The 55445-nt window shown below is 70.9% G+C and carries 54 protein-coding genes, 1 tRNA gene, 1 pseudogene and 1 riboswitch; of the genes and pseudogenes, 31 read left to right on the plus strand and 25 right to left on the minus strand.

Features of this window, described 5'->3' with window-relative positions:
• Positions 1–55 precede the first annotated feature (55 nt).
• Complete coding sequence (locus AQJ91_RS03325) at positions 56–976, plus strand: N-acetylmuramoyl-L-alanine amidase (protein WP_067016148.1); 921 nt, start codon at positions 56–58, stop codon at positions 974–976.
• A gap of 41 nt (positions 977–1017) precedes the next feature.
• On the opposite strand, the gene AQJ91_RS03330 is transcribed toward AQJ91_RS03325, so the two are convergent.
• Together AQJ91_RS03330 and AQJ91_RS03335 are read right to left on the minus strand one after the other, a co-directional pair.
• Positions 1018–2271 carry a hypothetical protein gene (locus AQJ91_RS03330; protein ID WP_067016150.1) on the minus strand — a complete coding sequence of 418 codons (1254 nt, stop codon included), beginning with the start codon at positions 2269–2271 and terminating at the stop codon, positions 1018–1020.
• Entirely contained in the window at positions 2268–2813 is a 546-nt protein-coding gene (locus AQJ91_RS03335; RefSeq protein ID WP_067016153.1) for a SigE family RNA polymerase sigma factor, read from the minus strand. The genes AQJ91_RS03330 and AQJ91_RS03335 overlap by 4 nt, the downstream gene beginning before the upstream one ends.
• A gap of 268 nt (positions 2814–3081) precedes the next feature.
• Here AQJ91_RS03335 and AQJ91_RS03340 point away from each other — a divergent pair, with 268 nt between their 5' ends.
• From AQJ91_RS03340 to AQJ91_RS03350, 3 genes are all read left to right on the plus strand, one after another.
• Positions 3082–3885 carry a DUF5336 domain-containing protein gene (locus AQJ91_RS03340; RefSeq protein ID WP_079084643.1) on the plus strand — a complete coding sequence of 268 codons (804 nt, stop codon included), beginning with the start codon at positions 3082–3084 and terminating at the stop codon, positions 3883–3885.
• 108 nt (positions 3886–3993) lie between these two features.
• Positions 3994–5004, plus strand: a complete 1011-nt coding sequence (locus tag AQJ91_RS03345; RefSeq protein ID WP_067016159.1) for an LLM class F420-dependent oxidoreductase — start codon at positions 3994–3996, stop codon at positions 5002–5004.
• A 46-nt stretch (positions 5005–5050) separates the two neighbouring features.
• Positions 5051–5341 carry a hypothetical protein gene (locus AQJ91_RS03350; RefSeq protein WP_067016161.1) on the plus strand — a complete coding sequence of 97 codons (291 nt, stop codon included), beginning with the start codon at positions 5051–5053 and terminating at the stop codon, positions 5339–5341.
• A gap of 81 nt (positions 5342–5422) precedes the next feature.
• On the opposite strand, the gene AQJ91_RS03355 is transcribed toward AQJ91_RS03350, so the two are convergent.
• From AQJ91_RS03355 to AQJ91_RS03365, 3 genes are read right to left on the minus strand one after another with little or no spacing between them, the layout of a single operon-like run.
• Positions 5423–6493, minus strand: a complete 1071-nt coding sequence (locus AQJ91_RS03355) for a prenyltransferase/squalene oxidase repeat-containing protein (RefSeq protein ID WP_067016163.1) — start codon at positions 6491–6493, stop codon at positions 5423–5425.
• The gene (locus tag AQJ91_RS03360) at positions 6490–7224 is read right to left on the minus strand and encodes a class I SAM-dependent methyltransferase (protein ID WP_067016165.1); all 735 of its coding nucleotides are present in this window, start codon (positions 7222–7224) and stop codon (positions 6490–6492) included. Before AQJ91_RS03360 ends, AQJ91_RS03355 begins: the two co-directional genes overlap by 4 nt.
• Positions 7218–8642 carry a glycosyltransferase family 4 protein gene (locus AQJ91_RS03365; RefSeq protein WP_067016167.1) on the minus strand — a complete coding sequence of 475 codons (1425 nt, stop codon included), beginning with the start codon at positions 8640–8642 and terminating at the stop codon, positions 7218–7220. Before AQJ91_RS03365 ends, AQJ91_RS03360 begins: the two co-directional genes overlap by 7 nt.
• Before the next feature lie 208 nt (positions 8643–8850).
• Between AQJ91_RS03365 and AQJ91_RS03370 the strand changes: the two genes are divergently transcribed.
• On the plus strand, positions 8851–9501 hold the full coding sequence (locus AQJ91_RS03370; RefSeq protein ID WP_067016169.1) for a TetR family transcriptional regulator: 651 nt from the start codon (positions 8851–8853) through the stop codon (positions 9499–9501).
• A gap of 316 nt (positions 9502–9817) precedes the next feature.
• On the opposite strand, the gene AQJ91_RS03375 is transcribed toward AQJ91_RS03370, so the two are convergent.
• From AQJ91_RS03375 to AQJ91_RS03385, 3 genes are all read right to left on the minus strand, one after another.
• On the minus strand, positions 9818–10681 hold the full coding sequence (locus tag AQJ91_RS03375) for a tetratricopeptide repeat protein (RefSeq protein ID WP_067016171.1): 864 nt from the start codon (positions 10679–10681) through the stop codon (positions 9818–9820).
• A 67-nt stretch (positions 10682–10748) separates the two neighbouring features.
• Positions 10749–10982 (minus strand): ferredoxin, encoded by a 234-nt coding sequence (locus AQJ91_RS03380; RefSeq protein ID WP_067016173.1) that lies wholly within the window; start codon positions 10980–10982, stop codon positions 10749–10751.
• Positions 10983–10987: 5 nt separating this feature from the next.
• Positions 10988–12445: an aldehyde dehydrogenase gene (locus AQJ91_RS03385; RefSeq protein ID WP_067016175.1), complete on the minus strand. Its 1458-nt coding sequence runs from the start codon at positions 12443–12445 to the stop codon at positions 10988–10990.
• Positions 12446–12588: 143 nt separating this feature from the next.
• Here AQJ91_RS03385 and AQJ91_RS03390 point away from each other — a divergent pair, with 143 nt between their 5' ends.
• Complete coding sequence (locus AQJ91_RS03390) at positions 12589–12795, plus strand: hypothetical protein (protein ID WP_067016177.1); 207 nt, start codon at positions 12589–12591, stop codon at positions 12793–12795.
• A gap of 88 nt (positions 12796–12883) precedes the next feature.
• Complete coding sequence (locus tag AQJ91_RS03395) at positions 12884–13915, plus strand: MBL fold metallo-hydrolase (protein ID WP_067016178.1); 1032 nt, start codon at positions 12884–12886, stop codon at positions 13913–13915.
• Positions 13916–14003: 88 nt separating this feature from the next.
• Here AQJ91_RS03395 and AQJ91_RS55125 read toward each other — a convergent pair.
• Positions 14004–14216 (minus strand): annotated as a pseudogene (locus AQJ91_RS55125) (phosphotransferase); the annotation flags it as partial.
• A gap of 117 nt (positions 14217–14333) precedes the next feature.
• Positions 14334–14421, plus strand: a riboswitch (cobalamin riboswitch).
• 122 nt (positions 14422–14543) lie between these two features.
• Here AQJ91_RS55125 and AQJ91_RS03400 point away from each other — a divergent pair.
• The 7 genes from AQJ91_RS03400 to AQJ91_RS48645 all read left to right on the plus strand — a co-directional run bounded on the left by AQJ91_RS03400 (position 14544) and on the right by AQJ91_RS48645 (position 21271).
• Positions 14544–15794: a prenyltransferase/squalene oxidase repeat-containing protein gene (locus AQJ91_RS03400; RefSeq protein WP_067016180.1), complete on the plus strand. Its 1251-nt coding sequence runs from the start codon at positions 14544–14546 to the stop codon at positions 15792–15794.
• A gap of 11 nt (positions 15795–15805) precedes the next feature.
• Positions 15806–16465, plus strand: coding sequence for an SCO2322 family protein (locus tag AQJ91_RS03405; protein WP_234381790.1), 660 nt, complete (start codon positions 15806–15808; stop codon positions 16463–16465).
• Positions 16465–17637: an energy-coupling factor transporter transmembrane component T gene (locus tag AQJ91_RS03410; RefSeq protein ID WP_079084644.1), complete on the plus strand. Its 1173-nt coding sequence runs from the start codon at positions 16465–16467 to the stop codon at positions 17635–17637. The genes AQJ91_RS03405 and AQJ91_RS03410 overlap by 1 nt, the downstream gene beginning before the upstream one ends.
• On the plus strand, positions 17634–19322 hold the full coding sequence (locus AQJ91_RS03415; protein ID WP_067016184.1) for an ABC transporter ATP-binding protein: 1689 nt from the start codon (positions 17634–17636) through the stop codon (positions 19320–19322). Before AQJ91_RS03410 ends, AQJ91_RS03415 begins: the two co-directional genes overlap by 4 nt.
• Positions 19319–20140, plus strand: a complete 822-nt coding sequence (locus tag AQJ91_RS03420; RefSeq protein ID WP_067016186.1) for an ECF transporter S component — start codon at positions 19319–19321, stop codon at positions 20138–20140. Before AQJ91_RS03415 ends, AQJ91_RS03420 begins: the two co-directional genes overlap by 4 nt.
• A gap of 309 nt (positions 20141–20449) precedes the next feature.
• A complete protein-coding gene (locus AQJ91_RS03425; RefSeq protein WP_067016188.1) occupies positions 20450–20863 on the plus strand; it encodes an aggregation-promoting factor C-terminal-like domain-containing protein in 414 nt (137 codons plus the stop codon).
• A gap of 195 nt (positions 20864–21058) precedes the next feature.
• A complete protein-coding gene (locus tag AQJ91_RS48645; protein ID WP_079084706.1) occupies positions 21059–21271 on the plus strand; it encodes a DUF397 domain-containing protein in 213 nt (70 codons plus the stop codon).
• On the opposite strand, the gene AQJ91_RS03430 is transcribed toward AQJ91_RS48645, so the two are convergent.
• Positions 21255–22424 (minus strand): steroid 3-ketoacyl-CoA thiolase, encoded by a 1170-nt coding sequence (locus AQJ91_RS03430; RefSeq protein ID WP_067016190.1) that lies wholly within the window; start codon positions 22422–22424, stop codon positions 21255–21257. The genes AQJ91_RS48645 and AQJ91_RS03430 overlap by 17 nt on opposite strands.
• Positions 22425–22725: 301 nt before the next feature.
• Here AQJ91_RS03430 and AQJ91_RS03435 point away from each other — a divergent pair, with 301 nt between their 5' ends.
• A complete protein-coding gene (locus tag AQJ91_RS03435; protein WP_067016192.1) occupies positions 22726–23961 on the plus strand; it encodes a cytochrome P450 in 1236 nt (411 codons plus the stop codon).
• 139 nt (positions 23962–24100) lie between these two features.
• Here the strand turns inward: AQJ91_RS03435 and AQJ91_RS03440 are convergent, their stop codons facing one another.
• Together AQJ91_RS03440 and AQJ91_RS03445 are read right to left on the minus strand one after the other, a co-directional pair.
• The gene (locus tag AQJ91_RS03440; protein WP_067017181.1) at positions 24101–25465 is read right to left on the minus strand and encodes a glycosyltransferase family 39 protein; all 1365 of its coding nucleotides are present in this window, start codon (positions 25463–25465) and stop codon (positions 24101–24103) included.
• Between the two features lie 167 nt (positions 25466–25632).
• Entirely contained in the window at positions 25633–27657 is a 2025-nt protein-coding gene (locus AQJ91_RS03445) for a bifunctional glycosyltransferase 87/phosphatase PAP2 family protein (protein ID WP_067016194.1), read from the minus strand.
• Positions 27658–27990: 333 nt separating this feature from the next.
• Here AQJ91_RS03445 and AQJ91_RS03450 point away from each other — a divergent pair, with 333 nt between their 5' ends.
• Complete coding sequence (locus tag AQJ91_RS03450) at positions 27991–28662, plus strand: O-methyltransferase (RefSeq protein ID WP_067016196.1); 672 nt, start codon at positions 27991–27993, stop codon at positions 28660–28662.
• Between the two features lie 68 nt (positions 28663–28730).
• On the opposite strand, the gene AQJ91_RS03455 is transcribed toward AQJ91_RS03450, so the two are convergent.
• Positions 28731–29123, minus strand: a complete 393-nt coding sequence (locus AQJ91_RS03455; RefSeq protein WP_067016198.1) for an FHA domain-containing protein — start codon at positions 29121–29123, stop codon at positions 28731–28733.
• A gap of 107 nt (positions 29124–29230) precedes the next feature.
• Positions 29231–30511, minus strand: a complete 1281-nt coding sequence (locus AQJ91_RS03460; RefSeq protein WP_067016200.1) for an RNA-guided endonuclease InsQ/TnpB family protein — start codon at positions 30509–30511, stop codon at positions 29231–29233.
• A gap of 60 nt (positions 30512–30571) precedes the next feature.
• Between AQJ91_RS03460 and AQJ91_RS53335 the strand changes: the two genes are divergently transcribed.
• Both AQJ91_RS53335 and AQJ91_RS03470 read left to right on the plus strand, forming a co-directional pair.
• A complete protein-coding gene (locus AQJ91_RS53335; RefSeq protein ID WP_067016202.1) occupies positions 30572–30754 on the plus strand; it encodes a type II toxin-antitoxin system Phd/YefM family antitoxin in 183 nt (60 codons plus the stop codon).
• Between the two features lie 63 nt (positions 30755–30817).
• Positions 30818–31339, plus strand: coding sequence for a GNAT family N-acetyltransferase (locus tag AQJ91_RS03470; RefSeq protein WP_067016204.1), 522 nt, complete (start codon positions 30818–30820; stop codon positions 31337–31339).
• Here the strand turns inward: AQJ91_RS03470 and AQJ91_RS03475 are convergent.
• Positions 31311–33401, minus strand: a complete 2091-nt coding sequence (locus tag AQJ91_RS03475) for an MDR family MFS transporter (protein WP_067016206.1) — start codon at positions 33399–33401, stop codon at positions 31311–31313. The two genes, AQJ91_RS03470 and AQJ91_RS03475, sit on opposite strands and share 29 nt — an antisense overlap.
• Before the next feature lie 364 nt (positions 33402–33765).
• On the opposite strand from AQJ91_RS03475, the gene AQJ91_RS03480 reads away from it, so the two are divergent.
• Entirely contained in the window at positions 33766–34740 is a 975-nt protein-coding gene (locus AQJ91_RS03480) for a peptidoglycan-binding domain-containing protein (RefSeq protein ID WP_324617974.1), read from the plus strand.
• Between the two features lie 35 nt (positions 34741–34775).
• Here the strand turns inward: AQJ91_RS03480 and AQJ91_RS03485 are convergent, their stop codons facing one another.
• Together AQJ91_RS03485 and AQJ91_RS03490 are read right to left on the minus strand one after the other, a co-directional pair.
• Entirely contained in the window at positions 34776–35441 is a 666-nt protein-coding gene (locus tag AQJ91_RS03485) for an HAD family hydrolase (protein ID WP_067016209.1), read from the minus strand.
• Positions 35442–35613: 172 nt separating this feature from the next.
• A complete protein-coding gene (locus AQJ91_RS03490; protein WP_067016211.1) occupies positions 35614–36201 on the minus strand; it encodes a TMEM165/GDT1 family protein in 588 nt (195 codons plus the stop codon).
• Between the two features lie 374 nt (positions 36202–36575).
• On the opposite strand from AQJ91_RS03490, the gene AQJ91_RS03495 reads away from it, so the two are divergent.
• From AQJ91_RS03495 to AQJ91_RS03515, 5 genes are all read left to right on the plus strand, one after another.
• Positions 36576–37220, plus strand: a complete 645-nt coding sequence (locus tag AQJ91_RS03495) for an HNH endonuclease family protein (protein ID WP_067016213.1) — start codon at positions 36576–36578, stop codon at positions 37218–37220.
• Between the two features lie 86 nt (positions 37221–37306).
• On the plus strand, positions 37307–38938 hold the full coding sequence (locus tag AQJ91_RS03500) for an alkaline phosphatase D family protein (protein WP_067016215.1): 1632 nt from the start codon (positions 37307–37309) through the stop codon (positions 38936–38938).
• 125 nt (positions 38939–39063) lie between these two features.
• Complete coding sequence (locus AQJ91_RS03505) at positions 39064–40956, plus strand: FAD/NAD(P)-binding protein (protein ID WP_067016217.1); 1893 nt, start codon at positions 39064–39066, stop codon at positions 40954–40956.
• A 91-nt stretch (positions 40957–41047) separates the two neighbouring features.
• Complete coding sequence (locus AQJ91_RS03510; protein ID WP_067016219.1) at positions 41048–41500, plus strand: DoxX family protein; 453 nt, start codon at positions 41048–41050, stop codon at positions 41498–41500.
• Between the two features lie 237 nt (positions 41501–41737).
• Entirely contained in the window at positions 41738–42355 is a 618-nt protein-coding gene (locus AQJ91_RS03515) for a DedA family protein (RefSeq protein ID WP_067016221.1), read from the plus strand.
• Positions 42356–42414: 59 nt separating this feature from the next.
• On the opposite strand, the gene AQJ91_RS03520 is transcribed toward AQJ91_RS03515, so the two are convergent.
• On the minus strand, positions 42415–42648 hold the full coding sequence (locus AQJ91_RS03520) for a DUF2277 domain-containing protein (RefSeq protein ID WP_067016224.1): 234 nt from the start codon (positions 42646–42648) through the stop codon (positions 42415–42417).
• A 307-nt stretch (positions 42649–42955) separates the two neighbouring features.
• Between AQJ91_RS03520 and AQJ91_RS03525 the strand changes: the two genes are divergently transcribed.
• Together AQJ91_RS03525 and AQJ91_RS03530 are read left to right on the plus strand one after the other, a co-directional pair.
• Positions 42956–43906, plus strand: a complete 951-nt coding sequence (locus AQJ91_RS03525; protein WP_067016226.1) for a ketopantoate reductase family protein — start codon at positions 42956–42958, stop codon at positions 43904–43906.
• 34 nt (positions 43907–43940) lie between these two features.
• Positions 43941–44324, plus strand: coding sequence for a mycothiol transferase (locus AQJ91_RS03530; protein ID WP_234381792.1), 384 nt, complete (start codon positions 43941–43943; stop codon positions 44322–44324).
• Positions 44325–44391: 67 nt separating this feature from the next.
• Here the strand turns inward: AQJ91_RS03530 and AQJ91_RS03535 are convergent, their stop codons facing one another.
• On the minus strand, positions 44392–44775 hold the full coding sequence (locus AQJ91_RS03535) for a hypothetical protein (protein WP_067016228.1): 384 nt from the start codon (positions 44773–44775) through the stop codon (positions 44392–44394).
• Positions 44776–44983: 208 nt separating this feature from the next.
• Between AQJ91_RS03535 and AQJ91_RS03540 the strand changes: the two genes are divergently transcribed.
• Positions 44984–45325, plus strand: coding sequence for a hypothetical protein (locus AQJ91_RS03540; protein ID WP_067016229.1), 342 nt, complete (start codon positions 44984–44986; stop codon positions 45323–45325).
• Between the two features lie 47 nt (positions 45326–45372).
• On the opposite strand, the gene AQJ91_RS03545 is transcribed toward AQJ91_RS03540, so the two are convergent.
• A tRNA-Val gene (locus AQJ91_RS03545) sits at positions 45373–45444 on the minus strand.
• A gap of 359 nt (positions 45445–45803) precedes the next feature.
• On the opposite strand from AQJ91_RS03545, the gene AQJ91_RS03550 reads away from it, so the two are divergent.
• Entirely contained in the window at positions 45804–46574 is a 771-nt protein-coding gene (locus AQJ91_RS03550) for a DUF4097 family beta strand repeat-containing protein (protein WP_067016231.1), read from the plus strand.
• 73 nt (positions 46575–46647) lie between these two features.
• A complete protein-coding gene (locus tag AQJ91_RS03555; RefSeq protein ID WP_067016233.1) occupies positions 46648–48048 on the plus strand; it encodes a hypothetical protein in 1401 nt (466 codons plus the stop codon).
• A 21-nt stretch (positions 48049–48069) separates the two neighbouring features.
• Here AQJ91_RS03555 and AQJ91_RS03560 read toward each other — a convergent pair whose 3' ends face one another.
• A complete protein-coding gene (locus AQJ91_RS03560; protein ID WP_324617968.1) occupies positions 48070–48525 on the minus strand; it encodes an amidase domain-containing protein in 456 nt (151 codons plus the stop codon).
• Positions 48526–48904: 379 nt separating this feature from the next.
• On the opposite strand from AQJ91_RS03560, the gene AQJ91_RS48660 reads away from it, so the two are divergent.
• Positions 48905–49117 carry an FmdB family zinc ribbon protein gene (locus AQJ91_RS48660; RefSeq protein WP_079084647.1) on the plus strand — a complete coding sequence of 71 codons (213 nt, stop codon included), beginning with the start codon at positions 48905–48907 and terminating at the stop codon, positions 49115–49117.
• A 15-nt stretch (positions 49118–49132) separates the two neighbouring features.
• Here the strand turns inward: AQJ91_RS48660 and AQJ91_RS03565 are convergent, their stop codons facing one another.
• Genes AQJ91_RS03565 through AQJ91_RS03575 form a run of 3 tightly spaced genes read right to left on the minus strand, consistent with a single transcriptional unit; the run spans position 49133 to position 53699 of the window.
• Positions 49133–49957, minus strand: a complete 825-nt coding sequence (locus AQJ91_RS03565) for an HAD family hydrolase (RefSeq protein WP_067016235.1) — start codon at positions 49955–49957, stop codon at positions 49133–49135.
• Positions 49957–52494, minus strand: a complete 2538-nt coding sequence (locus AQJ91_RS03570) for a phosphoribosyltransferase (RefSeq protein WP_067016237.1) — start codon at positions 52492–52494, stop codon at positions 49957–49959. Before AQJ91_RS03570 ends, AQJ91_RS03565 begins: the two co-directional genes overlap by 1 nt.
• A 38-nt stretch (positions 52495–52532) precedes the next feature.
• Complete coding sequence (locus AQJ91_RS03575; protein ID WP_067016239.1) at positions 52533–53699, minus strand: HpcH/HpaI aldolase/citrate lyase family protein; 1167 nt, start codon at positions 53697–53699, stop codon at positions 52533–52535.
• Positions 53700–53896: 197 nt separating this feature from the next.
• Here AQJ91_RS03575 and AQJ91_RS03580 point away from each other — a divergent pair, with 197 nt between their 5' ends.
• Positions 53897–54637, plus strand: a complete 741-nt coding sequence (locus tag AQJ91_RS03580; RefSeq protein ID WP_067016240.1) for a TerD family protein — start codon at positions 53897–53899, stop codon at positions 54635–54637.
• Positions 54638–54690: 53 nt separating this feature from the next.
• On the opposite strand, the gene AQJ91_RS03585 is transcribed toward AQJ91_RS03580, so the two are convergent.
• On the minus strand, positions 54691–55431 hold the full coding sequence (locus tag AQJ91_RS03585; RefSeq protein ID WP_067016242.1) for a TerD family protein: 741 nt from the start codon (positions 55429–55431) through the stop codon (positions 54691–54693).
• Positions 55432–55445 lie beyond the last annotated feature (14 nt).

Here is a 55445-nt window from a genome sequence, read left to right on the forward strand (position 1 = left end):
GACGGAGGATTCTGGGAGCCTGCGGAGCACGTGAACGGCCCTTAAGGTGGCAGACGTGTCGTACGTAGGCTCCCAGAATCCTCCCCAGCCCCGCCGTCCCCGCCGCCGCCCGCTGACCGTCGCGGTCGCGGCGCTCGTGCCGGGGGCGTTGCTCGGATGGGTGGTGTACGACGCCGTGGGCGAGGGCGGGACGGACCAGGCGTCCGCGCAGACCCCCGCAGCCTCGACGAGCGCACCTCCCACCGCACCCCCCACGGCGTCCTCAACCAGCGACGACGAGAAGCCGAGCCCCGCCCCCTCCGGCCCGCTCAAGGGCAAGGTCGTCGTCATCGACCCCGGCCACAACCCCGCCAACTTCCAGCACACGGCCGAGATCAACCGCAAGGTGAACATCGGCACGAACTGGAAGGGGTGCGACACGACGGGGACGTCCACCAACTCCGGTTACACGGAGGCCAAGTTCACGCTGGACGTCGCCCACCGCCTGCGCACCCTCCTCCAGCAGCAGGGCGCCACGGTGAAACTGACCCAGGACGGCGACCGGCCCTACGGCCCCTGCATCGACGAGCGGGCGAAGATCGGCAACAAGGCGGAGGCCGATGCCGTCGTCTCCATCCACGCGGACGGCTCCGGCGCCGGCAACCGCGGCTTCCACGTCATCCTCCCGGCCAAGGTCAAGGCGGGCACCGCCGACACCGGCCCCATCATCGCCCCCTCCCGCGACCTCGGCGAACGCATCGCCGGCAACTTCGCCCGCGCCACCGGCACCGCCCCCTCCAACTACGTCGGCGACGGCACCGGCCTCGTCACCCGCAAGGACCTCGGCGGCCTCAATCTGTCCACGGTTCCCAAGGTCTTCATCGAGTGCGGCAACATGCGCGACAGCGAGGACGTGGCGCTGCTGACCAGCGGTGCGTGGCGGCAGAAGGCGGCGCGGGGGATCTCTGAGGGGCTCGTGAGTTTCCTGGAGGCGTAGAGAGTTCGACAGCACGCGGCGGCGGCCGTTGACGACGGTGGCTACGAAGCCGAGCCGGGGAAGGCCGTGATCGACCCGCCCGTGTCGACGAGTTCGCAGCTTTCCCGCTTCACGTGGCAGCGGACCAAGTAGGTCGGCCCGTACGGCAAGGCGACGAGGGACACCTTCTTGCCGTTGCCGTAGCCCTCAGGCCACTCCTGCTCGGCCAGACCGAGCAGGAGCTGGTCGTCGGACTCCCAGACCATGCCCTGGACATGGACCCGCGAGGCTGCCCGCAGCTCCGCTGTCACCTCGCCGCTCGACGCGTCGTGTACGACGAGTGAGCCGTCGCCGCGCGCGTCGGCGATCCGCCGCCCGTCCGGCGAGAAGCGCATCTCACCGGTCTCGTCGCAGAGCTCCCAGCGCTGCTTCTCCGACTGCGAGAGCGCATAGCTGCGCAGGCAGTCGTTCGGCACACGCAGCAGTACGGAGTCGCCGACGATCGACAGACCTGCCTGATGCTTGTTCAGGTCCGCCGAGGGCCAGGCCGTCTTGTCCTGGTCGAGGCTGCCGACGTTCTGGATAAGCCCGTTCCATTCCACGAGTACGTCGTGCCCCGCGAAGCCGTAGACCGAGTCGACGCCCTCGTAGGTACGGGAGTCGACCTTGCCGGTGGTCAGGTCGGCGCGCTTCACAACCACCGACCGGCCCTCGGTGGGATGCACGGTCCAGGCCGCGAAACGGCCGTCCGCGGAGACGTTCAGCTGAGTGGTGTGCTGCCCGTCCGCCGTGCGCTCGAGTTCCTTCGTGGAACCGTCCGCATCGACATAAGCCACGACCGTGACGGATGAGGACTCCTGCGCGAGATAGACGAATCCCCGGTCCCCGGCCCGCCAGATCCGGAACCCGTCGTACTTGTCCGGGACCGAGAAGACCTTGCCACCGAGCATGACCTGCCTGGAGGTTTCCCCGTCGCCGCCGCCCGTCCCGTACGGCACCTGGGTGTCCGGGCCCATCGGCAGCTTCCGTAGCTCCTTCGGCACCGAGTCCCGTACCGCCCACTCCGGCCTCGACGAGGCCGGCGGCTGCGCGTCGGACGTCGGCAGCCCGCTCAACGGGACCGCCACCGCGACCGCTGCGACCGCGGCCACCGCGGCGGCTGCCGCGGCGAACCGCCGCCGCCCCACCACGCGCCTGCCGTCGCCCAGCACCCGGTCCGCCCAGCCGTCGGGGACGGACACCTTGTCCGCCCGTGCGACGAGCATGTCCCGCACCGGGCCGCTCGTCTGCTCCCTCTGCTCGCCCTGCTCCGTCACAGCGCCTCCTCCACAGCCTTCGGCAATCCCCCGGTGACCATCTCGCGCAGCTTCTTCAGGGCCCGGTGGGCCTGGGTCTTCACCGTGCCGACCGAACAGCTCAGCAACTCGGCAGTCTGCGGCTCGGTGAGGTCCTCGTAGTAGCGCAGTACGATCACCGCCCGCTGCCTGGGCGGCAGCGAGCACACCCACGCCCAGATCCGCTCCCGCTCGTCGACCTCGGACGTTCCGTCCTGGGTCACGGTGTCCGGCACCGTCGGCACGCTCTCCGCCAGGCCGTCCGTCAGCCGCTCTCCGCGCACGCGTCTGCTGCGCCACCACGAGGTGGCGGTGTTGGCCAGCGTCCGCCGGACGTAGGACTCCAGCGCCCGCGGATCGCGCAGCCTGGGCAGTGCGACATAAGCCTTGACCAGCGCCGACTGCAGCAAGTCCTCGGCCAGTGCGTGGTCGCCGCCGGAGAGCAGGTACGCGGTCCGCAGCAGCGCCCGGGAACGGGCATGCACAAACTCGGAGAACGCCTCTTCGTCGCGTCTGCCTGCCATGGCCGCCTCCCCACGATCTGTCACTGACATGTATGGGACGTGCTAGGAGGCAGAACCGTTGACCAAAGGAATCGTGAGTTTCCTGCGCAGGTAGCGGGCGGGTCGCGCTCAAGCGATGATCCCTGGGGACACCGTGACCGGACGGACGATAGTGTCGTCCATATGATGAGGGGTCACCCCCTACGCTTCACACCGGGGCCTGACGGCGACATGGTGACAGCGACGCCTCCACCCATGACGAGACGACTGAACTGAAGGACCGACTGAAGTGAATATCCGCTCCCTCACTCGAGGCGACGGCGTGGTGATCGGAGCAGCGGTGTTGCTGTTCATCGCGTCGCTCCTCGACATTGCCAGCTGCGACGGCCCGGACAGCGTCTGCGACACCGTTCCTAACGCCTGGGGCATGACGCTCGGCCTCGGCCTCGGCACGTACATGACCGGCGTGATCGGTGGCGCGCTCATCGTGGTCGCCCGTCTCCTCCCCCAGCCGCGCAAGGTCGCGGGCCTGGACATGGGGACGGTCGGTGTGGTCCTGACGGTCGCCACCGCCTGGTCGCTGCTGTGGTGGTGGATCGACGCGGATGGCGCCGGCTTGGGCCTCATCCTCGGCCTGATCGCCGCCCTGGCCCTCGCCGCCGGCGCGATCGCCGCCCCGCTGGTCCCGGCCCTGAACGCCGCGCTCCTCCCGGCCCCCCGCCCCGCCGCCCCCCAGCCCTACGGCGCCCAGCCCCCCGCCGGTTACGGCTACCCCGGCGCCCAGCAGCCCCAGCCCGGCCAGCCGTACGGCGGCCAGCCGCAGCCCGGCCAGCCCTTCGGTGGGCAGCCCCAGCAGCCCCAGCCTCAGCAGGCGCAGCCGCAGGCGCCCGCCGCGGACTTCTCGCCGTTCTGGTTCGCCGTGCCGGTGCCGCGTCCGCTGTTCGCGGAGGACGGTTCGCCGGCGCCGATCGCGGAACTCGCGCCCGGTACCTGGTACCTGGCCGTCGAGCAGCGCGGCCCGGCTCTGGTCGCCCAGACGCAGGACGGCCGCCGCGGCGTACTCCAGGACACGTCGGGGATCCAGCGCGGCTGAGCCCTCGAAGCCGTACGACAAGCCGTACGACGGCCCCTCGCCCTTCCGGGTGAGGGGCCGTTGTCATACAGTCACCCTCCTTGGCTGACGCACCGTCAGGAGGCAGGCATGCGGCTCGGGCTCGCACTCGGCTACTGGGGCCGCGGCCCCTCCCCCGACCACGTCCCGCTCGCGCAGGAGGCGGAGCGGCTCGGTTACGACTCCGTGTGGACCGCCGAGTCCTGGGGGTCCGACGCTTTCACTCCCCTCACCTGGATCGCCGCGCAGACCTCGACCATCAAGCTGGGTACGGCGGTTGCCCAGATGGCCGCCCGGTCGCCGACCACCACCGCCATGCACGCCCTCACCCTCGACCACCTCTCCGGCGGACGCATGATGCTCGGGCTCGGCCTGTCGGGACCGCAGGTCGTGGAAGGCTGGTACGGACGGCCATTCCCCACATCCCCTCTCACCGCGACCCGCGAGTACGTCGATGTCGTACGGCAAGTGCTGTGGCGCGAGGCGCCCGTGGCACTCGACGGGCGGTTCCACTCCCATCCCTATCGGGGCGCGGACGGGACCGGCCTCGGCAAGGCGCTCAAGCCGATCACGCATCCCCTCCGGGCCGAACTGCCCGTCCTGCTCGGCGCCGAGGGGCCCAAGAACGTCGCCCAGACCATCCGGATCGCCGACGGCTGGCTACCGCTGTACTGGTCACCGTCCCGGCCCGAGGTGTACGGCCCGTCCGTCAGCGATCTGCCTGACGGCTTCCTCGTCGCTCCCATGGCCCGCGTCCAGGTCTGTGCCGACGTCGCCGAAGGGCTGCTGCCGGTCAAGGTCATGCTCGGTTTCTACATCGGCGGCATGGGGCACGCCGCCCGGAACTTCCACGCCGATCTGATGGCCCGCATGGGGTACGAGGAGGAGGCCCGGCATATCCAGCGGCTCTTCCTGGAGGGGCGCCGGGAGGAGGCCGTGCTCGCCGTGCCCGATGCCTTCGCCGACGAGATCTCCCTCGTCGGGCCGCGTGAACGCATCGCCGAGCGGCTGGAGTTGTGGCGGAAGGGGCCGGTGACGGACCTGCTGGTGCTGTCGTCCGATCCGCACACCTTGCGGGTGCTGGCCGAGCTCAACACGTAAGGGAGGGCGCAGGTTTCGTCCACGCTTCAAGGGACACCCGGAGGGCATGTCTCCTCGGTATCGCGGTGCCAATCAGGCCGGGTCGATCATTGCGGTCGTCGCCGACGTCATGGCCCTGATCCTGGGCCTGTGGATCCTGATGTACCTGCTGGACGCGAATCGCGCGAACGACTTCGTGCAGTTCATCCAGGACGCGGCCCGCTGGCTGGCGGGCTGGTCCTACGACCTGTTCACCTTCGACGAGGCCTGGGCACGCGTAGTTGCCGGATACGGCCTGGCGGCGGTCGTCTACCTGTTCATAGGCCATGCGATAGCCAATCGCCTACATCGACACTGACGCCTCAAGGGGCGCGGGGAACTGCGCGACAAGCCACAACGAACCCCGCACCCGCCAGAGCAACACAAACCACCCGAGCTCTCAGGCGCAACGATCCGGGTCAAGCCCCGCAGGAAGCCGCTCGCCCCCGAACACCGCACAAGTCGCCTCATGCCCCCCAAGCGCCGCAACCGCCAACAACAGCGACCCCGCCGTCCAAGTGGTCAACTCGCGCGGCCAGATCGCGTCGTCGTCGAAGACGTATCCCGTCCAGTACAGGCCCGACTCCGGGTCACGCAGGTGCTGGATCGACTGAAGTATGTCCAGCGCACGGTCGGACTCACCTATCACCCAGAGGGCCAGGGCGAGTTCGGCCGACTCGCCGCCTGTCACCCACGGGTTGGGGAACACGCATCGCACCCCGAGTCCGGGCACGACGAAACGGTCCCAGCCCTCCTCGATACGGGCCTTGGCCTCCGCACCGGTCAGCGCGCCGCCCAGTACCGGGTAGTACCAGTCCATCGAGTAACGGTCCTTGTCCAGGAACCGCTCGGGATGCCGCCGGATCGCGTGCCGCAACGCCCCCGCAGCCAACTCCCAGTCCGGCTGCGCCTCTTCCCGCTGCTCGGCGATGGCCAGCGCACACCGCAGCGCGTGGTGGATCGAGGAGGAACCGGTCAGCAGCGCGTCCGCGGTCTCCGTGCCGTCGTCGTCGCGCCGCCAGCCGATCTGGCCGCCGGGCTGCTGCAGTCGCAGCACGAACTCGGTCGCCGCGTACACCGTCGGCCACATGCCGTCCAGGAACGTGTCGTCGCCGGTGGAGAGGTAGTGGTGCCAGACGCCTACGGCTATGTAGGCGACGAAGTTGGTCTCGCGCCCGCGGTCGGTGACGTCGTCGTGGGCCCCGTCCGCGTACGCCGCGTACCAGGAGCCGTCCGCGTTCTGGTGCCGTGCCAGCCAGGTGTACGCCCGCTCGGCGGCGGCGTGTTCGCCCGCCGCGTCCAGTGCCATCGCCGCCTCGACGTGGTCCCACGGGTCGAGGTGGTGGCCGCGGAACCACGGGAGTGCGCCGTCCTCCCGCTGTACGGCGAGGATCCCGGCGACGGTCGCGGCGGCCTGCTCGGCGGTGAGGACCCCGGGCAGGACGAGGTGTTCTGTCCGGGGGGTGGTCACTTGGCGTCCACCCGGGGGAGGTGGGGCTTGGTCGCGTACGCCACGAAGCTCTTGCCGATCAGCGGGTTCAGGGCCTGTTCGGCGACCCGGGTGGCCAGCGGTTTCTTCATGATGTCCCAGACCAGCAGCTTGTGGTACGCCCGTACCGGCAGCGCCTTGTCGTTGTCGACGCCGAACGCGCACTTCAGCCACCAGTACGGGGAGTGGAGCGCGTGCGCGTGGTGGGTGCCGTACGGCTTCAGCCCGGCTTCCCTGATCTTCGCGAGCAGTTCGTCCGCCTTGTAGATGCGGATGTGGCCGCCCTCGACCTCGTGGTAGGCGTCGGACAGGCTCCAGCAGACCTTCTCGGGGCCGTAGCGCGGGACGGTGACGGCGATCCGGCCGCCGGGCTTCAGCACCCGGACCATCTCGGCGAGTACGCCCTTGTCGTCCGGGATGTGCTCCATGACCTCGGAGATGATCACGACGTCGAAGGACTCGTCCGGGAAGGGAAGCGCCAGCGCGTCGCCCTCCATCGCCGTCGCGGTGGCGCCCTCGGGGGCCTCGCCGGCCTCCTTCATCGCCGCGAACCACTTCGCGACCTCGCGGATCTCCTCGCCGTTCTGGTCCAGCGCGACGACCTGGGCGCCCCGCCGGTAGCACTCGAACGCGTGCCGGCCGGCACCGCAGCCGAGGTCCAGGACGCGGTCACCCGGGGCGAGCGGGAACCGGGAGAAGTCGACGGTCAGCACGTGGCCCTGCTTTCGGCGTGATCTTCTGGGGTGGGAGTGGGAGTGGCAACTGCTGGGGTTGGCGGTGCCGTTGTGGCTGGTTGTACGGACGCGCTTCCCGGTACCGATGGTTGACCGGCCGAGCGCGCGATCGCCTCCCGGTACCGGGCCACCGTGCCCTCCGCTGCCCGCGCCCAGGTGAACCGCTCCAGCACGCGCTCCCGGCCCGCCGCGCCGAGCCGGGTCCGCAGACCGGCGTCGCCCAGCAGTCGGCTCAGTCCGGCGGCCAGCGCTCCCGCGTCGCCCGGCGGTACCGCGAGGCAGGTCTCGCCGTCCCGGCCGGCCACTTCCGGGATCGCACCGCCCGTCGTGGCGACCAGCGGCGTGCCCGTCGCCATGGCCTCCGCGGCCGGCAGGGAGAAGCCCTCGTAGAGCGACGGCACGCACGCGATCTCGGCCGAGCGGACCAGGTCGACCAGTTCGGCGTCCGAGATGCCCTTGACGAAGTCGACGGCGCCTTCGAGGCCGTAGCGCTCGATCGCCACGGCGACCGGCCCTTCCGCCGGTCTTTTGCCGACGACGACGAGGTGGGCGTCGGGGTGTTCGGTGCGGACCTTCGCCAGGGCCTCGACGAGGAAGACCAGGCCCTTGAGCGGGACGTCGGCACTGGACGTGGTGACGATGCGGCCGGGGATCCGGCGTACCGACTCGTCCGGGGAGAACAGGTCCGTGTCCGCGCCGATGTGGACGACGTGGATGCGGTCCTGCCGTACGCCGAGGTGGTCGACGATCTCGTCGCGGGAGGTGCCGGAGACGGTGAGCACGGTGGGCAGGCGGCGTGCCACGCGCTTCTGCATGCGGGTGAAGGCGTACCAGCGGCGTATGGACATCCGGCGCCGCGGGCCTTCCGCCGCGTCCAGTTCGAGGCGGCGGTCCACGGTGATGGGGTGGTGGATGGTGGTGACGAGGGGGGCGCCGACGTCGCCCAGCAGGCCGTATCCGAGCGTCTGGTTGTCGTGTACGACGTCGAACTCGCCGCGTCGGGCGCGGAGATGGCGGCGGGCGCGGAGCGAGAACGTCAAGGGCTCGGGGAAGCCGCCGGTCCACATCGTCGCCACTTCCAGCGCGTCGATCCAGTCGCGGTACTCGTCGCGCTTCGGGGTGCGGAACGGGTCGGGCTGGCGGTACAGGTCGAGGCTGGGCAGCTCGGTGAGGGTGAGGTCGGCGTAGCCCTCGTCGAGGACGGGATAGGGCTGGGAGCCGATGACCTCGACGCGGTGGCCGAGGCGGGCGAGCTCGCGGGAGAGGTGGCGTACGTAGACGCCCTGTCCGCCGCAGAACGGGTTCCCTTTGTAGGTGAGGAGCGCGATGTCGAGCGGTCGCTCGCCGTCGGCGGCCAGGTCCTCGGAGGACCCCGCCTGACTGGCCTCAGCGGTCACTCTGGGCCCCCTTCTCCCTGCACTGTCCCGCGAGATTACGCCGGGACGCTAATCTAGAACAAGTTTCAGACTTGATCGTTCAGGAGGCTCTGAATCTACCGGCAGGTAGCGCCACTGTGAGCGGTGGATCGGGTGATTCACGCCACGGCCGACGCCCTGGCATGCTGTCTGATCACTCGCCCTCACCGACTGTCACGGAACGGGACCCATGCCTGCGGAAACCAAGGTGGACAAGGTGGCCAAGGTGGAAGCCAGTACGGCACGGCCGGCCTCGGCGCCGCTCACCGAGCGGCAGGAGGCGCGGCGTCGCCGCATCCTGCACGCGAGCGCGCAACTGGCCAGCCGGGGCGGGTTCGACGCGGTGCAGATGCGGGAGGTCGCGGAGTCCTCGCAGGTGGCTCTGGGCACCCTGTACCGCTACTTCCCGTCCAAGATCCATCTGCTGGTCGCCACGATGCAGGACCAGTTGGAGCACATGCACAGCACGCTGCGGAAGAAGCCGCCGCAGGGCGACACGGCGGCCGAGCGGGTGGCGGAGACGCTGATGCGGGCCTTCCGGGCGCTGCAGCGCGAGCCGCATCTGGCCGACGCGATGGTCCGGGCGCTGACCTTCGCGGACCGCAGTGTGAGCCCCGAGGTCGACCAGGTGTCCCGGCAGACGACGGTGATCATCCTGGATGCGATGGGGCTGGAGAACCCGACGCCGGAGCAGTTGTCGGCGGTCCGCGTCATCGAGCACACCTGGCACTCGGCGCTGATCACCTGGCTGTCGGGGCGCGCCTCGATCGCCCAGGTGAAGATCGACATCGAGACGGTGTGCCGGCTCATCGCCCTGACGGCCCCGGAGGACAGGGGCTAGGGCTGGGCCAGAGCGGCCCTGGGCGCGCGAAAAACCTACGAGACGGGTTCCCTGCGCCGGCATTACCCGGATCAGGTAGTGGAGGTCGCCTTCCGGCCTGACTGCTGCCTTCCAGCCTCTCAGCCCGACCGTCGCTGTCGGCCCCAGCGGATCCCGAAGGGTCTCGCAGAAGTCGGCTACTCCGGTTGGACTCCCTCACTCGCCCCGTAGGCACTTACCAGTGTAGAACTCCCATTCGGAGTACAACACCCCAAATAGTAATTTCTGTCCTGATTTTTTTTTCGGCGCTCGAGATGACCCCGAGATGACTGGGGGCTCAGCCCACCAGCGCCAGCCCGCTCCAGCTCCGCCCGAGCGCCGTCTCCGCCGCCCAGCGCTCCAGCAGCCGCCGCGCGTCCTCCTCCGGGGCCGCCAGCGACACCTGCTGTGCTCCCGCGTGTACGGTCCGCTCCTGCTCGTGGGTGCCCTCGCTGCAGCAGGCGCACAGCATGCGTACGGCGCTGGCGGGCTCGGCGCCGTAGCCGTGCTCGCCGAACAGTTCGAGCAGGGCTCTGAGGTCGGCGTCCTCCCCCGCGCTCACCGTGACCTCCAGGGTGGGCAGGTCGGAGGACTCGAAGAGGAGGAGCTCGTCGAAGACCGGATAGGTCGTGCCCTCGAAGATCCGCTCGCCGTTCGGCGCACCGTCGTGGACCACGATCTCGCCGTACCGCCTACCGCCGGTGATCGGCACGTTGATCACCCGGCCGCGCGTCGGACACCGGCGCTCGATCCACACGACCTCGCGCTCGCCGCCGGTGTCCAGCCGCACACAGGCGTGCCCGAGGCGGGCCTCGATCTCGCCCTCCCCGTCGGGGAGTTCGATGCCGAACCCGGCCCAGGCGTCCCGTGCCGTCGCCCAGTCGCGCTGGATGGTGGCGGCGATGCCGAGGTTCCAGTACGCGGGGTCGCCCTCGCCGCGCGGGGAGCGGGCAGCGGCCTCACGGCCGAGGTCGTACGCCTTCGCCCAGCTGCGCAGGAACTTGTGGGCGAGCGCGGCGTCGTACCACCACTCCGCGCTCGACTTCTCGTCCGGGTAGTGCGCGAGCACCTGCTCGTAGAGCTCGGCGGAGCGCAGCCACTCCTCGGCGTCCCACGCCGCGCGCGCCTGTCTGAGCAGCTCCCTGGCCTCGGACTTCCGCACTTCTTCCCCACCCCGGTCGATCAGTTCGGACGAAACCGGGAGAGCGTACTCCGCCGCACCGACACCCCTACTCCTCGGGCGGGAACACCGGCTCCCCGCTGCCGAGCATCGTGATCATGATGGCCTCGACGGGGCAGCTCTCCGCCGCCTGGAGGATCTTCTCGTTGGCGTCGGTATCCGGGTCGGCCGGGTGGGACTGGCGGCCGGTGTCGAGGCGGAAGCCGTCGGGGGCGTGGTGGACGCACTGGGCCGAGCCGATGCACACCGACCGGTCGACCTCGACGTGCCAGCGGTCGCCCATCTCCCCTACGCCTCCCAGCCCGCCGGGAGGTGGATCATCTTGTGTTCGAGGTACTCGCCGTAGCCCTCGGGCCCGAACTCCCGCCCAAGACCGGAGTTCTTGTAGCCGCCGAACGGGCCGAGCATGTCGAGGCTGAAAGTGTTGACCGAGTAGGTGCCGGTACGGACCTGGCGGGCGACGTCGATGCCGTGGCCGACGTCGGCGGTCCACACGCTGCCGGAGAGGCCGTAGTCGGAGTCGTTGGCGATCTTCAGGGCCTCGGACTCGTCGCCGTAGGGCAGGAGGCAGATCACCGGGCCGAAGATCTCCTCGCGGGCGATCCGCATGGAGTTGTCGACGTCGCCGAAGAGGGTCGGTTCGACGTACCAGCCCTTGTCCAGGCCCGGTGGACGCCCGCCGCCGGTGAGGATCTTGGCGCCCTCCTCCTGGCCGATGCGGATGTAGTCGAGGTTGCGCTGCTGCTGGCGTTGGGCGACCAGCGGGCCCACCTGGGTCGCCGGGTCCAGCGGGTCGCCGACCACCAGGGCGCCCGCCGCCGCGGCGAAGGCCTCGGCGAACTCGTCGTAGCGGGAGCGCGGGAGCAGGATCCGGGTCTGGGCCACGCAGGCCTGGCCGTTGTTCATCCAGGCGGCCGGGACGATGCCCGCGACGGCCGTCTCGAGGTCCGCGTCCGGGAGGACGACGGCCGCCGACTTGCCGCCCAGCTCCAGTGTCACGCGGGTGAGATTGCGGGACGCGACCTCCATCACGCGCCTGCCGGCCGCGACCGAGCCGGTGAAGGCGACCTTGTCGACGCCGGGGTGTCCGACGAGGCACTCGCTGACCTCGCGGTCCGCCGGGAGGATGGAGAGCACACCCTCCGGCAGCCCGGCGTCCCGCGCGATCTCCGCGAGGAGGTAGGCGTCCAGCGGTGACTCGGGCGACGGCTTGAGCACCACCGTGCAGCCGGTGAGCAGGGCGGGCGCGAGCTTGGCGGCGGCGACGAACTGCGGGACGTTCCACGGGACCACGGCGGCGACGACGCCGACCGGCTCCCGTCGGACCAGGATCCTCCCGAGGACGCCGTCGCGGGTCTCCTCGTATGTGAAGCCGCGGGCGACCGTGATCGCCGCGTCCCACACCATCATCGCGCCGAGCGCCTGGGCAAGGACGCTCCAGGAGTACGGCGAGCCGTTCTCGGAGGAGATCACGCGGGCGATCTCCTCGTGCCGCACGGCGATACCGTCCTTGATGCGGGTGACGACCTCGATCCGCTCGTCGAGGGTCATCCGCGGCCAGGGCCCCTCGTCGAACGCCTTCCGCGCGACCGCGACCGCCCGGTCCACGTCGGCCGGCGAGGCGTGCGGGACGCGTCCGAAGACCTCCTCGGAGTGCGGCGAGATCACCTCGATGACGTCCTTGCCGAGGGGGTCGGTCAACTCCCCGCCGATGAACAGCTGTCCGTGTTCCACGAGCTCGGTCATGGCCGACTGCCTCCCGGAGCGCGACTCCGACTCTGACGATCCATCAGATATCTCTGAAACTGATACCAGTTCCACTACGAGGAGTCCACGGATCGCACATCATTCGCGCCTACGCTGATCAAGCGGGAGGGGAGACAAGGGAGATGACGAACGCGCGTGAGCGCCGGCGTGCCTGGACGGTGTTCGCACTGGCCGCGACGACGGCGGTCTGCGGTGCCGTGTGGATGGCCGTGAACTGGGAGGACGCGCGGGGCGGCAACGGCGTGTCCGTCCACCGGGAGACCCAGAGCCCGGAGGAGATCAGGAAGTACTGGACACCGGAACGCATGCGGGAGGCGAAGCCCGGATGACTCGGGGTCCGGGTGAATCGGGCTCCCATCGGAACGCGTTCTAGTTATAGTGGCCGGAGCGTGGCCGAACGCGGCGATTGGGGAGCCCATGGCGCAGGCGCAGGTGTACGACCACGGCGGCGGTGTCCGGTCCCTCCAGGTCCCCATCCCGGACAACCCTCTCGGGCACACCCTCGTCCACGTCGTCGACACCGACCGCGGCCCGGTCCTGGTCGACACCGGCTGGGACGACCCCGCCTCCTGGGACACCCTCGCCGAGGGGCTGGCGGCCTGCGGGACCGCGCCCGGTGAGATCCACGGCGTGCTGATCACCCACCACCATCCCGACCACCACGGCCTGTCGGGCCAGGTCCGCGAGGCGTCCGGCGCCTGGGTCGCGATGCACGCGGCGGACGCGGCGATCGTGCGGCGCACCCGGGAGACGCGTCCCGGGCGCTGGTTCTCCTACATGGCGGCCAAACTCACCGCCGCCGGTGCCCCCGAGGAGCATGTGGCGCCCCTGCGCACGGCTCGCGCACGGGAGTTGCCCGGCTTCTCCCCCGCCCTGCCCGACCGCGAGATCGTCCCCGGCGAACTCCTCGACCTGGCGGGCCGCCGGCTGCGCGCGATCTGGACGCCGGGCCACACACCCGGCCATGTCTGCCTGCACCTGGAGGAGGAGCACCCGGCTCAACTCCCCGGCCACGGACGCCTGTTCTCCGGCGATCACCTGCTGCCGGAGATCACCCCGCACATCGGCCTCTACGAGGATCCCGACGACGCCACCGTCACCGACCCTCTCGGCGACTACCTCGACTCCCTCGAACGCGTCGGCCGCCTCGCCCCCGCCGAGATCCTCCCGGCCCACCAGCACGCCTTCACCGACGCGCCCGCCCGGGTCAGGGAGCTGCTCACCCACCACGAGGCCCGCCTCACCGGCCTGCTGACCCTCCTCGCCACCCCGCTGACCCCCTGGCAGCTCGCCGAGCGCATGGAGTGGAACCGGCCCTGGGACCAAATCCCGTACGGATCAAGGAACATCGCGGTGTCGGAGGCGGAGGCGCATCTGCGGCGGCTGGTGAAGCTGGGGCGGGCGGAGGCGGTGGCGGGGAGTGAGCCGGTGGCGTACGTGGCGGCGTAAGACGTTTTGCCTCCCCGGACACGGCGACGGCGGCCTCGGGGCAGGGGCCGCTGGACCCGGCCTGGTGGCCGTGGTGTGCTCGTAGCCCTCAGCCCAGTCCCGCATCCGCCTCTCGAGGTCCGCTGCTCAGGTACGACCGGATCAACTCTCCGGCGGCCCCGAGGAGTTCGGTCTCCCGTCGGCTCATCGTCGGGTTGGCGGCCCGTCGCCGCAGCGCCTCCGTCAGTCCGTCCCGGGTGAGGTGGGAGGGATCGGCGAGCAGGGCGTCCAGGATCGCGCGGGCGGGGCCGGCGACCGGCTCCTCCGGCCCGAGCCGATCAGTCTCCCCATGCCCCGAACCTAACGCCCCTCACAGGCGGCCCCCACCCGTTGTTTACGGGCGAGTAGAGTGGCCGGGTCGCCATCACGCCCGTACGGGGGGAAGCCGGTGCAATTCCGGCACTGACCCGCAACCGTGAGCCGCCCGCCTCTGGTGGACGGTGAGCCGGACTGCCCCGCCCGGGACCGTGACCGGCTCACGTGCACCGGCAACTCGCCGGTGTGCGGCACCGTCGAGGTCTGCGGAGCCGAGCCGCCGGGGTGGGTCCCGTGCTGCCCGGCTCCCTTCAGGGAGAGGCACCCGCCGATCATGAACGTCCGCCGCAGTGCCGCGGTCCTGGCCGCCACCACCGTGATCGGCATGGCCACGCCCGCCGCGGCCGCCGACTCGTCCCCGTCCGCGTCGCCGTCCGTGGAACTCCCGTCCGGGCTGTACGGCACCACCGACCCCACCTACGACGGCGTCTGGCGCCAGTCCCTCGCCCTGCTCGCGCAGGACAGCGTGGGGGTGCGGCCGGCGGCGAAGGCGGTGTTCTGGCTCACCGGCCAGCAGTGCGCGAACGGCGCGTTCGCCGCGTACCGCGCCGACACCGCGAAGGCCTGCGACGCCAAGCTCATGGTCGACACGAACAGCACGGCCGCCGCCGTTCAGGCGCTGGCCGCGCTCCGCAGGCACAACGCCGCAACCGACAAGGCCCTGGCCGCGCTCGCCGGGTACGACGCCGTGACCGACAAGGCCGTGGCCTGGCTGAAGTCCGTCCAGAACAGGGACGGCGGCTGGGGCTACGCCCCCGGCGGCGCGAGCGACACCAACTCCACGTCGGTCGTCATCGGCGCCCTGGCCGCCGTAGGAGAGAAGCCCGCGGAGGCCGTGCGGGACGGCAAGTCCCCGTACGACGCCCTGCTGAAGCTGGCCCTCCCCTGCGACGACGGTGGCGGTGCCTTCGCCTACCAGCCGGACGAGAAGGGCAAGCTCGCGGCCAACGCGGACGCGACGGCGGCGGGCGTGCTGGGTGCGCTCGGCACGGGCCTGGTGGTGAAGGCGGGGAAGTCCGAGGGTGCTGTCTGCGCCGACCCTGGCACCCCTGAGCAGGCGGCGGCGAACGGCGCCGCGTACCTGACGAAGGCGGTTGCGAAGGACGGCCACCTGACGTCCGCCCTCGCCGGTGCCGACGACCGGCCCGACTACGGCAACACCGCGGACACGGTCATAGCGCTCGCCGCCCAGGGCGGTACCGCGGCCGCCCAGAAGCCCCTGAAGTGGCTGGAGCAGAACGCCGTGACCTGGGCCGAGCAGAGCGGTCCCGCCGCCTACGCCCAGTTGATCCTCGCCGCCCACGCCGCCGGCACCGACCCGCGCGACTTCGGCGGCACGGACCTGGTGAAGCAGCTCAACGCCCAGGGGCCGGCCCCGCTGACGGCGACGGCCGTCCCAGAGAAGGACGAGGAGGAGGACGAGGAGGAGGACAAGGACGGCGGCGTCAGCATCTGGTGGTTCATCGGCCTCAACGTGGTCGGCGCCATCGGCATCGGCTTCCTGGTCCGCTTCGGCCGCAACTAGGGACGCGACCAGTGCCCCTCCGCCGCACCGCCCTGCTCCCGGCCGTACTCCTGTCCGCACTCCTGGCCTCGCTCGTCCTCGCGACCAGCGCGGGCCAGGCGCATGCCGTCGGCTACCGCTACTGGTCCTTCTGGGAGCGCGACGGCAACCACTGGGCCTACGCCACCCAGGGCCCGTCCATCGCCGTCCCCGCCGACGGCGATGTCCAGGGCTTGCGCTTCTCGGTCAGCGCCGACTCCAGCGACGCGGCCCAGCCCCGAGGCACGACGGCCTTCCCGACGATCTGCGCGAGGACACCACCGCAGGCCGGGAGGAAGCGAGTAGCCCTGGTCATCGACTTCGGCACGACAGCGGACGCCCCATCAGGCGAAGCCCCGCCGAAGCCCAGAACGGCCTGTGCCCGCGTCCCCTCGACCGCGACGACGGCAGAGGCGCTGGCATCGGTCGCCAAGCCCCTCCGCTACAACACCAACGCCCTGCTGTGCGCGATCGGCGGATATCCGGAGACGGGGTGCGGGGAGCAGGTGGCGAAGGAGAACAAGCCGACGGCAACGGAGCCGGCCGACGAGGGGGAGGACGGCGGCCCGTCGGTGGGTCTGTTCGCGGGGGTCGGGGTGGTGGCGGTGCTGGGGGCGGCGGCGGTCTGGCAGGCACGGCGGCGGCGAGCCTGATGTCAACCGGACCCACGCGGCCTGCGGGCAGCCGTGCCACTGGCGTGCCACCCGTCCCAGCGACGAGCGGCACCCTGCCGGTGCCGACAAGCACCCCAACCCCCCACCGACGCCCCACACCTCTGCACCCCGGCGCCTGGTGGCTCTGGTCCCTCTGCCTCGGCACCGCGGCCACCCGCACCACCAACCCCCTCCTCCTCACCCTCCTCATCGCAACCTCCGCCTACGTAGTGGCAACCTGCCGCCCAAGCACACCCTGGTCCCGCTCCTACGGCGCCTTCGTCAAGCTCGCCCTCGCCGTCCTCCTCATCCGTCTCCTCTTCGCGGCAGCGCTCGGCTCCCCCATCCCCGGCACCCACGTGATCGTCGCCCTCCCCGAACTCCCCCTCCCCGACTGGGCACAGGGCATCCGGCTCGGCGGCCAGGTCACCGTCGAATCCCTCCTCTTCGCCCTCTACGACGGCCTGAAACTGGCCACCCTCCTCATCTGCGTAGGCGCGGCGAACGCCCTCGCCAACCCCACCCGCCTCCTCAAGTCCCTGCCCGGCGCCCTGTACGAGATGGGCGTGGCAGTCGTCGTGGCCCTCACCTTCGCCCCGAACCTCATCGCCGACGCCCAGCGGCTGCGCGCCGCCCGCCGCCTGCGCGGCCGCCCCGACAAGGGCATCCGGGGCCTCCTCCACGTAGGACTCCCGGTCCTGGAGGGCGCGTTGGAACGCTCGGTGGCCCTGGCCGCCGCGATGGACGCGCGAGGCTACGGCCGTACCGCCGACGTCCCTGCCCGTATCCGCCACACCACCACCGCCCTCACCCTCGGCGGCCTGCTCGGCGTCTGCGCGGGAACGTACGGCGTCCTCACCGCCGAGGGCGCCGCCTACGGCCTCCCCGTCCTCCTCGCCGGAGTCACCGCCGCCCTGGCCGGCCTGCATCTGGGCGGCCGCCGTTCCCTGCGCACCCGTTACCGCCCCGACCCCTGGGGCACCCGGGCCTGGCTGATCACGGCGTCCGGCGTCACGGTCGCCGCGCTCCTCACCCTCGCGGCGTCCGCGGATCCCCAGGCCCTGCACCCGGGCGTGGTCCCGCTGACCGCCCCCGCCCTGCCCCTCTGGCCCGCGGCAGCCGTACTCCTCGGCCTGCTGCCGGCTTTCGTCGCCCCCAAGGAGCCGTCGTGATCCGCTTCGAGGACGTCTCCGTCACGTACGACGGCGCCCCCGAACCCACCGTTCGGAGCGTGGACTTCGAGGTCCCGGAAGGCGAACTCGTCCTCCTCGTCGGCCCGTCGGGCGTAGGCAAGTCCACCATCCTCGGCGCGGTCAGCGGCCTGGTACCCCACTTCACGGGCGGCACCCTCCGCGGCCGGGTCACAGTCGCCGGCAGGGACACCCGCACCCACAAACCCCGCGAACTCGCGGACGTCGTGGGCACGGTGGGCCAGGACCCGCTCTCCCACTTCGTCACGGACACGGTCGAGGACGAACTCGCCTACGGCATGGAGTCGTTGGGCCTCGCCCCCGACGTCATGCGCCGCCGCGTGGAGGAGACCCTGGACCTCCTCGGCCTCGCCGACCTCCGCGACCGCCCGATCGCCACCCTCTCCGGCGGCCAGCAGCAGCGCGTGGCGATCGGCTCGGTCCTCACCCCCCACCCCAGGGCCCTGGTCCTCGACGAACCGACCTCCGCCCTCGATCCCGCGGCCGCCGAGGAGGTCCTCGCCGTCCTCCAACGCCTGGTCCACGACCTCGGCACCACCGTCCTCATGACCGAACACCGCCTGGAACGCGTCATCCAGTACGCCGACCAGGTCGCCCTCCTCCCGAGCCCGGGCGCGACGCCGGTCCTCGGCCCTCCGGCGGAGGGGATGGCCGTATCCCCGGTGTATCCCCCGGTGGTCGACCTGGGCCGCCTGGCGGGCTGGACTCCGCTCCCCCTGACGGTCCGGGACGCCCGCCGCCGCGCCGCGGACCTCAGAACCCGCCTCACGGACAAGGAACCGGAGCAGCACAACTCACCCCCCGCTGCGCCGACTCCCACAGTCCCCGCCGCGCGCCGCAGCTCCCGCTTCCACCTCCCCTTCCGGAAAAGGCCGGCGCCGGCCGTGCGCTCAACTCCCGCCCCGCCGGCGGAAGTCCACTCCCTCTCCGTCCGCCGCGCCCACATCCAGGCCCTCCGCGAGATCACCCTCACCATCGCCCCCGGCGAGACGATCGCGTTGATGGGCCGCAACGGCGCCGGAAAGTCCACCCTGCTCAACGCGCTGGTCGGCCTGGTGGAACCGTCCTCCGGATCGGTGCGCGCAGCCGGTGCGGTACCGCACCGTACGCCGCCCCGGGACCTCGTCCGCCGCGTGGGCCTGGTCCCCCAGGAACCCCGTGACCTCCTCTATGCCGACACGGTCGCCGCCGAGTGCACGGCAGCCGACGAGGACGCGGCCCCCGGCACCTGCCGGGCCCTGGTCTCCGACCTGCTCCCCGGCATCACGGACGACACCCACCCCCGGGACCTGTCGGAGGGGCAGCGCCTGGCACTCGCCCTGGCGGTGGTCCTGACGGCCCGCCCTCCGCTCCTCCTCCTCGACGAACCGACCCGCGGCCTGGACTACGCGGCGAAGGCCCGCCTGGTCGCGCTCCTGCAGGGTCTTGCCGCCGAGGGCCACGCGATCGTCCTGGCGACACACGACGTGGAACTGGCGGCCGAACTGGCCCACCGGGTGATCCTCCTCGCGGAGGGCGAGGTGATCGCCGACGGCCCGGCGGCCGACGTGGTGGTGGCGTCGCCGTCCTTCGCACCGCAGGTGACGAAGATCCTGGCCCCGCAGAAGTGGCTCACGGTGGCCCAGGTGAGGGCGGCCCTGGCATGAGCACAGCCGTCCCCCAGGCACGGGCGGTCCGGCTGGGCCCGCGCTCGGTCGTCGCGCTGGCGCTGGTCAGCGCGATAGGGATCACAGCGCTCCTCTGGCCGTTCCTGACCCCGCCCACATCCCGGCTCGGCGCGCACGCGCAGGACGCGCCCTGGCTCTTCGCGGCGCTGCTGATCCTCCTGGTGGCGGTGGTGGCGGCGACGATCTCGGAGTCCGGCCTGGGCCCGAAGGCGGTGGCGATGCTGGGCGTCCTGGCCGCGACCGGTGCCGCCCTGCGCCCGATCGGCGCGGGTACGGCGGGCATCGAGCCGATGTTCTTCCTGATGGTGCTGAGCGGCCGGGTCCTGGGCCCGGGCTTCGGGTTCGTGCTGGGCGCGGTGACGATGTTCGCGTCGGCGCTGCTGACGGGCGGGGTGGGGCCGTGGATGCCGTTCCAGATGCTGGCGATGGGCTGGTTCACGATGGGCGCGGGGCTGTTGCCGGGCCCGGACCGCCTGCGTGGCCGTGCGGAAGTCGGGATGCTCGCGCTGTACGGCTTCCTGGCGGCCTTCGCCTACGGCACGGCGATGAACCTGGCCGGCTGGCCCTTCATGAACGCTCTGTCCTCGAACATCGCCTTCGACCCGGAGGCGGCGGTCCCGGCCAACCTGGCCCGCTTCGTCGCGTACTGCCTGGCGACGTCCCTCGGCTGGGACCTGGGCAGGGCGGTGATCACGGTCGCATTGACCCTCACGCTCGGCCCGGCCGTACTCAAGGCACTACGCAGGGCCACTCGCCGGGCGGCTTTCGAGACGGCGGTCACTTTCGAGGACCGTTGATGGGTGAAGCACCCCACATGACCCAGGTCACCTACGAGGCGAAGTAGTAGCCGTGATCTGCTGACATGCCCACACCATAAGGGCCCGTGACCTGCGCATTGAGACCCAGCTCACACGAGGGACGCAAAGCTCAAATGCGACCACAACTAGTAAAGGGGGTGTTTGCGGACAGCTCCCAAGCCTGCTTCTGTGGATGACGTCGCACGGCGCCGACGTGCCCTCAGGGCCTCGGCGCCGACGCATGCTCCCGGCGCACACCGTGTGGTTCCGGCATGCCGCGACCGCCCCGCACCCGACGAAAGGCCACTTGTGTCCGCCGCTTTCCTCCTCCGCCGCATCGCCAGCCCGAAGAAGGCCCTCGCCGGCGCCGCCGTGGCCGTCGCCACCGCCGGCACCCTGCTCGCCGCCTCGCCCGCGCAGGCCGCGACGGGGGCCTCCCAGGCCCAGGCGATCGCGAAGAAGATGATCGCGGACTCGGCCCAGTACAACTGCTTCGCGAACATCGTCGACCACGAGAGCGACTGGAACGTCAACGCCACCAACGCCTCCTCCGGCGCCTACGGCCTCGTCCAGGCCCTCCCCGGCAACAAGATGGCCTCGGCCGGCTCCGACTGGAAGACCAGCGCCGCCACCCAGATCAAGTGGGGCCTGGACTACATGAACGACCGCTACGGCAGCGCCTGCGGCGCGTGGAACTTCTGGCAGTCCAACGGCTGGTACTGAGCCAACTACACGCCCTGAACCGAAGGCGGCGGCCCCCTGATCCCCGGGGCCGCCGTCTTCGCCGTGTCCCGGGGCCCGATCCGTCGCGTCCGGCGACGCGCCACGCAGGGACCGTGCTCGCGGTCCGGGTGAGGTGAGGGTCGACGCCAGGGGCCGCGTAAGTCCAGTTACAGCAGCGATCAGGGCGGCGAGTGCATCGAATGCGCACCGCTCGGTCCCCTGACCTGGCGCAAGTCGTCGTACAGCGGTGACCAGGGCGGCGATTGCGTCGAGATCGCCGAAGCCCCCGCCACCATAGCCATCCGCGACTCCAAGACCCCGGCGGAACCGATCCTCACCCTCGGCCCCGCCGCGTTCACCACCTTCGTCAACTGGACGTCGCGGACGTCGACTACAGCCGCTGGATGATCGTGCCGGTGGCCAGCCCGCCTCCCGCACACATCGTCACCAGCGCGAACTCCTTGTCCACCCGCTCCAGTTCATGCAGTGCCGTCGTGATGAGCCGGGCCCCGGTGGCCCCCACCGGGTGCCCGAGTGCAATGCCGCCGCCGTTGACGTTGACCTTCTCCAGGTCCTGTTCGAAGACCTGCGCCCAGCTCAGCACCACCGACGCGAACGCCTCGTTGATCTCCACCAGGTCGATGTCCTTCAGCGACATACCGGCCTTCCCGAGCACCGCCTTCGTCGCGTCGATCGGCCCGTCCAGATGGAAGTGCGGGTCGGCACCCACCAGCGCCTGCGCCACGATCCGCGCCCTCGGCCTCAGTTTCAGCGCCCGCGCCATCCGTTTCGACGCCCACATGATCGCAGCGGCGCCGTCGGATATCTGCGACGAGTTGCCCGCCGTGTGAACCGCCGTCGGCATGATCGGCTTCAGGCCCGCCAGCGCCTCCATGGACGTGTCGCGGAGGCCTTCGTCCCGGTCGACGAGTCGCCACATGCCCTGCCCGGCCCGCTGTTCCTCCTCCGTCGTCGGCACCTGGACCGCGAACGTCTCCCGTTTGAAGCGCTCCTCGGACCAGGCGACGGCCGCCCGTTCCTGCGAGATCAGGCCCAGTGAGTCGACGTTCTCGCGTGTCAGCCCCCGGTGGCGCGCGATCCGCTCCGCCGCCTCGAACTGATTGGGCAGGTCCACGTTCCACTCGTCTGGGAACGGCTTTCCGGGCCCGTGCTTCGACCCCGACCCCAGCGGCACCCGCGACATCGCCTCGACCCCGCACGAGATGCCGACGTCGATGACACCCGCCGTCACCAGGTTCGCCACCATGTGCGACGCCTGCTGCGACGACCCGCACTGGCAGTCGACCGTCGTCGCCGCCGTCTCGTAGGGCAGGCCCATCGTCAGCCAGGCCGTGCGCGCGGGGTTCATGGACTGTTCGCCGGCGTGGGTCACCGTGCCGCCGACGATCTGCTCGACGCAGTCGGCGGGGATGCCGGTGCGGCCGAGGAGTTCGCGGTACGTCTCGCCCAGGAGATAGGCGGGGTGGAGGTTGGCGAGCGCGCCACCGCGCTTGCCGATGGGGGTGCGGACGGCTTCTACGATCACGGGTTCCGCGGCCATGGGGGAGGTCCTCTCCTCGGGTACCCGCGCGGCGCGGGGGCGTCCCGGCCGACCCCGCCACGCAGAACTAGTACGCGTTCTAGTTCTCCTTGCAGTCTGCTGACGCGCCACCCTCCGCCGCAAGGGTCGTGCAGCCTCGGATGTCGTGATCTGCACGAATCCCGCACGCAATTGGGGCTGCCGCGCCTCTTGCCACTTGTAGAACCCGTTACTACCTTCTCGGCAATTCCCCGTTCCTGATGGACCGTCAGAACAAGACACGGCCGGATCACGACTGTCAGAAGACCAGCTGGAGTTGCCCATGCCCTGTCCAGCGCTGCCCGACGGGTTCGACTTCACCGACCCGGATCTGCTGCACCACCGCGTGCCCCTGCCGGAGTTCGCCGAGCTGCGCCGGGCCGAACCGGTGCGCTGGATCCCCCAGTCCGGCAATGTCGCCGGCTTCGAGGACGAGGGCTACTGGGCCGTCACCCGGCACGCGGACGTCAAGTTCGTCTCGACGCACCCGGAGCTGTTCTCCTCGTACCTCAACACGGCGATCATCCGCTTCAACGAGCACATCGAGCGCGACGCCATCGACGCCCAGCGGCTGATCCTGCTGAACATGGACCCGCCGGAGCACACGCGGGTCCGGCAGATCGTGCAGCGCGTCTTCACCCCGCGCGCCATCCGCGCGCTGGAGGACAACCTCCGCACCCGAGCCCTCAACATCGCCGCGGAGGCCCGCGCCCACGCCGGCCCCTTCGACTTCGTCACCCAGGTCGCCTGCGAACTGCCCCTCCAGGCCATCGCCGAGCTCATCGGCATCCCGCAGGAGGACCGGACGAAGATCTTCGAGTGGTCGAACCGGATGATCGCCTACGACGACCCCGAGTACGCCATCACGGAAGAGGTCGGGCAGGAGTCCGCCACCGAACTCATCGCCTACGCCATGAACATGGCCGCCGACCGGAAGCAGTGCCCCGCCAAGGACATCGTCACGACGCTGGTGTCCGCCGAGGACGAGGGCAACCTGGCCTCCGACGAGTTCGGCTTCTTCGTGCTGATGCTCGCCGTCGCCGGCAACGAGACGACCCGCAACGCCATCACCCACGGCATGCACGCCTTCCTCACCCACCCCGACCAGTGGGAGCTGTACACGAGGGAGCGGCCCGCCACCGCCGCCGAGGAGATCGTCCGCTGGGCGACCCCGGTGAACGCCTTCCAGCGCACCGCCACCCAGGACACCGAACTCGGCGGCAAGCAGATCAGGAAGGGCGACCGCGTCGGCATCTTCTACGCCTCCGCCAACCACGACCCGGACGTCTTCGAGAACCCGGACGCCTTCGACATCACCCGCGACCCGAACCCCCACCTGGGCTTCGGCGGCGGAGGCCCGCACTACTGCCTCGGCAAATCCCTCGCCGTCCTCGAGATCGACCTCATCTTCAACGCGGTCGCCGACGCCATGCCCGGCCTCAAGCTGGCCGGCGACCCCCGCCGGCTCCGCTCCGCCTGGATCAACGGCGTCAAGGAACTCCAGGTCAGCGCCGGCTGACGGCCGTACTCGGGCCGACGGCCTCCCGGCGCCGTCGGCCCGTCCCGAGGGAGGCAGGTGCACCCCCCATCCCTACGCCCCTGCCCCTGCCTCCCCCGAGACCGAGACCGAGACCGGGCCCGGCACGGCGGCCGCTCGCTCAGGAACCGCAGTGCCCCGGGCGGGCGTACAGGACGACCTGTGCGCCCTTGACCTGCGCGCGGGCGCACTCCGTGAAGGCGCGGCTCAGGGTCGTCCGCTTGACCGCCTCCTGCGGATACGGGTCCAGGGGCTGCCCCTCGGGATCCATCAGCGCCACGATGCGCGTGCCGGCCAGCATGCGCTGCCGGATGACGGCGGCCGGCTCCTCGGTTCCCTGCAGGGTCTCCGACCGTACGGGCGACTCGCGCAGGGCGATGTCCCTCAGGCCGCGGTAGTCGTCCTCGTAGGACATCGCCCATTCCCTGCGGCGCGCGGGCATGTAGAGGACGGCGTCTCCGCCGGCGGACATTCTCCGTACGGTCTCGGCGATCGCCGTGACATCGTCCTTGCGGCTCTCCGGGGTGCGCATCTGCAGGGTCACCGGGAGCAGGGCGGCGACGATCAGCGCGCAGATCGCCCCGGCCGCGAAGCCCTCGGGGACGGTCCGGCCGCGGATGCCCGTGTGGGACAGCTTCCGGGCCAGGGCGTCGATGCCGGCGGCCACGAGCAGGGCCAGGCCGATGTTCGAGTAGAGGACGTAACGGTCCAGGTAGACCGGATCGTGGAGCGAGACCAGCAGGAGGGCCGCGGTCGGGAGGAGGAGCAGGGGGAGGGCAAGGCGGGGCAGGGTGACCGAGCCCCGCGCCTGACCGGAGGCAGCGGCCCTGGCTCCCGTCAGTCCGATCACGGTGACCGCGCCGATGACGAGCCAGTCCCGGCCGCTGGGCATGCCGATCCACGAGACCTGCCCCGACTGGCCGAGGCTGATGGCGACGAGCGGCAGAGCGGCCACGGCGACGACCGCGGCGGCGGCCGCCCACGCCCGCCTGACGCGCGCCGGGACCGGTGCGGCCAGGACGGTGACGCCATGGGCGAGGAGGCACAGCACCGCGAACTCGTGCAGGTACACCGCGCAGAGCAGCGCCGCCGCATAGCCCGCCCAGACACCCCGGCCGGGCCGCTCCACCGCGCGGACGAGGAGATACGTGGACAGCGCCACGAAGGCGGCCACCAGGGCGTACGAGCGGCCTTCCTGCGCGTACATCTGCACCACGGGGATCAGCGTGCAGGACAGTCCCGCGAGGACCCCGACCCGCCGCCCGACGAGCCGCATGCCGGTGATCGCCACGAGGCCGGCGCAGACGCTCATGGCCACCGCGGACGGGAGCCGCATGGTCCACAGGCCGCCGTCCCATACGGCAAAGAGGGCGTGCATCAGGAAGTAATAGGCGCCGTGCACCGCGTCGAAATGGTGCAGCAGTCCCCAGATCTCCGGAACACTCCGATGGGCGACCTGGTAGGTCACGGACTCGTCGCGCCACATCGAGTCGCCCCGCGAAAGGCCCCAGAGATTGAACGCCAGCGCGAGTGCCGAAACGGGAAGGAAGAGCGAACCGGACGAGAGACTCCGGGGGAGGAATCGCCGCCGCGGCGCACCGCCTACCGGGTCGGCCGCACGGACTTCCACGTTTCCAGCTGTCATGAAGCGTGTCATGGAGCCGACACCCGCTGCGCATCCGCGTGCTCCTCGGCCACCGCGTCGTGGTGCGCCGGGACACGCGGCCCGAACAGCAGGTGGGCGGCGGCGAACCCGATGCCGACGACCGCTGCCCCGCCGGCGGCGTCCAGCACCCAGTGGTTGGCCGTGGCGACGATCGCGGAGACCGTGAACAGCGGGTGGGCCAGTCCCGCCAGTTTCATCCAGCGTTTCGGGGCGACCCGCAGGATCACCAGGCCGCACCACAGGGACCAGCCGAAGTGCAGGGACGGCATCGCCGCGTACTGGTTGGCGACCTCGGTCATCACGCCGTAGTCCGGCTTGGAGAAGTCCTGGACGCCGTGCACCGTGTCGATGAAACCCAGCCCCGGCATCAGCCGCGGCGGCGCCAGCGGGTAGAGCCAGAAGCCGACCAGGCCGGTCAGCGTGGTCAGGCCCAGCGTGGTGCGCGCCCAGCGGTAGTCCACGGGGCGGCGGACGTAGAGCACGGCGAGGACGGTCAGCGGGACGGCGAAGTGGAACGACGAGTAGTAGAAGTCGAGGAAGGCGCGCAGCCAGTCCGTCTTCACCACGGCGTGATTGGCCCAGTGCTCGATGTCGAGGTAGAGCACCTCCTCGATCGAGAGGATCTGCTCGCCGTGGTGCTCGGCGGTCGCGCGGTCGCCGCGGGCGGCGATCCGGACCTGTTGGTAGGCGGCGTACGTGACCCGGATCAGCAGCAGCTCGAGCAGGAGGTTCGGGCGGGTGAGGACCCGGCGCAGCGCCGGGAGGAACGGGACGCGTCTGAAGCGGGGCGCGGGCGGCGCGTACTCCGTCGGCACGGGCTCCTGGTAGTACGCCGACGTCCGGGACAGGAACGGCACCGCGGTGGCGGCGGCGAGGGCGGTGAGCAGCACCACGTTGTCGCGCAGCGAGTACAGGGCCGGCGTGTTCGGCAGCAGCATCTTCGCCGGCAGGGTCATCACCAGGACGACGGCGACCGGCCACACATACCGGTCGGAGGCCCGTCTGCCGACCCGGCCGACGACCGCGAGCAGCACCCACAGCAGCTGGTGCTGCCAGGCGGTGGGCGCGGCGGCGATCGCGGCGCAGCCGGTGATCGCGACGGCGAGCAGGAGCTGGCCGTCGTGGGCGTAGCGCACGGCGCGACGTACGGCGAGGACGGCGACGCCGGCGCCCAGCAGCAGGAAGAGGGCGATCTCCACGGGGCCGGCGAGGCCCAGCCGCAGCAGGGCGCCGTGCAGGGACTGGTTGGCGAGGCCGTCGGCGCGGCCGCCGAGGCCGACGCCGGCCATGTGGTGGACCCAGTAGGTGTACGAGTCGTGCGGCATCGCCGCCCAGGCGAGCACCGTGGACGCGGCGAACGTCGCCCCGGTGGCGAGGGCGGCCCGGCGGCGGCCGGTGAACCACAGCAGCGGCGTGAACAGCAGCAGCGTCGGCTGGAGGGCGGCGGCGAGGCCTATGAGCACCCCGGCGGCCCGCCGGCCGCGTACGGCGAAGCAGCCCAGCAGGACGAGCAGCACCGGGATGATGCTGGTCTGGCCGAGCCAGAGGGTGTTGCGCACCGGCAGGGACAGCATCAGCAGGCTGATCGCGACCGGCGCGGCGAGCAGGGACGTCCGGCGGCTCACGGGCTGTGGCAGGGCGCGGGCGGCGACCAGGCCGAGCGCGGCGACCAGCAGGAGCGTGCCGAAGGTCCAGCCCCAGCCGAGGGCCTCTTCGGCGGACCTGGTCAGCGGTTTGAGGACGAGTCCGCCGAAGGGTGTGCCGGTGAAGCGCGTCGAGTCGTACAGGGAGCCGTTCACATGCAGGACGCCGTTCGGGCCGACCCAGGTCTCCAGGTCCGTCAGACGTTCCCCGCGCGGGCTGCCGAGGACGACGGCCACCTGGCGTACGGCCAGGACGGCCGCGACCAGCCACAGGCCGAGCCGGGCCGCGTGCAGGCGTGCGTGAACCGTACCGACGGCTGTCGCTCCGAAGGCTTCCGCCGGTCGCCCGCTCTGCTCCGCATTCGCCACGCCTCGTCGGCCTCCCGCCCCGTTCGTCCCACGCGTCCCGTGCGTGAGGCTCCCTGCGAACCCTAAGAGGCTCGCACCACCCCCGGACAGGGACGCAGGCAACCCCCTCTTCACCTGACGCCCGCTCTCCTTTTGTCCAGATGACGATAGTGCGGGTAGGGCGGGTTTGCCTCCGCTGGGGGCGAGATGGATCACGATGCCGCGGCCGGGATGTCTGGGCCGATCGGCTGAAACCGCCCGGTGGGCATACGGTGGCGGGGAACCGGCGCGCGCCCGCGTTCGTTAGAAAAGCTAGTTAGCACTTCTAACTAGGCATCTGAAAGGCACAGGCGCATGAGCGAGTCGCAGCTCTGGGACGACGTCGACTTCTTCTTCTCCGCCCACCTCTCGCCCGACGACGAGGTCCTCCAGGCGGCCCTGCGCGACAGCGAGGCGGCCGAGATGCCGCATGTCAACGTCACCGCGCCCCAAGGCAAGTTCCTCCACCTCCTCGCCCAGCTCCAGGGCGCCCGCACCATCCTGGAGATCGGCACGCTCGGCGGCTACAGCACCATCTGGCTGGGCCGCGCCCTGCCGGCCGACGGCCGGCTGATCTCCCTGGAGTACAGCGCCAGGCACGCCGAGGTCGCCACCCGCAACATCGCCCGCGCGGGCCTCGACAAGGTCGTCGAGGTACGGGTGGGCCCGGCGCTGGAATCGCTGCCCAAACTCGCCGACGAGAACCCGGCCCCCTTCGACCTGGTCTTCATCGACGCGGACAAGGCCAACAACGCCAACTACGTGGAGTGGGCCCTGCGCCTCACCAGCGCGGGCAGCCTCATCGTCATCGACAACGTCGTCCGGGGCGGCCGGGTCGCCGACGAGGACAGCATCGCCCCGGACGTCCTGGGCACCCGCGCCGCCATCGAACTCATCGGCAGCCACCCGAGGCTGAGCGGCACGGCGATCCAGACGGTGGGGAGCAAGGGGTACGACGGGTTCGCGCTGGCGCGGGTGCTGGCGTAGTGGCCCTGGCTCACCGGCGTTGGCGAGGCGCCGCCGCTCTCCTCCGGCCTGATCCGCGCCGGACAGGCCTAAGCCTCGTGATAGAAGCCGACGTTGACGCTGCGTGGTGCCGTGCGGTCGTGGATGACGATCTCGCCGCTGCCGCCCCTGGGCAGCGGCAGGGTGCCACCGTAGGAGATGGACTGCGCGTACTCGCCGACCTTCACCCGCACCTCGGAGGACGGGTCCGGCTGTGAGCCGCGCAGCCAGGTCACCTGCCAGGCGCCGTCCGGGCCGCACAGGAACTCCAGGTGTACACGGGAGACGAACAGCCAGTCGTCGGGCGTCGAGAGCCGGCACACGGCCTTGTCCCGGCCCACCCGGAGCACGGCGCCCGGCTCGCTGGGCGCGTCGGCCATGAGCATGCCGGCCGTGGCGCCCTCGTCCGCCGCGGAGACGAATGCCATGGTGAGTTCGAGCACGTGCGGTCCTCCCCAACGATCTTGCACGGCGGCCGAATTGGCTCACCGCCGCCGCATGTTAAAACGCCCCGGCATACGCCGTACGACGAACTTTGACATCCTCCCCCTCAGAAGAGGGGGATTCCAACCCAGGCAGGTTGAGGTTCACGGACACTCGACCGCTGATGCGGTGTTGTCCCTCCGGCACGGGCCAGAGGCCCGGGTCTGATGACCTGTCCTGCCGCGACGTTGATGGCTGCGTTCTCGTCCGCGTTGCAGGTGAAGCCGCAGGAGGAGCATACGAACTCGGCTTGGCTCTTGCGCGAGTCCTTGTCGATCCATCCGCAGGCGCTGCAGCGCAGGGAGGTGTAGGGGGCTGGGACGTCCTCGACTCGGTCCGGGGCCTTGCCCTCGGTGCGCTGTCGTAACAGGCCCCAGCCCTGGGCGAGGATCACCCGGTTCAGCCCGGCCTTCTGCCGTACCTTCGTGCCAGGCTTGTCGACGGTCCCCTTGGCGGAGGCCGTCATACTCTTGATGTTCAGCTTCTCGAACCGGATCGTGTCGTAGGTCCGGGCGAGCATGGTCGAGGTCTTCTCACGCCAGTCCTTGCGCCGATTCGCCTCACGCGCCCTGAGCTTCGCGGCTTTCGCGTACTCGGCGGTCTTGCGGTGACTGCCCCTCGGAGCCCGGGCCGCGCGCCGCTGATGCTTGCGCATCTGGACGCGTTCCTTGGCGGTGAGCTGCGGGCAGTTCAGCTTCCGGCCGTCCGACAGAGCGGCGGTGATCGTCACACCCCGGTCGATGCCTATGATCTCACCCGAGCCGGGCGCGTCGATGGGCTCGGGGATGACAGCGAAGGCGATGTGCCACTGGCCGTTCCTGAGTGTGACCCTGAACGTCTTGGCCTTGGGAAGTTCGGGGCGGCTGAGCCGGAAGCGAACCCAACCACAGCCAGGGACCTTGACTTGGGCCCACCTGCGGTTGAGCTTCTGCAGCACCACAGAACGGCCCATGACCTGCTTCCCGGTATTCGGGTTGGTCTTCGCCGTGCCGTCCTCATTGAACTCCGGGACCCGGTCGGTCCCGATGACACGGAACCCCTCGTGCTTGTGCTTCTTCCGCCAAGTCGGCTCGCCGAAGCCAGCGGTGAATCGAGCGGCTTTGGCCTTGGCGAAGTCCTGCAACGCCTGCTGCTGCACATCAACGTTCCCGGCCCGCAGCCACTCACTCTCCCGACGCGCCTCGGTGAGCTGGCGGCACTGCTCGGCGACCCCGGGCGCAGACTTCCGGCCCAGTTTCCAGTGCGCGTGCTGCTCGACCGCCAGGTTCCACACATACCGCGCATGCGCGCAGTGCCGGAGCATCTGCGGCTCCTGCTGCGGCGTCGGGTACATACGGAAGCGCGACATGAACGAAGAGTACCATTAGTACTGTCAGTACTGATGATACTTAGGCATACGATCAGAGCCATGAGTACCGAACGTATCGCGACCAACGACCTGCGAGCGCAGCTCGGACGTCGTATCGACAACGCCCACTTCCGCGGCGCACACCTGGTCATCGAGAAGAACGGCGAACCCCGCGCCGTCCTTGTCCCCTACAGCTGGTGGCATGGTCAGCAGGCTCTCGCAGCAACAGACGCCGTGGAGTGAGACAGGCACACAGCACCGTAATTTGTTTGCCGACAGCGTGATGCCACCTCCCACAATGGCGGCATGACCCGCACCCGTGCGTCCACAACCTGGACCGTCGCCACAGAGCCCTTCGACTCCCCCGTCGCCGCCGCGCTCTGGCGGGCGTACTACACGGAGGTCAGCGACCGCTGGTACCTCCTGCACGAGGGCCGCCGCACCGACCCGGGCGAGCTGGAAGGGGAGATCGCCGCGGCGACGGGTACCGAACTCGCGCCGCCGAAGGGGCAGTTGCTCGTAGCGCGGTACGGAGGTGAGCCGGCGGGTTCGGCGGGCGTGCGGCTGCTGGACACGGAGACCGCCGAGCTCAAGCGGGTGTTCGTGGCCGAGCCGATGCGCGGCAGGGGCGGCGGCCCGGTGCTCGTGCGGGCCGTCGAGGACGTCGCCCGCACGCTCGGTGCCGTACGCATCGTGCTCGACACCCGGCACGATCTGGTCGAGGCGCGGGCCCTGTACGCGCGGCTCGGCTACTCGGAGACCGCGCCGCACAACGACGAGCCGTACGCCGAGCACTGGTTCACCAAGGAGCTGCGGGGCCTCGACTGACCCGGGCCACCGACCCGTTGTGCGGCTGCTCCCGGTCCGAGCCGCACAGCTCGTCGTTCAGCTCCTTCACCAGCTGGGCCAGGTCGGTCGGCCGGTCCGGGCCCCACCAGTCGCCCAGCAGCTCGGCCAGCGACTCCTCGCGGACCCGGGCCAGCCGTTCGGCGACCTCGCGCCCGGCGGGGGTCAGGACGAGGTCGAGGCCCTCGCGCACAGCGAGGCGCCGCCCCTCGACCTGGCGGGCGGCGGCGAGGATGACGGGCAGCGGCACGAAGCTGCGCTCGGCGAGTACGCCGGGTTCGACCCAGCCGTACCTCTTGATGCGGAGGAGGAGCCAACTGGCCGCCGGGAACAGGTCGTAGCCCGCCCGCTCGGTGATCTTCCGGTAGACCTCGCGGCGGCCCTCCCTGGTGCCGAGCACCGACAGGGCCCGGCACACCTCGTCGTACGACGACCGCTCGACCGGGTTGCTGGCGAGGGTCTCGGTGACGTCGGGCGCGGTGACCGAGCCGCGCAGCTCGTCCTCGCGCAGGAACCAGGCCAGCACGAAGCCGAGGACGGCGACGGGGGCGGCGTACAGGAAGACGTCGGTGATGGACGTGGCGTACGCCTCCAGCGCCGGCGGGCGCAGCGCGGGCGGCAGGTCGGCGATGCCGCGCGGGTCGGACTCGAGCCCTTCCAGCGAGACACCGGGCGGGAGTTGGGCGCCCTGGAAGGCCTCGGTCAGTTTGTCGCCGAGGCGGCCCGCGAAGATCGTGCCGAAGATGGCGACGCCGAACGAGGCGCCGATGGACCGGAAGAAGGTCGCGCCGGAGGTGGCGACGCCGAGATCCTCGTACGAGACGGCGTTCTGCACGATCAGCACGAGGACCTGCATGACCAGGCCGAGGCCCAGCCCGAGGACGAGGAAGTAGGCGCTCATCGCGGCCGTGGAGCTGTCCATGTCGAGCTGGTGCAGGAAGAGCAGCCCGAGGGCGGTCACGCCGGTGCCCGCGATCGGGAACACCTTCCAGCGGCCGGTGCGGCTGACGATCTGCCCGGAGACGGTCGACGCCAGCAGCAGGCCGAGCACCATCGGCAGCATGTGCACACCGGACATGGTCGGCGAGACACCCTGGACGACCTGGAGGAACGTCGGCAGATAGGTCATCGCGCCGAACATCGCGAAGCCGACGACGAAGCTGATGACGACCGAGAGCGTGAAGGTGCGGATGCGGAACAGCTTGAGCGGCAGGACCGGTTCGGCTGCCTTCCGCTCGACGGCGACGAAGACGACGGCGAGGATGACCCCGAGGGCCGCCAGAGTGATGATCTGCGGCGAACCCCAGCCCCACGTGGTGCCGCCGAGCGACGCCACCAGCACCAGACAGGTGGCTACGGCGGCGATGAGGAACGTGCCCAGGTAGTCGATGACATGCCGGGTCGCCTTGTGCGGGATGTGCAGCGCGGTGGCGATGACGGCGAGGGCTACGACGCCGATGGGAAGGTTGATGTAGAAGACCCAGCGCCAGCTGAGATGTTCGGTGAACAGCCCGCCGAGCAGCGGTCCCAGGACACTGCTCGTCCCGAACACGGCCCCGAACAGACCCTGGTACCGGCCGCGTTCGCGCGGCGAGACGATGTCACCGACGATCGCCATCGACAGCACCATGAGCCCGCCGCCGCCGAGGCCTTGCAGCGCCCGGAAGGCGATGAGCTGGGGCATGTTCTGCGCCATTCCGCAAAGCGCCGACCCGATGAGAAAAATCACGATCGCGGTCTGGAACAGTTTCTTGCGCCCGTACTGGTCACCGAGCTTGCCCCACAGCGGGGTCGCGGCGGTCGACGCCAGCAGATACGCGGTGACCACCCAGGACAGGTGCTCCATCCCCCCGAGCTCGCTGACGATGGTGGGCAGCGCGGTCGACACGATGGTCTGGTCGAGGGCGGCGAGCAGCATCCCGAGGAGCAGGGCACCGATCGAGACGAGGACGTTGCCGGGCACGTGCTCCTGGGCTGCGGAACCCCGCCGTGGGGGCTGCGCGTCACGCACATCCCCCGTCCTACCGTGCGCATCCGCTGCCATGAAGCCTCCCGGGAGTCTCGTTACACCATCCATCGTGATCGGTGTGACCGTTTATGGCCTGTTGAGTCCTGTTGGAAGCCGATATTCCGGGGGCTCGAGGGAGACGGCGTGGAGGAGTTCTGCATAATCTCGGGAGTTCGCCGGGCCCTGTCGTCAGTATCCCGTCGTCCGCCCGGAGGGCGGGCCCCGCGGGGTCTGGTGCGTGCAGCTGCACGGCGGAGGAGGGAGTCGACGCGATGGGGGTCCCTCCCGCTCGAGCGAAGTCGAGAGTGGGGGAGTCGTCGACCGACGACAACGCCGCAGATGCGCGTGCCAGACGGCGCGGGGCAGGCGGGAGACTGACGACATGGCCCTAGGGGGAGGGATGGACGTGAGCGAGTCAAGAGGGCACCTGTGCCCGGAGTGCGGGGAGCCGAGGGGGGCCGACAACACCCCGACGTGCGGGTGCGGCGAGCGTGTGTCCGAGGCCCTGCGCGACGCGCGTACGGCGGAGGCGGCCGCGGCGGAGGACTTCGATCCGTTGCGCATACGGCCGTACGTCGAGCTGGATGACGGGGCCCGTCCCGAGGGCAGCGAGGCTCATCCCGAGGGCGAGACACAGCAGCTTCCGGCCATCGAGCGGACGATGCCGTTACGGGCCGTGCCTCCGGGGGCAACCTCGACCTTCCCGCCCCCAGCTGCTGCGCCCCGCGCGCACGACCTGCGGCTGTTCGAGGCGGATCCGGAGCCCACGCCCGCGGGGGAGCGGAAGCCGCATCGCCGGGGCCGTACCGTCCTGCTCGGTGCCGGCGGGGCCGTCGTCGCGGTGGTCGCGGCGGCCGGGCTGGCGAGCGGGCTGTTCACGTACGAGACGCCGTCGCGGGACGCCGCCCTGCCGGAGGACGTGCGGGCGAGCATCCCGGCGCCGTCGCCGACCACGGCCTCTGCGGCGCAGTCGACGCCCCCGGCGTCCGAGGAGGCGCCGGCGTCTCCTCCGCCGTCTCCGACGGTGAGCCCGACCCCGACGCGGGCCGACGTCTCCCCTACGCCGTCCCCTACTTCCGAGCCGACCCAGCCCTCGCCGTCCGCGTCGCCCTCCTCCAGCTCCGCCGAGGGGTCGGACGGCGCGCGTCAGCCGCCCGTTCTGCGTCGTGGTGCGAAGGGTGCGGAGGTTACGGAGCTGGAGCTGCGGTTGCAGCAGACCGGGCTGTATGTGCGGGAGCCCGGCGGCAGCTACAACGAGGGGGTCGAGGATGCGGTGATCAGTTATCAGCGGACTCGGGGGATCCAGGCGGAGGAGTTGGGGGTGTATGACCTGGCGACTCGGGAGCGGCTGGAATCGGAGACGTCCGAGCCGTGACGCCTTCGTTCCCCACCGGCTCAGCCCCAAGGGCGCTACTGCTGGCCGGCGTGCAGTCGGATCTTCCCGTTCCCCACGGCCTCGACCTTCACCTGCGTCAGGTCCCGCACCAGCACATCCGGGCCGTACGCTCCAGCCCGGTCCCCCACCCCGACCACCCGCATCCCAGCCGCCCGCCCGGCCTCAATGCCAGCGCCCGAGTCCTCGAGAACCACGCAATCCGCAGGCGCGACCCCCAGTTCCGCCGCCCCCTTCAGGAACCCCTCCGGATCGGGCTTGCTCCCGCCGACCGACTCCGCCGTGATCCGTACCTCCGGCAGTGACAGCCCGGCGGCAGCCATCCGGGCCGTGGACAGTGCGACGTCCGCGGAGGTCACCAGCGCGTGTGGCAGCCCCGTCAGCGAGGCCAGGAACTCCGGCGCGCCCGGAATCGCCACGACGCCGTCCATGTCCGCCGTCTCCTCGGCGAGCATGCGGGCGTTGTCCGCGTGGTTCTGTTCCATCGGGCGGTCCGGCAGCAGCAGCGCCATCGAGGCGTGGCCCTGCCGGCCGTGCACGACCTTCATGACCTCGTCGTCGTCCAGGCCGTGCCGTTCGGCCCAGCGCCGCCAGATTCGTTCGACCACGGCATCGGAGTTGACCAGGGTGCCGTCCATGTCCAGTAGGAGGGCGCGGGCGGTGAGCACGGCGGTGGCCGTCATCGGCAGCTCCAGGACGTGGGGCCGGGGGCATACGAGTGGAGCCCCCGGAGGGCCAAGGTGGTCCCGCCCGCCGGTCAGGGAAAACGGGCGGGAACCACTTTGTTCCCCCACGGTACAAAACAGAGGGTGGTTCCCGCCACCATCTCCGCAAACAGTTCACCCACCGTTCAGCTCAGCCGGCCACGGCCTCCCACAGGCTCCACACCCCGAGGCCCAGCATCAGCAGGGCCGCGATCTTGGTGATGAGTCGCAGCGGAACCCGCTTCATCAGGGCCTTTCCGCCGACGATGCCGAGCCCGGCCACCGCCCACAGCGCCAGCACCGCACCCAGCCCGACGGACAGCGGGTCGTCGTAGCGGGCGGCGAGGTTCGCCGTCATGATCTGGGTCAGGTCACCGAACTCGGCGACCAGGATGAGCATGAAGCCCGCCCCCGCGACCTTCCAGAAGGACTGGTTCTCCGGGCGCCGGATCTCCGCGTCACCATCGGCCCCATCCCTCTTCATGAGCAGCGTCGCCGCGCCGCCCAGAAACAGCACGCCCGTCAGCGCGTGCACGATCTGCTGGGGCAGGAGGGTCAGTACGCTCCCCGCCGCCACCGCCAGCGCGACATGCAGCGCGAAGGCCGCGGCGACGCCCGCGAAGACGTACGAGGCGCGGTAGCGGGTGCCGAGGACGAGTCCGGCGAGCGCGGTCTTGTCGGGCACTTCGGCCAGGAAGACGACACCGAAGGTGACCGCCGTCACGGTGAAGGTGATCAAGGTTCCTCAATCGGTCGGGCTGCCCCACCGAGAGTCATTCCACAGCACGCGTGACACCTCGGCACGGCAGCACACATGTCATCCGTGCCGTACGGCACGGATGTGCACTGCTTGCCGAAGGTCTCGCCGGCCAACCCCTGTACGGGATTCGCCTCCGGGCGCCGGCTCAGGACGAGCTGAGCAGTATGTCGACGGTCCGGCGAAGAGCTACTCCCCTTCTGCGTTCCCCATCCTACGAGATCGTTTCGCCGTAAACCTTGTCGTGTCATGCACGCGTCATTAACTTCTTACCCAGCGCACACTTCCCCGTAATGCGGCGTGGCGAGCATTCCTACGCTCGCACCCCAACGCCCCCACACCCCAAGGGAGTTCGCATGCCGAAGTTCTACGCGCGTCGACGGCTCAGCATACTCGCGGCGTTCACCGGTCTCATAGCCTCCGTCGGGCTCTTCAACGGCCCGACCGCCTCCGCCGCGCTCCCGACCCCCGTCAGCGCCGCCACCGCCCGCTCCTACCTCGCCTCCCTCACCGTGGCGACCGAGGACCGCACCGGCTACAGCCGCGACCTGTTCAACCACTGGATCACCATCAGCGGCTCCTGCAACACCCGTGAGACGGTCCTCAAGCGTGACGGCTCGAACGTCGTCACCAGCTCCACCTGCGCCGCGACCAGCGGCACCTGGTACTCCCCGTACGACGGCGCCACCTGGACCGCCGCCTCCGACCTGGACATCGACCACCTCGTGCCGCTGGCCGAGGCCTGGGACTCCGGCGCCGACAGCTGGACCAGCACCAAGCGCCAGAACTTCGCCAACGACCTCACCCGCCCCCAGCTCATCGCCGTGACGGACAACGTGAACCAGTCCAAGAGCGACCAGGACCCGGCCACCTGGATGCCGTCCGTCAGCTCCTACCGCTGCACCTACGTCCGCGCCTGGGTCCAGGTGAAGTACTACTACGACCTCTCCGTCGACTCGGCCGAGAAGAGCGCGCTCACCAGCTACCTGAACAACTGCTGAACCGTTCCGCCAGGAGTTCGGCCCGGAACCTCCCCGCTCACCTCCCTCGTTCCGTACCGTACGGGGCGACGGAGGAGGGTGATCAGGTGGCCGAACTGCGGCTGGGACCACTGCTGAGGTACGTCGACGGCTCGTCCGCGACCGTCTGGGTCGAGGCGAGCCGTCCGTGCACCGCCGAGGTGCGCGGCGCGGACGGCGCCGGCGGCGAGTCCCGCACCTTCCAGGTGGCGGGCCATCACTACGCCCTGGTGCCGGTCGACGGCCTCACCCCGGGGACGGTGACGGCGTACGAGGTGTTCCTCGACGGCACGCGTGTGTGGCCGCTCGCCGACTCCCGTTTCCCGCCCTCGGTCATCCGCACCCCGGCCGAACGCGACCCGGTCCGGGTCGCGTTCGGCTCCTGCCGCTGGGCCGCCCCGCCCGCCGACGAGCAGGACCCGGTCGGCCCCGACGCCCTGGACACCCTGGCGGCCCGGATGGCGGCCGACCCGGACGGTGCGCGGCCGGACGTCCTGGTGCTGCTGGGCGACCAGGTGTACGCCGACGAGACCTCCAACACGACCCGCCGCTGGCTGGCCGCCCGCCGCGATCTGCGCGACCCGCCGGGCAGCGAGGTCGCGGACTACGAGGAGTACACCCACCTCTACTACGAATCGTGGCTGGACCCCGAGGTGCGCTGGCTGCTGTCGACCGTGCCGAGCTGCATGATCTTCGACGACCACGACGTCATCGACGACTGGAACACCTCCGCCGCCTGGCTCGCCGACATGCGGGCCACGAGCTGGTGGCGCGAGCGGTTGCTCAGCGGGCTGATGTCGTACTGGGTCCATCAGCACCTGGGGAACCTGTCGCCGGACGAGCTGGCCGCCGACCCGCTCTACGCAGCCGTACGCCAGGCCCCGGACGGCACCGACGAGTTGCGCGCCTTCGCCTGCCGTGCCGACGCCGACCCGGCGTCCGTGCGCTGGAGCTACCGGCGTGACTTCGGCCGGGTACGGCTGCTGATGGTGGACACGCGGGCGGCCCGGGTCCTCGACGAGGACAGCCGCTCGATGCTCGACCCCGGTGAGGCGCGGTGGCTGCGGGAACAGGCGCTGGACGCGCGAGGTGCGTACGACCATCTCCTCATCGGCACCTCCCTGCCCTGGCTGCTGCCGCACCTGGTGCACGATGCCGAGGGGTGGAACGCCGCCCTGTGCCGGGGCGAGCGCGGAGCGCGCTGGGCACGGTTCGGGGAGGATCTGCGGCGGCGGGCCGACCTGGAGCACTGGGCGGCCTTCCCGGCGTCGTTCGACGCGCTGGCGGCGCTGATCGCCGAGGCGGGGTCGGGACCCGAGGCGCCGGCGACGGTCGCCGTGCTGTCGGGTGATGTCCACCACGCCTACGTGGCCGAGCCGACGTGGCCGTCCGGCTCCGGCCCGGACGCCCGGGTGCTCCAGCTGACCTGCTCCCCCGTCCACAACTCCATCCCGCTGTCGATCCGCCTCGGCTTCCGGTTCGGCTGGAGTGCGCCCGCCCGGTGGCTGGGGCGCCGGTTCGCCGGGCACGGTGGCTGTCCGCGGCCGCCGGTCGACTGGCGCAGAACGGGCGGTCCGTGGTTCGGCAACCAGCTCATGACGCTGACGCTGAACGGCCGTTCGGCGCGGCTGCGGCTGGAGCAGGCACGGGCGAACGGGGTGCTGGAAACCGTGGAGGAGTCGTCCCTGACCACCGCATGAGTGACAAACGGGGTGTCTGAGACTCGCGTTGGCTTCCGTGACTCCCGAAGGCATGATGAGGCGGACCGTCCGCTTCCAGTAGGCGGTTTGCTGCCACGCGCCCCACACGCCCGGGAGTCACCCCTTTGTCTGCTCCGACCACGGAACACATACCCGTCTCGGTCGCCCTGGTCGGCGCCGGCCCTCGCGGCACCAGCGTTCTGGAACGTCTCTGCGCCTCCGCCGCCGAGCTGCTCCCGCCCGGCGTACGGCTGACCGTCCATGTCGTCGACCCGTCCCCGCCCGGCCCGGGACGCGTGTGGCGGACCGCGCAGTCGCCCGAGCTGCTGATGAACACCGTGGCCTCGCAGGTGACGCTCTTCACCGACGACAGCGTGGACTGCTCGGGCCCGATCCGGCCCGGCCCCAGCCTGTACGACTGGGCGGCCGGTGAGCTGGGCCCGGACGCATATCCGACCCGGGCGCAGTACGGCCGTTATCTGGAGTGGGTGTTCGCCGAGGTGGTGCGCGGGGCGCCGGCCGCGGTACGGGTCGAGACGTACGCGGCGCGGGCGGTACGGCTGGACGACACGCCCGACGGCCACCAGGTCCTCACCCTCGACGACGGCCGTACCCTGTCCGGCCTGGCCGCGGTCGTCCTGGCGCAGGGCCATCTGCCGACGGCGGCGGACGCGGCGCAGCGCCACCTGGCGGCGTACGCCGAACGGCACGGGCTCGGGTACGTCCCGCCCGCGAACCCGGCCGATGCCGACCTGTCCGCCCTCTCCCCCGGCGAACCGGTGCTGTTGCGCGGCCTGGGCCTCAACTTCTTCGACCACATGGCCCTGTTGACGACGGGACGCGGCGGTCGTTTCGTCCGTGCCGACACGGGCCTGCGCTATCTGCCCTCGGGCAACGAGCCGCGCCTGTACGCCGGTTCGCGGCGCGGCATCCCGTACCAGGCGCGCGGCGACAACGCGAAGGGCGCCTACGGCCGCCATCTCCCGCTCGTCCTCACCCCCGACGCGATCTCCCGGTTCCGCAAGCGCGCCGACAATGGCGAGGCGCCGGACTTCCTGGCGGAGATATGGCCGTTGGTGGCGAAGGAGGTCGAGACGGTCTACTACGACGCCCTGCTCGGCGCCCCCGCCGGCTTCCGGGACCGCTTCCTGGCCGCCATGCATCGCAGCCCCGAAGAGGCCGCCGTGCTCGCAGAGTTCGGGGTCGCGGCGGCCGACCGCTGGTCCTGGGACCGGATCTCGCGCCCGTACGCGGGCCATGACTTCGCGGATCCCGACGCCTGGCGGGACTGGCTGCTCGCGCACCTCCGCGAGGACGCCGCGCATGCCGCCCTCGGCAATGTGGCGGGCCCGCTGAAGGCGGCCCTGGACGTGCTGCGCGACCTGCGCAACGAGCTGCGGCAGATCGTCGACCACGGCGGGCTCGCGGGCGCGTCCCGCCGTGACCACCTCGACCGCTGGTACACCCCGCTCAACGCCTTCCTGTCCATCGGCCCGCCGCGCCGCCGTATCGAGGAGCTGGTGGCGCTGATGGAGGCGGGTGTGGTGGAGGTGCTCGGGCCGCGTCTGGACGTCCGGGAGGAGGGCGGCGCCTGGGTGGCGTACTCGCCCGAGGTGCCGGGCTCGGCGGTGCGGGTGACGGCCCTCGTGGAGGCCCGCCTCCCGGAGCCCGATCTGCGCCGTACGGCCGACGATCTCCTGGCCCGGCTGCTGAAGACCGGGCAGTGCCGGCCGCACACGGTCGACGGTTACGAGACCGGAGGGCTGGACGTGACACGACGCCCGTACCGTCTGATTGACCGTCAGGGGCGGGTGCACGCCCGGCGGTTCGCGTTCGGGGTGCCCACGGAGGGTGTGCACTGGGTGACCGCGGCGGGGGCCCGGCCAGGGGTGGATTCGGTCACGCTGTCCGACGCGGACGCGGTGGCCAGGGCGGCTCTACGTGCGGTTGCGGGTGTGACAGCAGGGAAAACGGATGCGGAACCATGGCTGAATGTTGAACTTGCAACAATAGATTAGGTCTGCCTAGCGTGGGGGTTACCGATCGGTATCCGTCCCCACGGCCGTCCCTCACCCGGGCCGGTCACCCCAGACCGAGGGAGTCCCCCACATGACCGGACGCCTCAACAGCGCCCAGCCGTATGCCATCGGCCTGTTCCGAATCGTTGTCGGGCTGCTGTTCGTCTGCCACGGCGCCGCCAAGTACTTCGGCGTCTTCGGCGGCGCCGACGGCCAGGGCGGCACCGTGGCCGCCGGCACCTGGCCCCACTGGTACCAGGCCATCATCGAACTCGTCGGCGGAGGCCTGGTCCTGCTGGGCCTCGGCACCCGCGCGGCGGCGTTCATCTGCTCCGGCTCCATGGCGTACGCGTACTTCAAGGTGCACCAGCCGAACGCCCTGTGGCCGATCGAGAACAGCGGCGAGTCCGCGGCACTGTTCTGCTGGGCGATGTTCCTGCTCGTCTTCACCGGCTCCGGCGCCCTCGGCGTGGACCGGCTGTTCGCCAGGCGCTCGTCGGCGCAGGGGCGGCGGAGCGCGGAGCATACGCCGGTGGCGGCCTGAACCAACCCCGCCGTACGCGAGTTCCCCGTGCACAGGGAACTCGCGTACGGCAACCTACGTTCGGGTGCGTTCTTGCGCCCCTTGCCAGGTGAACATCCTGTGGCAGGCTCCCGAGCCCCCGGTGAAACTCCCGTCGGAGCCCCCGCGTACGCTGTATGGCTGTTATGGGCCGCCCCTGCCGCTCCCCCGCGACACCGCGGCACGGTCTGGCCACGGGGGGTCTGACGGGGAGTTGCGGTGTTCGACAGTCTCGGGGATGTGGGCTCGCTGACCGCGAGTCCATGGATATACGCGTTGGTGGCCCTGTCGGTCCTTCTGGACGTGTTCGTCCCGGTCCTGCCGAGCGGCGTACTGGTGATCACGGCGGCCACGGCGGCGGCAGCGGGCGCCGCGACCGGCCAGGTCCCCGCGGAGCAGGCCCCCGACATCCTGGTACTGACGCTCTGCGCCGCCACGGCGTCGGTGCTCGGCGATCTGGTGGCGTACCGGCTGGCCTGGCGCGGCGGTGAACGCCTGGACCGCGCGATCGCCCGCTCCCGCCGGCTGACGTCGGCGCAGGAACGTCTCGGCGGGGCCCTGTCCCGGGGCGGCGGCGCCCTGGTCGTCCTCGCCCGCTTCGCCCCCGCCGGCCGCTCGGTCGTCTCCCTCGGCGCCGGCGCCGCCCACCGCCGCGCCCGCGACTTCCTCCCCTGGTCCGCCCTGGCGGGACTGTCCTGGGCCACGTACAGCGTCGCCCTCGGCTACTTCGGCGCCCAGTGGCTGGGCACGACGTGGCTGGCGACGCTGGTGTCGGTGGCAGCGCTGTTCGCGGCAGGGGCAGGGGCGGGGTATTTGATGCGGAGGCAGCCGGCGTAGGGCGGGGAGGCGGGGGCGGCCGGTGCAGGCCCCGTGGACCGCTGACGTCGGCACACCCGCTACCCCGCCTTCCGGGCCGCGCCCGCTCCCCGTACCTCCAGACCTTCCAGCAGTTCCGCCGTGGCCTCGGCGATCGCGTCCACGGCGCGGTCGAAGACCTCGCGGTTGTGGGCGGCGGGGGCCCGGAAGCCGGACACCTTGCGTACGTACTGCAGGGCGGCGGCCCGGATCTCGTCCTCCGTCGCCTCCTCGGGCAACGCGGGCGGGCGAAGTGTCTTGATGCTGCGGCACATGACACCAGTCTGCCCCTGAAGAGGCCCCGGGGGGACCCTGGAGGGACCCGGCGGGAATAGCTCCGCGCCGCCGCCCGATTGTGCAGAGCATGACCACAGTGGAGATCCCACTGCATCGGCGGCCCCACAGCCGGTGGCGTCCGGTACGAGGGGAGTGCGGGCCGCGTCGGCGAACAGCACCGCCACTGGGGTCACTCCACCCAGGACGGCCCCACCCTGACGAAGGCATTCGCCTGCCTGTAGCTGCGATGATCATCCGAGAGGCGGCCACCGTCCCGGGGCCGACCGTCGAAAGGAAGCACACCACATGACGAACGAGCCCAACGACGAACTCACCGTGGCCGTCCTCGGCCCCGGCGGCATAGGCGGCCTGCTCGCCGCGCTCCTCTCCCGGGCCGGCCACCGCGTGATCTGCCTGGCCGGAGACGAGACGGCACACACCCTGCGTACGTCCGGAATCCGCGTCCGCAGCGCCGTGTTCGGCGACTTCACGGCCGGCGTCGAGGCGGACACCGAGCTCCGTGAACCGGTCGACGCCTGCCTGATCGCGGTCAAGGCCACCGCCCTCGACGCGGCCCTGGAACGCGTCCCGCCCAAAACCCTGGGCGACGCCCTCGTCGTACCGTTCCTGAACGGCGTCGAACACGCCGCCGCCCTGCGCGACCGCTACCGCCCCGACACCGTCGCCCCGGCGACCATCCGCGCCGAGTCGACCCGCGTCGCGCCGGGCGAGATCGAACACGCCACCCCCTTCGCCGAGATCGACCTGACCGGCGACACGGTCCCGGGCGACCGCCTGGCCGCACTGGCGCAGGCACTCCGGGACGCCGGCCCGGCCACCCGCGTCCTCCCCGACGAAACGGCGACCCTGTGGGCGAAGATGACCTTCCTGGCCCCCTTCGCCCTCCTCACCACCCGGCACGGACTCCCGCTGGGCGACGTACGCACCCGGCACCGCGAGGAGTTGACGGCCCTGGCCGCGGAGACGGCGGCGGTCAGCAGCGCCTGCGGTGCCCCGGCGGACCCGGACCAGACCCTCGCCCGGTACGACGCGTTCCCACCGCAGACCAAGTCGTCCATGCAACGCGACGCTGAAGCGGGCCGCCCGCTCGAACTGGACGCGATCGGCGGCGCGTTGCTCCGTGCGGCCGAGCGGCACGGGGTGCCGGTGCCGGTGGCGTCCCGCGTGGTAAGGGAGTTGAGGGACGCGGAGCTGACGGTAGCGCTGGGCGCTTCAGCCCTTCCTGTGGAAGTGTGAGGGCCTCTCGGAGGCACAACTGCGGCAACGGCCTGTGCGGTCGTCGGCGTTGACCCTGCTGGGGCTCATGCGCCATCTGCAGGGGGTCGAGCGTGCCTGGTTCCAGCGGACACTGGCGGGCCACACCCCTCAGTTCTTCCCCTACCGGACCTACGTCACCGTTGCCGGTGGCGAGTGGTACGACGAGTCGGACCCCGCACCGGCCAGGGACGTCTACGAGGACTACCTGGAGGCGTGCGAGGAGTCGCGGCAGGTCTTCGCACGGGTGACCGACGACCCTGCACGCCTCGTACCGAACCCGGAATTCGGCGACACGGATGTGCGGTTCGTTCTCGAGCACGTGATCGAGGAGTACGCCCGCCACGTCGGCCACGCGGACCTCCTCCGCGAAGCCGTCGACGGTGCCATCGGCGAGTAACCCACGGCCACAACCCTCCAGTTGGCCAGACAGGTCGACTGGAGCGCTCAGTCCGGAAGCCTGCCGGCTACCGGGCCGCCTCGCGGAAGAGGGCCAGGAGTGTCTGGGCCGACGGGGCGTCCGCGTCGAAGAACTGCGTGGCCAGCGCGGGTGGCACACCTGTTCCATGCATCCGGACCTCGTGGCACCTGAAGCAGAATGCCGCCTCGAACAACGCCAGGTCGAGGGTGTCCTCGTATGCCCGGATGCTCCAGCCTGGCGAGAAGCCGCAGCGGTGCTGTTCGCCGACGGGCAGGGTCTCGATCAAGGCCAGAGCGTCGGCGGCCTCGTTCCCGGCCCAGTGGGCGACCACCTCGCCGGGGTATGGGGTGCCCAGCTTGGTCGGGAGGGAGGAGATCCTTACGACTTCGATCAGCACGGCGACTGCAACGGCTTGTGCGGGGAGCTGCATGGACGCAGTCTGCCCGCCAGGCCGACGGGCGCCTACGGCGTCTCACGAGAGGCAACCTGCCGCTCGAAAGCGCGGGCCGCCAAGACCCGGCAGGCCGACTCCCGCACTCAAGAGCTCAGGGCCAAGTGGAGCGCTCGGTCACACACATCCGCTGCCTGAACCCCGAAGAGACTCGCACCTCAAAATCGAACAGGCGTAGCATTGCCGTGTGGCAACGACCTATGACTTTCCGAGTGACCTCCTCGCCGGTCAGGAGGAGCTGCATCAGGTCCGGGCCGAGCTGTCGGCCCTGCTCAAGCGACTCCCCTGGTCGGTGGCACCCCTGGACGGCTTCAGCGACGACAACGGCTGGCGCAAGCGCGAGCGCCCTGCCTCACCCGGCTGGACGGCCGACGAACAGGCCGAGGTGGAGAAGCTCCGACAGCGCGAGCACGAACTCGCGGTGTTCGTGAGCGGGCACCGCTTCTGGGCGGAGATCGCGGCGGCGGAGCGCGTGGACGCCCGCATGAAGCTCAAGCACGCCCAGGATCCCGGGGCGGCGGAGAGCTGAGACGCGGAAGACCCCGGCCGGGAAACGGCCGGGGTCTTGCGATGGTGTGGGCGCGGACGGTTTCGAACCGCCGACATCCTGCTTGTAAGGCAGGCGCTCTACCACTGAGCTACGCACCCGGGACAGGCCGACAGCCTACATTGTCCCGGGCCCTGTCCTGCAAACCGGTATCCCGGTCCGGACAGGTACCCGGCCCGCCGCCCAGTCCGCTTCCAGAGCAGCAAGCCGGTCGCGGAGGACGCAGAGGCGGCGGGACTTCGCATGCCACTCCCACCTGGTGGCGTACCCGCGCGGCAGCCCGGCCCGTTTGTCGGCCTTGGCACCCAGCGGCCGGACCAGCCGGGCCTCAATGAGGGATACCGGGGGATAACCCCCCTCTCGATCCGGGAGCATCCCGGATCCCCCGCCGGCCCCCCGATCCGTACGGTCGAACCAGCGGTCGAAGGACCGTCGTAGTCCGTCTCAGGGGGAGATCCTCATGGCCCGTACCGTTCCCGCCCGTGCGGCCGCCGTCGCCGGGGCCGTCGTGGTGCTTGTCGCCGGTCTTGCCGCGTGCGGGGCCTCCGCCGGTGACGACAAGGACCCCGACCACCGGTCCTTCGCCCTTGAGGGCCGTACCCTCACCGTCGACTCCGACGACTCGGCGCTGGAGATCGTCGCCTCCGACGACAACAAGTCCGGCACCGTCGAGGTCACCCGGTGGTGGCAGGGGTCCGTGGCCCTTGGGAAGGATCCCAAGGTGAGCTGGAAGATGGAGGACGACCGGCTGGTGCTCAGGATGAAGTGCAGCGGCGTGGTCGCCGACTGCTCGGCCAAGCACCGTATCGAGGTGCCGCGCGGTGTCGCCGTGCAGGTCGAGGACGGGGACGGCAGCGTGCGGGCGCGGGGGTTCCGGGAGGCGCTGAGCATTCGTACGGGCGACGGATCCGTGCATGTCACCGACTCCAGCGGACCGCTGGATCTGCGCACCGGCGACGGTTCCATGCGCGCCGACGTGTCCTCGCGCCGGGTGAAGACCGAGACCGGTGACGGCTCGGTGCGGCTCGAACTGGGCGTCGTACCGGACCTGGTGGAGTCCCGCAGCGGCGACGGCTCCGTGACGATCGAGCTGCCGGAGGCCAGGTACAAGGTGACGACGGAGACCGGTGACGGCGCGGTGGACGTGTCCGTGCCCCGGGACGACTCCAGCGCGCACATCGTGGACGCCCGCACGGGCGACGGAAAGGTCACGGTCCGAACCGCGAACTAACCGGCCCGTGTGTTCGTCCTAAACCGGTGGGAGAATGAACCGGGCAGGGTGAATGACAGCACGGGAGAGGGATGTGACGGCGACACCTCCGCAGTCGTACCGGTCGCCGTCGGTGCCGCGCGCACCGCGCCACCCCGTGCGGCACGCCACCAGGCACGCCATCAGGGACACCCTCACCCTGGTCGCCCTCCCCGTCCTCGCCGCGCCGGCGCTGCTCGCCGCGTTCGCGGGCGGCGGCACCCGGCGCTGGTTCGGCGGGCGGGCCGAGAGTCAGCGGGCGGAGGCGCAGGCCGCGAAGGACGCCGCGGCGGCCGCGTTCTACGAACTGGACACCGCCCAGCGCGATCTGCGGATCTCGATCGAGACGATCACAGCGGTCGACGCCTCCCCCGCCGCCCGGCGCGCGGTCGCCGACTTCGAGGCGCTGGGCCGGCGCATCGACGAGGCCAGCCACCAGTACATCAACGCCGTCGACGCCCACGATCTGGACCGGGACGACCTGGAGGCCTCGACGGCCGCCCGCGCCCGCACCGAGCTCACCCAGGCCAAGGACGAGCTGGGCCGCGTCAAGCAGGACCTGGACCGGTTCACGGACGGGCTCGGTCCGCTGCTCGGCAAGGCGGAGACCCAGCTGGCCCGGCTGGCCCCGGCCGTCGAGCGTGCCCGGCAGGGGCTGCTGACCGCGTCGAACGCGCTGGACACCGTACGGGAGTCGGGGCTGCGGGCGGACGACCTCGCGGCCCGGCTCGCCGCCCTCGCCCCGGAGCTGACCAGGCTCAACCAGGGCGCCGGGCAGCATGGCGTCCCGCAGACCCTGGAGCGTGCCGAGCGGGTCGCGCGGGCGGCGGAGACGGTCCGGGTGGAGGCCGAGCGGCTGCCGGAGAGGGCCGCCGAGATCGACCACCGACTCGTGTCGCTGCGTACCCGCGCCCAGGCGCTGACGACCCGGACCGGGCAGGTCGACCCGGTGCTGAGCGAGCTGCGGCGGCGGTTCACGGCGGCCTGCTGGCAGGACCTGCAGGGCGTCCCGGAGCACGCCGCGGAGAACGTACGGCAGGCCGAGCTGAAGCTGAAGGAGGCGCAGGCGGCCCGTGACGAGCAGCGCTGGCCGGACGCCACCGCGCTGCTGTCGACCGTGCGGGCGCTGCTGAACAGCACCGACGAGTCGGTGTCCGCCGCGGGTGACCGGCTGCGGCGGCTGAACGCCGTGCAGAAGGACCCCCAGCAGGAGATCGACCGCACCCGCTTCGCCATCCGGGACGCCCAGCGGCTGGCCATGGCGGGCCGCAACACACCCGACCCGCGGCACGCGCGCCCGCTGGACGACTCGGTGGCCCGGCTGGAGCGGGCGATCGGCACACTGGAGGGCCGGCACCCGGACTACTGGCACTTCCTGACGGAGACGGAGGCGGTGCGGCGGAACGTGTCGCGGGTCGTCTCCCAGATCCGCGAGGAGCGCGGGGCCGCCCACTGAGCACGGCCCCGCGCGGGCCGGTCAGGTGCGGTAGGCGTAGTACGCCGCGTTCGGGTACGCCGCTACGAGGCTCGCCAGCGAGCGCCGGTAGGTGTCGACGTCGTGGTAGGTCAGGTAGGGGACACCGCCGGAGCTGCGATAGGTCGTCATCATGGAGTGGTCCTTGGATCCGTCCTTGTTGAAGTCGATCTGCGTCACGTCACCGACGTCCATCTGGTAGACGTTCGCGAGCGCGGTGGTCCGCTTGTCGGTCTGGGGGAACCAGGACCACTCGTTGACGCCGATCCACGAGCCCGACGTGCCGTTGGACCGGTAGAACCAGGTGTCGTACTCCTCAGGCGTGGACGCGGAGACCTGCTTCCAGCCGCCGGCCAGCAGGCCCTGGCTGAGGTAGTTGGTGCAGTCCCCGCCGAGCGCGTTGTACTTGCGGTACTCCGGGTTGTAGTCCTTCCAGTACTTCTCGGTGTAAGTCGCCATCGCCGCGTAGTTGTACGTGCCGCCGGTGAGCTTCTTCGGCTTGGCGGGCGCCGGGGTGGTGGTGGCCGCGCGGGGCGCGTCGAAGATCGCCCTGAGCCGTGGCGGGGCGGCGGCAGCCGGCTCCGCCGCCGGGACGGGCTCGTTGACCGGGCGGGGGCCCTCGTCGGTGCGCCGTACGGCCGTCAGCTGCCAGGTGCCGTCCGGGCGCAGGGTGAAGGTGAGGTCGTGGTGCGCGGTGAACCCGTGGTCGGGGGTTCCTCCTCGCGTTGACCGAAAGTTATCAGCGATCTTTTAAACTTCTCCACACAAGAATGAGACAGGAGTGATCAACAGGGGGTACGGAGGGACGATTTCCGGTCATGCCGACTAACCTGAGCGCATGCCTCGCTACGAGTACCGCTGCCGCACCTGCGGCGACACCTTCGAACTGAGCCGTCCCATGGCGCAGTCCGCCGACCCCGCCGACTGCCCCGCTGGTCATGGCGACACTGTGAAGCTTCTGTCGACGGTCGCCGTGGGCGGGACGGCGAACGCCCCCGCGCCCAAGGCGGGCGGCGGGGGCGGATGTTGTGGCGGGGGCTGCTGCGGCTGACCCCAAGAGGCCTAGCTAGGGCCTGCCCTGGAGAGACGTGCGGGTCGCCCTCAGGAACTCCCGCAGGATCCGCTCGCCGGCCAGCACGCCCCGCTCGGGCAGTGCGGTGATCTCCGGGGCCGTCCAGTCCGCGTCGGCCAGCTCGCCGTGCCCCGGGCGCCAGCCGCGGTCCGCGGCGAGCAGCAGGTCGGCGTCGAGGAGGGAGTCACCGGCGGCCAGGGTGAGGGCGGCGCCGGTGCGGCGGGCGACCTCGTGCATGGCGGCGCTCTTGGTGAGCGGCTTGGGCACGGCGTAGATCTTGCGGCCCTGCAGCGACACCGTCCAGCCGCGGTTCTCCGCCCACACCGCGAGCTCCTTCACCCACTCCTCGGGCAGCAGTTCGCGCTCGACGACCAGGTAGGCGAAGAGGTCCTCGGCGTTCCGGTGCTTGCGCACCCACGCCGGGTCGGCCGTCGCCATCAGATGCTCGCACACCTCGTCCAACGGCGCGCACTCGTCGGCCAGCCGGGCCTGCACACGCGCGTGCCAGTCGGCGTCGGAGACACCGTCGACCAGCAGATGCCCGCCGTTCGCGCAGATCGCGTACGTCGGCGCCGGGCCCGGCAGGTTGATGCGCTGGTACTGCTTGCGGGTCCGGGTCGTGGTCGGCACGAACATCGCCGCGTCGCCGAGGTCGGAGAGCAGTCCGGCGGCCGTCTCCGTCATGTACGACAGCGGTTTGGCCTCGTGCACCTCGACGCAGAGCAGCCGGGGCGCCCGCGCGTCCGGCATGGTCAGCGCGAGGGCCGCCGAGGAGTAGATGAGCGTACGGTCGAGGTCGCTCGCCACCAGTACCGGCATCAGACCGTCACCGCCTTGCCGTCGGCGCCGGTGGCGCCCCGCGTGTACCTGGGGTGGATCAACCCCACGCAGGTGTACGGGAGTTCGGCGACCTCCTCGACGGGCACCCCTCTCTGCTCTGCCAGCAGCCGGACATGGTCGAGGTCGGCGCCCGCGCCGGCCCGCGCCAGGATCTTCCACGGCACCCGGCGCAGCAGCACCCGCGTGGTCTCGCCGACGCCCGGCTTGACGAGGTTCACGTCGTGGATGCCGTACTCCTCACTGATCCGCTCGACGGCCGCCCAGCCCTCCCAGGTCGGCGCGCGGTCGCCGGACAGCAGCTCCTTGGCCTGCGCGTCCACCGCGTCGGCGACCTCGGGGAAGCGGGCGGCCACGGCGTCCAGGAAGTCCACGGAGACGTCCGCGCCGGCGAGTTCGCGGTAGAACTTCGCGCCGTGGAAGTCGTCCGGACCGACGAGGTCGGCGCGCAGCACGGTCCGCGAAATCAGGCCCGAAACCGTCGAGTTGAGGCACGCGGACGGGATGAGGAAGTCCTCGCGGGTGCCGTACGTCCGCACGCACGAGCCCGGGTCGGCGAGCACGGCGATCTCCGGGTCGAAGCCGGTGACACCCTCGGACGCCTCGAACTCCTTGATCGCGTCGGCCAGTTCGCGGGTGATGGCGCCCTTGCCGGTCCAGCCGTCGACGAACACGACGTCGGACGGGGCGTGATGCTCGGCCAGCCAGCGCAGCGCGTTGGCGTCGATGCCCCGGCCGCGCACGATCGAGACGGCGTAGTGCGGCAGGTCGAGGCCGTGCCGGAACTGCGCCCAGCGGCGCATGAGGACGCCGACGGGTGTGCCGGCACGGGCCAGCGAGACGAGCACCGGCCGCGGCATGGGGGTCCCCCCGCTCGAGCGAAGTCGAGAGTGGGGGAGCTCCGCGAGCACGATCTCGGTGACGGCACCGACGGCCTGCGCGATCCGGGCGGCGGACGCCTCGAGGGCGGCCTGGAACAGCTCCTGATACTGCTCGCTGGGCTGGTACTCCACCGGCAGCGACTCCGCGTAGTGCGCGCCGCCGCTCTGGATCGCCTCCTCGCGCTCCTCGGTCGGCGCCTCCAGCGTCACGTCCGAGAGGTCCTGGAGCAGCCAGCCGACCTCCTCGGGCGCGTACGAGGAGAAGGCGGGGCCGCGGAGGGGCTCGGGCAGCATGGCGGGCCTTTCGGGGACGTACAGGGGTGCGGGGGCGTACGACGGTACGACCGCGAGCAGGACCCGCGGGGTGTGGGCGGCGAGCTGGGCCAGCAGCCCGTCGGGGGCGTGCAGTCCGGGGGTGTCGGCGACGGAGTCGACCACGGCGACGACGGCGTCGAAACCGGCGCCCGCGACGTTGTAGGCGTACCGCTCGCCGGGTCCGTCGGCCGGGTCGTCGTGGGCGGGGAAGGCGAGGCGGCTGCGTATCGCGTACCCGGGGTCGTCGACCGCGAGGACCGGTGAGCGGGTCGTGGTCGAGTAGCGCACCTCGACGTCCGCGACCTGTTCCAGCTCACGGGCGAGCCGGAGCGGGGCGTACATCAGCTCTTCGAAGCCGAGGATGTGGACCCGGCGGGCGTCTTGCGGCAGGGCCTCGGCGAGGCGTGCGGCCATTGCGGGGAGGGCGTTCTCCAGGCGTATTCGGTGCGTGGGGGTGAAGCCGTGGCGGCCGCCGTCGGGGAGGCCGCGGGGCCAGCACAGTTCTACCCGCGTGATGTTGTTCTTCGGCTGCGGGCCGGTGGGGGCCGGTCGCGCCCACGCGGCGGAGCCGCATATGTCACCGCCCCGCGCCCCCAGGTGGGGGACCTCATGCCTCGCTACCAGGTCCTGGCCCTTCTCCAGCACCCCCTCCGGGAGCCTTACAGTCCCCGAGGCCGCCGCCACCAGGTCCACTCGCGCGCCGATCTCCTTGGCGAAGCCGTCCAGCCGGCCCGCGTCCGCCTCCGAGCGCATGTCCACCAGGGCCACCACGACGTACCGCCCGCGCGGATAGCGCTCGTGCAGGTCACGGATGGTGTTCAGGATCGTGTTGCCGGTGGAGAACTCGTCGTCGACCAGGACCAGCGGGCCGTCGCCGACCAGCAGGGCCGGGTCCTCCGGCAGGAGCAGGTGGGACGTGGCGTGCGAGTGGGACTCCTCGAAGCCGCCCGCCTGGGGGACGCCCGCGACGGGGCGTCGGGTGGAGTGCAGGTACGGGGCGGCGCCCACGCCGTCGGCGACGGAGTGGCCCAGGCCGGTGGCGGTCTCCGCGTAGCCGAGGACGACCGCGGCGGCCGCCTCCTCGGCACCCAGCAGGTCCCGCACCCGCCGCCCGAGGGCGAAGCCGTAGCCGTACACCACGGACGGCGACTGCGGTACGTGCTTGCCCAGCACGTTGGAGACGAGCAGATGCGCCCGCTTGGGGTTGCGCCGCAGCGCCAGCCCCAGCAGGTCGGTCAGCTCCTCGCCGCCGACGAGCTCGACACCGAGCCGCTCGGCGACCCAGCTGCCGGACCAGACCCCGTTGTTCACTGCGTTGTTCATGCGTCCCTATGAGTTGAAACCCGTGAGTGGAAGCCGGTTCAGTCCGGGATCCCGGCTGCGAGCAGGTCCACGAAGCCGATGTCCTCATGGGCCACACCAAAAACCTCGGCACGCAGCATCGTGCGCTCGGCCCAGGCCCGGTGCGGCTTCACCTCGTTCATCTTGTTCGTGTACGCCGACCTCAGCACGCCCCCGCCGCAGCGCTCGGGCCGCAGGATGTCCTGGGCGTCGCTGAACTCCTCGTGGCTGACCACCGACAGCGCGTGCACGGGCAGTACGTGCGAGGGGTGAATACAAGTCTTACCCATCAGACCGTTGGCCTGGTCGAGGGCTATCTCGCGGAGCAGCCCGTCCATGGCGTGCTCGATGAGGGCCTCGCGCAGTTCCTCGGCCTGGCCCTCCAGGAAGGGGCTGCGGCGCAGCTGCGGCTTGAACATGCGCTCCTGGACCCTGAAGTACTCCCACACCGGCCCGGTCACCGTGAACCCGGTGCCGTCGGCCCGCCCCAGCATGTTCACCACGTCGGCGATCACGGAGGCGACGATCTGGACGTCCCAGGCGGTCATGTCGGGCGCTCTGCGCAGCCCGTACGAGGAGCAGAAGTCGGTCACACCCAGCCGCACCGCGAGCACCCGCTCCCGGTACTTGTCGACCGCGCGGAAGATCCCCTCGAGGGTCTCCACCCGCGACTCCCGGTACATCAGCTCCGGCGACTCCAGCACGGGCATGGCGAAGAGCCGCCGCCCACTGGCCGCCTCGGCGACCGTGAGGGCCTCCAGGAAGGGGATGCCGCGTTCCTCGGTGAACTTCGGCAGCACGAATCCGGACAGCAGCCGGACGGCCGGCCCGAGCCGCCGCGCGAGGTCGGGAATCTGCTCGGGGAAACGGACCCGGATGAACAGCAGCGGCAGATCCTCCTGCCCCCGTCCGGCGAGTTCGGTGAACTGCTGGACGAGGTTCTCCTCGCCCGCCGCGACGTCCTCGTCGCCGATCGAGTCCTCCAGGCACAGCACCATCGAGACCACGCCGCGCCCGGTCTGCTTGACGATGTCGTCGGCGAGCCGCGGTCTGGTGGCCGGGCTGTAGAGCGTGGCGCCCAGGGCCACGGAGAGCAGCCGGGCCGGGGAGTCGGCGGAGAACTCGCACGGCTCCTGGTGGAAGAGGCGCTGCCGCACCTCAGGGGCGATGTGCCCGAAATGACGCATAGAACTCCCCCGTGGCGGCTGTACGGCCCCCGTGAACCATTCACAGGTGGCCGGTAATAGTACGTAGAGACCCATGTCAAGGGTTCCCACCGGGCATGAATTTCAGGTAACGCAGGCAATCACGGGCCAAGCACGGACACCCACGGACACGCACCCCCGCGTTGTCGTGACCAGGACGGAGAGGGCAGGATGACCGCATGACGCACGCCATGCTGAAGGGGTCGAACGTCCCGCTGGAAGCCACCACGGTGCGCGCCGTGCTGCGCTGGACGCCCGGGCAGGGGGTCCCGGATGTCGACGCCTCGGCGCTGCTCCTCGGCCCCGACGGTCGTGTGCGCTCCGACGAGGACTTCGTCTTCTACAACCAGCCCCGGCACCCCTCCGGGAAGGTCTGGCGGCTCGGCAAGAAAAGGGTCGCGGAGGGCCCCACCGACACGATCCAGACAGATCTCGCCGGTGTCGAGCCCGACGTCGGTCAGATTCTGCTGGTCGCTTCGGCGGAGGACACCACCTTCGACCGCGTACCGGGCCTGCGCATCCTGCTGTACGACGCAGCCGCCGACGGTGAACCGCTGGCGTACTTCGACATCAAGCCGGAGACGGGCAAGGAGACGGCCCTGATCTGCGGCGAGCTGTACCGCCGCGGCGAGACCTGGAAGTTCCGCGCCCTGGGCGAGGGCTACTCGAACGGCCTGAAGGGCCTGGCCACGGACTTCGGCATCTCGGTGGACGAGTCGGAGGCCCCGGAACTCTCCCACCCCCTCCCCCCGGAACAGCCAACGGCAGCAGTACCGTCCCAGCCGGCCTACGGCTACCCCCAGCCGGCCCCGGCCACCGCAGAAGCCCCGGGCGGCTATGGCTACCCGCCCCCGGTGACCATGCCCGCGAGCCAGGATTTCCGCCTGCCGCCCCAAGGGCCACAGTTCATCGGGCGGTAGAGGCACGCCCCGCCGTCCCACGTGAAGCCCCGAGCTCTCAGGCGGATCAGGCCCTACGCCCGTTCCGCCTTTGTCTTGTATCCCCGCCCCCACTGCAGTCCCCACCCGAACAACCGATCCAACTCGGCCTGGAACCCGTAGACGAACTTCACCTCACGCCGCACGATGATTTCCCCCTTGACGTTCTCGATCATCACCACCGCACACGACCGAGCCTGAGGATGCCGCTCATCCAGGCTTATCTCGATCCGAGGCCCATTGCTCGGATACAGCGTCACGATCGCATGCGTCCGATCGAACGCCGGCGTCTGGTCGTAGATGTACACGAACACCAGCAACCGCTTGATGTTCTCCCGATGATCGAGGTTGACGTAGATCGTCTCGCCGGACGCCGACCCGAACCGGTCGTCCCCGCTCAGCTTGACGTACGGCGCCGCGTTGACGTCCCCGAAGTAGCCGCCGAGCGGCTGGACGACCCCCTTCGTGCCGTCCATCAGCTCGTACAGGCACCCCAGGTCGAGGTCGACGTTGACCATGCTCTGGCTGTGCCCCATGACCTCCGGCGGCTTGAGCGCCTTGAAGGGGTGCCGCAGCAGACTCTCCCGCTGCGACCCCCCGAAGTCGGACGTCCGCATCCGCCAGGTCAGATTGATGCGCAGGTGCCCGGTCGCCGCCCCCTGCTTCGTCAGCGACACGCGATCGTGCCGCTTGGTCAGCTCGATCGCGTTCGACGACGCGCTGCCCGAGTCGAAGTCGGCCTCCCGCCCGCGCCAGAGTCCGTCCAAGAAGCCCATTCCGCCCCCACGAT

Source organism: Streptomyces dysideae (assembly GCF_001514305.1).
GTDB lineage: Bacteria > Actinomycetota > Actinomycetes > Streptomycetales > Streptomycetaceae > Streptomyces > Streptomyces dysideae.

Bases quoted from the DNA above. Each gene is read 5' to 3' on its own strand.
- AQJ91_RS03335 (WP_067016153.1), bottom strand. From the start codon at position 2,813: ATGGCAGGCAGACGCGACGAAGAGGCGTTCTCCGAGTTTGTGCATGCC.
- AQJ91_RS03345 (WP_067016159.1), top strand. From the start codon at position 3,994: ATGCGGCTCGGGCTCGCACTCGGCTACTGGGGCCGCGGCCCCTCCCCC.
- AQJ91_RS03350 (WP_067016161.1), top strand. From the start codon at position 5,051: ATGTCTCCTCGGTATCGCGGTGCCAATCAGGCCGGGTCGATCATTGCG.
- AQJ91_RS03370 (WP_067016169.1), top strand. From the start codon at position 8,851: ATGCCTGCGGAAACCAAGGTGGACAAGGTGGCCAAGGTGGAAGCCAGT.
- AQJ91_RS03380 (WP_067016173.1), bottom strand. From the start codon at position 10,982: ATGGGCGACCGCTGGCACGTCGAGGTCGACCGGTCGGTGTGCATCGGC.
- AQJ91_RS03385 (WP_067016175.1), bottom strand. From the start codon at position 12,445: ATGACCGAGCTCGTGGAACACGGACAGCTGTTCATCGGCGGGGAGTTG.
- AQJ91_RS03390 (WP_067016177.1), top strand. From the start codon at position 12,589: ATGACGAACGCGCGTGAGCGCCGGCGTGCCTGGACGGTGTTCGCACTG.
- AQJ91_RS03395 (WP_067016178.1), top strand. From the start codon at position 12,884: ATGGCGCAGGCGCAGGTGTACGACCACGGCGGCGGTGTCCGGTCCCTC.
- AQJ91_RS03400 (WP_067016180.1), top strand. From the start codon at position 14,544: ATGAACGTCCGCCGCAGTGCCGCGGTCCTGGCCGCCACCACCGTGATC.
- AQJ91_RS03410 (WP_079084644.1), top strand. From the start codon at position 16,465: ATGTCAACCGGACCCACGCGGCCTGCGGGCAGCCGTGCCACTGGCGTG.
- AQJ91_RS03420 (WP_067016186.1), top strand. From the start codon at position 19,319: ATGAGCACAGCCGTCCCCCAGGCACGGGCGGTCCGGCTGGGCCCGCGC.
- AQJ91_RS03430 (WP_067016190.1), bottom strand. From the start codon at position 22,424: ATGGCCGCGGAACCCGTGATCGTAGAAGCCGTCCGCACCCCCATCGGC.
- AQJ91_RS03435 (WP_067016192.1), top strand. From the start codon at position 22,726: ATGCCCTGTCCAGCGCTGCCCGACGGGTTCGACTTCACCGACCCGGAT.
- AQJ91_RS03440 (WP_067017181.1), bottom strand. From the start codon at position 25,465: ATGTGGCGCGACGAGTCCGTGACCTACCAGGTCGCCCATCGGAGTGTT.
- AQJ91_RS03450 (WP_067016196.1), top strand. From the start codon at position 27,991: ATGAGCGAGTCGCAGCTCTGGGACGACGTCGACTTCTTCTTCTCCGCC.
- AQJ91_RS03460 (WP_067016200.1), bottom strand. From the start codon at position 30,511: ATGTCGCGCTTCCGTATGTACCCGACGCCGCAGCAGGAGCCGCAGATG.
- AQJ91_RS53335 (WP_067016202.1), top strand. From the start codon at position 30,572: ATGAGTACCGAACGTATCGCGACCAACGACCTGCGAGCGCAGCTCGGA.
- AQJ91_RS03470 (WP_067016204.1), top strand. From the start codon at position 30,818: ATGACCCGCACCCGTGCGTCCACAACCTGGACCGTCGCCACAGAGCCC.
- AQJ91_RS03475 (WP_067016206.1), bottom strand. From the start codon at position 33,401: ATGGCAGCGGATGCGCACGGTAGGACGGGGGATGTGCGTGACGCGCAG.
- AQJ91_RS03480 (WP_324617974.1), top strand. From the start codon at position 33,766: ATGGACGTGAGCGAGTCAAGAGGGCACCTGTGCCCGGAGTGCGGGGAG.
- AQJ91_RS03485 (WP_067016209.1), bottom strand. From the start codon at position 35,441: ATGACGGCCACCGCCGTGCTCACCGCCCGCGCCCTCCTACTGGACATG.
- AQJ91_RS03495 (WP_067016213.1), top strand. From the start codon at position 36,576: ATGCCGAAGTTCTACGCGCGTCGACGGCTCAGCATACTCGCGGCGTTC.
- AQJ91_RS03510 (WP_067016219.1), top strand. From the start codon at position 41,048: ATGACCGGACGCCTCAACAGCGCCCAGCCGTATGCCATCGGCCTGTTC.
- AQJ91_RS03520 (WP_067016224.1), bottom strand. From the start codon at position 42,648: ATGTGCCGCAGCATCAAGACACTTCGCCCGCCCGCGTTGCCCGAGGAG.
- AQJ91_RS03525 (WP_067016226.1), top strand. From the start codon at position 42,956: ATGACGAACGAGCCCAACGACGAACTCACCGTGGCCGTCCTCGGCCCC.
- AQJ91_RS03535 (WP_067016228.1), bottom strand. From the start codon at position 44,775: ATGCAGCTCCCCGCACAAGCCGTTGCAGTCGCCGTGCTGATCGAAGTC.
- AQJ91_RS03550 (WP_067016231.1), top strand. From the start codon at position 45,804: ATGGCCCGTACCGTTCCCGCCCGTGCGGCCGCCGTCGCCGGGGCCGTC.
- AQJ91_RS03560 (WP_324617968.1), bottom strand. From the start codon at position 48,525: ATGGCGACTTACACCGAGAAGTACTGGAAGGACTACAACCCGGAGTAC.
- AQJ91_RS48660 (WP_079084647.1), top strand. From the start codon at position 48,905: ATGCCTCGCTACGAGTACCGCTGCCGCACCTGCGGCGACACCTTCGAA.
- AQJ91_RS03565 (WP_067016235.1), bottom strand. From the start codon at position 49,957: ATGCCGGTACTGGTGGCGAGCGACCTCGACCGTACGCTCATCTACTCC.
- AQJ91_RS03570 (WP_067016237.1), bottom strand. From the start codon at position 52,494: ATGAACAACGCAGTGAACAACGGGGTCTGGTCCGGCAGCTGGGTCGCC.
- AQJ91_RS03575 (WP_067016239.1), bottom strand. From the start codon at position 53,699: ATGCGTCATTTCGGGCACATCGCCCCTGAGGTGCGGCAGCGCCTCTTC.
- AQJ91_RS03580 (WP_067016240.1), top strand. From the start codon at position 53,897: ATGACGCACGCCATGCTGAAGGGGTCGAACGTCCCGCTGGAAGCCACC.
- AQJ91_RS03585 (WP_067016242.1), bottom strand. From the start codon at position 55,431: ATGGGCTTCTTGGACGGACTCTGGCGCGGGCGGGAGGCCGACTTCGAC.